Origin of the sequence: Acidovorax sp. SDU_ACID1 (assembly GCF_045291395.1) — a bacterium.
In the GTDB taxonomy this organism is placed as follows: domain Bacteria; phylum Pseudomonadota; class Gammaproteobacteria; order Burkholderiales; family Burkholderiaceae_C; genus MR-S7.
This window is the reverse complement of record NZ_CP152342.1, coordinates 2,975,653-3,033,323: the sequence shown is the minus strand read 5'-3', so window position 1 is coordinate 3,033,323 and position 57,671 is coordinate 2,975,653. Positions and strand designations below refer to the sequence as shown.

Sequence of the window (57,671 nt, the reverse complement as noted above, 5' to 3'; positions counted from 1 at the left end):
GGGGGTCGAGATCCCGCGCCTGGACGTCGCCGAATACCACCGCCCCTACGTGGCCGCCTGGATCGAGCGCCCCGACGCCACCGTGGCCACCACGCTGGCCGTCTGGTACGACGTGAAGATGAAGAACGCCGAGGGCGCTAAGTGGCTCAAGGACATGCGCCAGTGGTGGCGCCGCACGGGCCGCGAGCTGGAGCTGCCCATCGACGGCGTGACCGGCCCCACGCGCCCCGTGGGCAAGCACCAGATGCAGTTCACCGAGGGCACGAACCCGCTCGCCAAGCTGCCGGCCGGCGAATACAAGCTCGTGGTGGAAGCCGCGCGCGAGGTGGGCGGCCGCGAACTGGTCACCATCCCGTTCACCTGGCCTGCCCCGAAGGCCGCGCAACTGAGCGCCAAGGGCAGCACCGAACTCGGGCAGGTCACGCTCGACCTGAAACCCTGAACCTTTCCACTTTCACGCAAGGAACCCTTCCCATGCAGATCAAGACCCGCATCGCCGCCAGCCTCATCGCCCTGTGCGGCGCCATCGGCACCGCCCAGGCCCACAACGTATGGCTGCTGCCGTCGAGCACCGTGCTGTCCAAGGCCGAATGGATCACGGTGGACGCCGCCGTCTCCAACGACCTGTTCTTCTTCAACCACTTCCCGCTGGCGCTGGACAACCTGGTCGTCACCGCCCCCGACGGCAGCGAGGCCAAGCCCGAGAACATGCACCGCGGCAAGCTGCGCAGCGTGTTCGACCTGAACCTCACGCAAAGCGGCACCTACCGCCTGGCGGTGGTCAGCAGCGGGCTGAACGCCAGCTACAAGGACGCGGGCGGCCAGCCCAAGCGCTGGCGCGGCACACCCGAGAAGTTCGCCGCCGAGGTGCCCGCCGATGCGAAGGACCTGAAGGTCACGCAGTCCGCCGGCCGCATCGAGACCTTCGTCACCGTGGGCAAGCCCAGCGCCGTCAAGCCCACGGGCAAGGGCCTGGAGCTGGTGCCCGTGACCCACCCCAACGACCTCGTGAAGGGTGAGAAGGCCACGTTCGCCTTCCACGTGGACGGCAAGCCCGCCGCCGGCCTCGAAGTGGTGCTGGTGGCCGGCGGCTCGCGCTACCGCGATGCGCTGAACGAAATCAAGGCCACGACCGATGCCAAGGGCGAATTCAGCGTGACCTGGCCCGCCGCCGGCATGTACTGGGTGGACGCGGACGCCAACGACGGCAAGACCACGCTGCCGCAGGCCAAGGAGCGGCGCCTGTCCTACGTGGGCACGGTCGAGGTGCTGCCCTGACCCAGCCCTTGCGCGTGCACTATGGCCCCGCGCTGCTGCGCAGGGGCCCGGGTGCGCGCGCGGCCGCCCCGATGGGCGGCGGCGTGTCCTTCCTGCCCCAGGGCTACGGCGCCGCGCCCACGCTGCGCGCGGCCGACCCGGCCACGCTGCACACGCTGCGCGGCGAGGCCATGGGCACCACATGGTCGGTGCGGCTGGCCAATCCGCGCTTCCTGCCCCTGGAGCAGTTGCGCGCGGCCATCGAGGAGGCGCTGGCCCTGGTCGTGCGGCAGATGAGCAACTGGGAGCAGGACTCCGACATCTCCCGTTTCAACCGCGCAGAGCCCGGCACCTGGCAGGCCCTGCCGCCCGAATGCTTCGCCGTGCTGTCCTGCGCGCTCGGCTGGGCCCGTGAGAGCGGCGGTGCGTGGGACCCCACCATGGGCCCGCTGGTCGACCTGTGGGGTTTCGGCCCGGCCGGCCATTCCGCTCAGGTGCCCGATGCCGGCGCAATGGCGCGGGCGCAGGCCCGCGTGGGCCACGCGCGCATCGCACTGCGGCCCGCCGAGCGGCTGGCCCTGCAGCCCGGTGGCGCGCAGGTGGACCTGTGCGGCATCGCCAAGGGCTATTCCGTGGACCTGGTGGCCGATGCGCTGCAGGCGCTGGGCCTGGCCGACTTCCTGGTGGAAGTGGGTGGCGAGCTGCGCGCGCGTGGCCGACGGCCCGACGGGCAGCCGTGGCGCGTGGCCGTGGCCGGCACCGCGCGAGAGGGCGCCTCGCCGCATACGCTGGTCTTGCAGGACATGGCCATCGCCACCTCCGGCGACCACTGGCATGCCTTCGACCAGGGCGGGCGCCGCTACTCGCACACCCTCGATCCCCGCACCGGCGCGCCCGTGGCCCATGCGCTGGCCAGCGTCACCGTGCTGCACGCCGAGTGCATGCAGGCCGACGCGCTGGCCACCGTGCTCACCGTGCTGGGGCCGCGCGAGGGCCTGGCGTTCGCCGCGTCGCGCGGCGTGGCCGCGCTGCTGTGCGAGCGCACGGCGCAGGGCCCGACGATGGCGATGACGCCGGCCTTCGAGACACTGACTTCCTGACCATGGCCTTCTCCGAATCCGCGCTGCGCATGGCTGCGGCGGTCCTCCTCATCGTGCTGTATGCGGCGCTGTGCGGGGGCATCTGGCTGCGCCAGCGCCGCCAGCAGGCCCGTGCGCGGCAGGAGGCCGCCGTGCTCGCTTCCGCGCGCGACGGGGTGCAGCCGCTGCTGATCGCCTTCGCCAGCCAGACGGGCCAGGCCGAGGAGCTGGCGCGCGAAACGGCGCGGCTGCTGCACACCGCGGGCGAGCCCGTGCACCTGTGCGCGCTCAATGCGGTGGACGCCGCCTTGCTGGCCCGCACGCAGCGTGCGCTGTTCGTCGCCAGCACCTACGGCGAAGGCGACGCGCCCGACAACGCCGCGCTGTTCCAGTCGCGCTGCATGGGCGAGGGCGCCGTGGGCGCATTGGATCACCTGCATTTCGGCCTGCTGGCCTTGGGCGACCGGCAGTACGCGCAGTTCTGCGGCTTCGGGCGCGCGCTCGATGCCTGGCTCCAGGCGCGCGGCGCCGTGCCGTGGTTCGAGCGCATCGACATGGACAACGCCGCGCCCGCCGCTCTGGCCGCATGGCAGCACCACCTGGCGCAGGTCTCCAGCCTGAGCGAGGTGCCCGCGCTGGATGCCTGGCAGGCCGGCGCCTTCGAGCCGTGGACGCTGGCCGAGCGCCGGCACCTGAACCCTGGCAGCGCGGGCGCGCCGGTGTTCCACCTCGCGCTGCAGCCGCCGCGCGGCGATGCGGCGTGGGAATCCGGCGACCTGGCGCAGGTGCGCGTGCCGGCGGCACCCGAACACCCGCGCGAGTACTCCATCGCCTCCATCGCGGCCGACGGCCGTGTGCACCTGCTGGTGCGCCAGGCGCTGCGCGAGGACGGCACGCCGGGCGTGGCCTCGGGCTGGCTCACGCAGGAGGCGCCGCTGGGCGGCGCGGTGGAGGTGCGGCTGCGCGCGCACCGCAACTTCCGGCTGGAGGACAACGCCGCGCGGCCGCTGGTGCTGATCGGCAACGGCACGGGCCTCGCCGGCCTGCGCGGCCACCTGCGCGCACGCGCCGCCGCGGGCGCGGGGCCCAACTGGCTGCTGTTCGGCGAGCGCAACGCGGCGCACGACACGCTGTACGGCGACGAACTGCAGGCCTGGCTGGCCAGCGGCGTGCTGCAGCGGCTGGACCTGGCGTTCTCGCGCGACCAGGCTGTGCGCGTGTACGTGCAGGACCGCCTGGCGCAGGCCGCGGACACGCTGCGCGAGTGGGTGCAGGGCGGGGCGGCTATCTACGTCTGCGGCAGCCTGCAGGGCATGGCGCAAGGCGTGGACGACACCCTGCGCGCAGTGCTGGGAGCCGAACAAATGGAGCAGCTCGTGCGCAGCGGGCGCTACCGGCGCGACGTGTACTGACGCACGGCTTGGGTGTGGGCTGGCAGCCACACTTTGTGTGCATTTGTTGAAATTGATAATAGAAACAATTCTTATTATCTATACAATTTTGCCCTGCATCTTCCGTCTCGCATAACAAAACATTTCAGCGCGCATTGCACGGGATCCCCGTTTCTTTGTTCCTGGAGTGTTTTCCATGCCAACTCGCACACCGCGCGGCGTCTGTCCGCAGCGCCTCCTTCCCCTGTCCGTCGCCGTTTCCGCCCTGTGCGCCATGGGTGCGGCATCCGCGCAAAGCGCCGCCGAGCCGGTGGCCGAGCTGCGCGAGGTGGTGGTCTCCGCCTCGGGCTTCGAACAGGACATCAAGGAGGCGCCGGCCTCCATCACCGTCATCACGCGCAAGGAACTGGAGCAAAAGCGCTTCAGCAGCCTGGCGCAGGCGCTGGAGGACGTGGAGGGCGTGGACATCGGCGCCGCCACGGACAAGACCGGCGGGCTGAACATCGGCATCCGCGGCATGCCCAGCGACTACACGCTGGTCCTCATCGACGGGCGCCGCCAGAACTCGGCCGGCAACGTCACGCCCAACGACTTCGGCGGCACACAGACGAGCTTCCTGCCGCCGCTGTCGGCCATCGAGCGCATCGAGGTCATCCGCGGCCCCATGTCCACGCTGTACGGCTCCGACGCCATGGGCGGCGTGATCAACATCATCACGCGCAAGGTGGGCAAGACCTGGACCGGCTCGGTCGGCGCCGACTACACGCTGCAGGAGGAATCGGCCTTCGGCGACACCCGCTCGGCCCGCTTCTACCTGAGCGGCCCCATCAAGGAAGATCTGGTGGGCCTGGCCCTGCGCGGCAGCGCCTTCCGCCGCAACGCGGCCGACGTCACCTACGTCGGCGCCAACGGCCAGCTGGTCATCCCCTCGATGGGCGCCAACCCCGTCAAGTCCGACGTGGACACCCTCGGCGCACGCCTGTCCATCACGCCCAACCGCTACCACGACATCGTGCTCGACGTCGACACCGGCCGCCAGACCTACGACAACTCGCGCGGCCAGATGGGCACGCTGGGCACCGGCGGCTACGCGCCCGAGCAGAAGTACAACCGCGACCAGTGGAGCATCGCCCACACCGGCCGTTACGGCTTCGGCACCTGGGACACGAGCTACATGGTCAACAGCACCGAGACCATCGGCCGCACCATTCCCCCGGCACGCCGGGCGCCGTGGCCGGCGGCCCGCGCACGCTGGAGGTCAAGAGCAAGGTGTTCGACACCAAGCTGGTCACCCCCTGGAGCAACCACCTCACCACCCTGGGCGGCCAGTGGTGGGAGGCCGAGATGGAAGACGGCGTGGCGCCCGGCAAGTTCGAGTTCACGCAGAAGGCCCTGTTCGTCGAGGACGAGTGGAGCCTGGTGGATACCTTCAAGCTCACCCTGGGCGCGCGCTACGACCGCCACAGCATCTTCGGCGGCAAGACCAGCCCGCGCATCTACGGCGTGTGGAACGCCGCACCGCAGTGGACGGTGAAGGGCGGCGTGAGCAACGGCTACAAGACCCCGCGCGTCGAGCAGCTCGCGCCCGGCATCAACGGCTTCGGCGGGCAGGGCACCATCCCGCTCATCGGCACGCCCACCCTCAAGCCCGAGACCAGCCGCAGCACCGAGCTGGGCGTGTACTTCGACGATGCCCGGGGGTTCTCCGCCAGCGCGATGCTGTTCAACAACCAGTTCAAGGACAAGATCACCAGCGGCCCCGGCCTGCCCAACTGCGGCTGGCCCGGCGCGCCCAATCGCCCCGGCTGCGTGGACTTCGGCAACTGGCCCAGGGTAGACATGTTCGGCCAGAGCATCAACGTGGACGAGGCCGTCACCCGCGGCCTGGAGCTGGGCGCGCGCTACGCCATCAACAAGCAGTGGGCCACCAGCGGCAACTACACCTACACCAAGAGCGAGCAAAAGAGCGGCCCCAACGCCGGCAAGCCGCTGACCGACACGCCCAAGCACGCGCTCAACGCCCGCATCGACTGGACCCCCTCGGCCCAGTGGAACACCTGGCTGCGCGCCGAATACCGCAGCGAGCGCTGGCGCGACCCCGGCACCGCGGCCACCTCGATTGCCGCCGCGCAGATCCTGGGCGACTACAAGGCCTACACCCAGTTCCACGTGGGCGGCAGCTACCGCGTCACGCCCCGGTTCACCGTCAGCGCCGCCATCTACAACCTGTTCAACAAGGACTTCGTGGACTACCGGCCCTACTACCAGAGTGGCAACACTGTCACCTACGGCAACCGCTACCGCAACCCGCAGGATGGCCGGCGCCTGTGGATCTCGGCCAACTACGAGTTCTGATTGCTCTGCTTATAGGAGCTGCCAGCGCTTGACTGGCAAGCGCTGGAGGCCAATTTGGCTTCAAGCCTTGGCCGAGGCGGCAGCCTCGGCCATGCGCACCAGCACCCGCATCGCGCGGTTGACCGGCGTGGGCACGCCGAGTGCCGCACCGCGCCGGGCCACGTAGCCGTTGAGGTGCTCGATCTCCGTGGGCCGGCCGCGCGCCAGGTCCTGCGCGGTGGACGAGCGCTGGCCCGGCATGGTGGCCACGATGCCGCGCACGGCGGCGTGGATGTCGCCGGGGATCTTCACCCCGTCGGCCCGCGCCACGGCCAGGCACTCGGACACCAGGTCGCCGATCACGGCGTCGGCCCCGTCCTGCGCGGCCAGCCAGCCGTAGGGCTGCTGGGTGAGGGCCGAGAGCGCGTTGTAGGCGCAGTTGATGACCAGCTTGGCCCAGAGCGCGCCGCGCACGTTGTCGGAGATCTGCGTGGGAATGCCTGCCGCGCCGAAGGTCTGCGCCACGCGCTCGCTGCCCGGCGCGGGAGCGATCACCAGCTCGCCGCGCCCGTGGTGGCGCACGTGGCCCGCGCCCTCCATGGCCGTGGCCACGTAGACCACGGCCGCCGCCACCGGATGGGCGGGGCCGAGCACGGCGCGGGCGCGCTCGTCGTTGTCCACGCCGTTCTGCAGCGTGAGCACCAGCGCGCCGGGCGCGAGGTGCGGCAGGATCTGGCGCGCGGCGTCTTCCGTGTCGGTGGACTTCACGCACAGCAGCACCACGTCCGCACCGGCCACGGCGCTGGCTTCGGTGCTGGCGGCCAGGGACACGTGCACGTCCTCGGTGGCGGTCTGCAGCCGCAGGCCGCGGGCCTGGATGGCCTGCACGTGCGCGGGCCGGCCGATGAGCGTGACGGCATGCCCGGCGCGCGCCAGCAGCGCGCCGAAGTAGCAGCCCACGGCGCCCGCGCCCATGACGGCGATGCGCAGGGGGCTGGAAGGGGAAGGGGGGGACGGGGTCATGGCGGTGCGGGAGGTTGCGAAGCGGGCATTGTCCCGCGCCCTGGGAAAAACCGTTTTGCTATTATAAAAATAGCTGCGAGCGCTTGATAGATAAGCGCTGGAGCCCATTTCGACTTGAAATCTCGCGAGCGAAAAAAAGCCCCGGCCACGGGGCCGGGGCTTGTGGGGAACGGCTGCGGAAATTACAGCGAATCGATGAAGCTGCGCAGCTTGTCCGAGCGGCTGGGGTGCTTGAGCTTGCGCAGCGCCTTGGCCTCGATCTGGCGGATGCGCTCGCGCGTCACGTCGAACTGCTTGCCCACTTCCTCCAGCGTGTGGTCGGTGGACATCTCGATGCCGAAGCGCATGCGCAGCACCTTGGCTTCGCGCGGGGTGAGGCCGTCGAGGATGTCCTTGACCACGTCGCGCAGGCCGGCCTGCATGGCGGCGTCGACCGGGGCGGTGTTGTTCTGGTCCTCGATGAAGTCGCCCAGGTGGCTGTCGTCGTCGTCCCCGATGGGCGTTTCCATCGAGATCGGCTCCTTGGCGATCTTCATGATCTTGCGGATCTTGTCCTCGGGGATCTCCATCTTCGCGGCCAGGATGGACGCATCGGGCTCGAAGCCGAACTCCTGCAGGTGCTGGCGGCTGATGCGGTTCATCTTGTTGATGGTCTCGATCATGTGCACCGGGATGCGGATGGTGCGCGCCTGGTCGGCGATCGAGCGCGTGATGGCCTGGCGGATCCACCACGTGGCGTAGGTCGAGAACTTGTAGCCGCGGCGGTATTCGAACTTGTCCACCGCCTTCATCAGGCCGATGTTGCCTTCCTGGATCAGGTCGAGGAACTGCAGGCCGCGGTTGGTGTATTTCTTGGCAATCGAGATCACCAGGCGCAGGTTGGCCTCGATCATCTCCTTCTTGGCGTCGCGCGAGTTGGCTTCGCCCTGGTTCATGCGCTTGTTGATTTCCTTGAGCTCGGTGAGCGGCACCACCACGCGCGCCTGCAGGTCCATGAGCTTTTGCTGCAGTTCCTGGATGGGCGGCACGTTGCGCTGCATCACGGTGCTCCAGGGCTTGCCCGCGGCGGCCTGCTTTTCCACCCACTGCAGGTTCAGCAGGTTGGGCGGGAAGTCCTTGATGAACATTTCCTGCGGCATGCCGCACTTGTCCACGATGATGCGGCGCAGCTCGCGCTCCTTCTTGCGCACGTCGTCCACCTGGGCGCGCACCATGTCGCACAGCTTCTCGATGGTCTTGGCGGTGAAGCGGATGGTCATCAGCTCGGCCGAGATTTCGTGCTGCACCTTCATGTACGCAGGTCCGCCGTAGCCGTCCTTGTCGTAGATCTTGTGCATCTTCTCGAACAGCCCGCGCAGCGTGTCGAAGCGGCGCAGGGCCTCGTTCTTGAGTTCCTCGAGCTTCTTGGTCAGGGCCTTGGAGCCGCCCTTGCCGTCGTCGTCGTCTTCCTCGTCGAACTCGTCGAAGTCTTCCTCGGCCACGTAGTCGTCGGCCTCGTTGGGGTTGGAGAAGCCGTCGACCACGGTGGAGATCACCACCTTGCCCTCGCGGATTTCCTCGCCCATCGCCAGGATTTCGGCAATGGTGGCGGGGGAGGCGCTGATCGCCTCCATCATGTCCATCAGGCCGCCTTCGATGCGCTTGGCGATCTCGATCTCGCCCTCGCGCGTGAGCAGTTCCACCGTGCCCATCTCGCGCATGTACATGCGCACGGGGTCGGTGGTGCGGCCGAATTCGCTGTCCACGGTAGAGAGAGCCGCCTCGGCTTCTTCCTCGGCTTCTTCCACGGTGGTGGCCGTGGGCGTCACGTTGTTCTGGAACAGGGTCTCGGCGTCGGGCGTCTGCTCGTAGACGGCCACGCCCATGTCGCCCAGCATGGCGACCACGACTTCCATGGTCTCGTTGTCGACCAGCTTGTCGGGCAGGTGGTCGGAGATCTCGACCTGCGTGAGGTAGCCGCGCGTCTTGCCCAGGGTGATGAGCTTCTTGAGCTGCGAGCGGCGCTTGGCCATGTCCTCTTCGGACAGGACGGTCTCGTCCAGGCCGAATTCCTTCATCAAGGCGCGCTCCTTCGCCTTGCTGATCTTCATGCGCAGGGGCTTGACCTTCTCGGCCGTGGGCACGACCTCGGCGACTTCGGGCTCGCCTTCCAGTTCGGATTCGATGTCGGATAGGTCGGCGTCGTCCTCGGCGCCTTCTTCCTTGGCCTTGGGCTTGCGGCCGCGCTTGGCTGGGGTCTTGGCGGCAGCGGCTGCCTTCGGCGCGGCGGCGGCCTTGGCGGGGCGGCCGGGCTTCTTCTTGGGCTCTTCGGCGTCCGTTTCCGCATCGGCGGCCTTGGCGGCGCGCGCGGGCTTCTTCTTCAGCAATTCGTCAGCGGCTTTCTTCAGCTCGGCGGTACTTTTCGTGGAGGGCACGGTCTTGGCTTTCGTCACGGCCTTGGCCGGCGCGGCAGCAGTCTTCGCGGAGGAGGCTGTCGCGCTGGCCTTGGCGGCGGGTTTCTTCACGGTGGATGCGGCTTTGGGGGCAGCCTTCGCGGTGGAGCCAGAGGCGGACTTGGGCGACTTCGCGGACTTTTGAGCGGGCATGGACAACCTCAGGGTCAAAAACGGACACACAAAGAAAACACAAGCGCCACGGTTCCCGGCGCGGGCAGGCACGGCGCAGGCGGGCGGGCCTGCACGGTCGAGGGGTAACCCTCAGGGGCAAGATGTCTGGGCGAACATTTGGTGTGCAGTCCTTGCGGGGAGGAGGGCGGTGGTGCGCGTTTGTCACGGGTGCCCGGGGCCGGAGGTGCTGCTGTCGCTCTTGCCGACAAACCTTAAATTATACCGATCCAGGAAAAGTCAAGAGGCTTGGCGCCCGTTTTCCTCCAGCGCGCGGCGGCGCACCTGCAGCGCGCGGTAGCGCTCCAGGGCAGCCGGGTCTTGGGAGGCGGCGGCGATCAGCGCGCTTTGCTGGCGCTTGATGGCGTCGATGAGCATGCGGTCGAGCAGGCCGCGCAGTTCGGCGCGCAGCTCGGCCTCGTCGCCTTCGGTCTGGGCGTGCGAGCCGGTCATGACGCGCTCGGCCAGCGGCTCGCACGGGTGCCCGCGCAGGGACTCGCGCAGCACGGCCCAGGCCAGGGCGCCGTGGTCGTGGAACTGGCCCTCCAGCCACGCGAACAGCGGGCCATGGGGCTCGGGCAGCTCGCAGAGCACGGCGTGGTCCTCGTGCGTCAGGTGCTCGATGAACGCCATGTGCGACAGCAGCAGCCGTGCCGCGTGGTCGTCGCGGCTGGCGGCCGGGGTGCGCGGCAGCGGCGGCTGGGCGGGCCGCTCGTCGCGGCGCCAGCGGCCCTTGCCGTCGCCGCTCTTGCGCCAGGGCCGCTGGCCCGGGGGGCTCTCGCCGGGCCAGTCCTGCGGCGGCGGGGGCTCGTGGCCCCAGGGCGGCTCGTCCGCGTGGGCCGGTGCGCCCGCGGCCGTGCCGGGGCGGGCGGGTTCCTGCGCCCACAGCTCGGCCAGCTCCTTGGGCGGCAACTGCCCCAGTTCGCCCAGTTCGGCGAGCAGCTGGCGCTTGAGGGCGCCGTCGGGCATCAGGCTCCAGAGCGGGCGGGCGTTGGCGAGCATGTGGGCGCGGCCCTCGGCGGTACCCAGGTCGCAGCCCTCGCGCGCGGCGTCGAGCAGGAAGCGCGACAACGGCAGCGCGTCGCCCACGTGGCGCGCGAAGGCGTCGGCGCCGTGGGCGCGGATGAAGCTGTCAGGGTCGTGCTCGGCGGGGAGGAAAAGGAACTTCACGCTGCGCGTGTCGCTGGCGTAGGGCAGGGCGCCGTCGAGCGCCTTGCGCGCCGCGCGCCGGCCGGCCGCGTCGCCGTCGAAGCTGAACACCACGGTGTCGGTGAAGCGGAACAGCTTGTGCACGTGGTCGGCCGTGCAGGCCGTGCCCAGCGTGGCCACGGCGTTGGGAAAGCCGAGCTGGGCCAGGGCCACCACGTCCATGTAGCCCTCGGTGACCAGGGCGTAGCCGTGCTCGCGGATGGCGGTACGCGCCTCGTAGAGGCCGTAGAGCTCGCGCCCCTTGTGGAACACGGGGGTCTCGGGCGAGTTGAGGTACTTGGGCTTGTCGTCGCCCAGCACCCGCCCGCCGAAGCCGATGCATTCGCCCTTGACGTTGCGGATCGGGAACATCACCCGGTCGCGGAAGCGGTCGTAGCGCTTGCCGTCGTCCTCGCCCACGATGACCAGGCCGCTTTCTTCCAGCAGCGGGCTGTCGTATTCGGGGAACACGCTGGCCAGGCCGCGCCATCCCTCGGGCGCGTAGCCCAGGCCATAGCGCTTGGCGATCTGGCCCGACACGCCCCGGCCCTTGAAGTACTGGATGGCGCGCGGCGACTCGCGCAGGTGGCGGCGCCAGGCTTCGCCGGCCTTTTCCAGCACGTCGGTCAGCGTGGCCTGCTTCTGGCGCTGGGCGGCGGCGCGCTCGCGGTCCTGGGGCGAGGTGTTCTCGTCCTCGGGCACCTGCATGCCCACGTGCTGGGCCAGGTCCTGCACCGCCTCGCGAAAGCCCATGCCCGCGTGGTCCATCAGAAAGCCGATGGCGTTGCCGTTCTTGCCGCAGCCGAAACAGTGGAAGAACTGCTTGGACGGGCTGACGCTGAACGAGGGCGACTTCTCCCCATGGAAGGGGCACAGCCCCATATAGTTGGCGCCGCTCTTCTTGAGCTGCACGTAGCGGCCGACGATATCGACCACATCGGCACGCGCGAGCAACTCCTGGATGAACGACTGGGGAATAGACACCCCATGATTTTCTCCGATGCTCAGCCTGGCGTCAGGCGGGCTTGGTGTAATAGATGGAAGGAGATCACCATGACCAGCAAGTACGACCAGAACCTGCCCCAGACGCCCGCCAACCACGCCCCGCTGTCGCCGCTGTCCTTCATCGAGCGCACGGCCGAGGTCTACCCCGACCGCCTGGCCATCGTGCACGGCGCGCTGCGCCAGACCTGGGGCCAGACCTATGCGCGCTGCCGGCGCCTGGCCAGCAGCCTGCGCGCCGCCGGCATCGGCAAGAACGACACGGTGGCGGTGATGCTGCCCAACACCCCGCCCATGGTGGAGGCGCACTTCGGCGTGCCCATGGCGGGCGCGGTGCTCAACACGCTCAACACGCGGCTGGACCCGGAAACCATCGCCTTCATGCTCGACCACGGCGAGGCACGGGCGGTAATCGTCGATCCCGAATTCGCCCCCGCGATGGCCAAGGCGCTGGCGCTGCGCCAGTCCACCGAGCCGCTGCTGGTCATCGACGTGGAGGACGCGGTCTACGGCGCCGCCGAGCAGCGCATCGGCACGCAGACCTACGAGGAATTCCTGGCCGCGGGCGACGCGCAGTTCGCCTGGGAACTGCCGGCGGACGAGTGGGACGCCATCGCGCTCAACTACACCTCCGGCACCACCGGCAACCCCAAGGGCGTGGTCTACCACCACCGGGGCGCGGCCATCAACGCCATCAGCAACGTGCTGGAGTGGGACATGCCCAAGCACGCCGTCTACCTGTGGACACTGCCCATGTTCCACTGCAACGGCTGGTGCTTCCCCTGGACGGTGGCCGCGCGCGCGGGCGTCAACGTGTGCCTGCGCCGCGTGGAGGCGCAGGCCATCTTCGACGCCATCCGCGACCACGGCGTGACGCACTACTGCGGCGCGCCCATCGTGCAGGGCCTGCTGGTGAACGCGCCCGAGGCGATGAAGGCCGGCATCCCTGCCGGCGTGAAGGCCATGGTGGCCGGCGCCGCGCCGCCCGCATCCATGATCGAGGGCATGGAGAAGATGGGGTTCGATCTCACGCACGTCTACGGCCTCACCGAGGTCTACGGCCCCGCCACCGTGTGTGCCAAGCACGGGGACTGGGACGGCCTGGACATCGGCGACCGTGCCCGCCTCAACGCCCGCCAGGGCGTGCGCTACCACCTGCAGCGCGCCGCCGCCGTACTCGACCCCGAGACCATGCAGCCCGTGCCGCACGACGGCGAGACCATGGGCGAGATCATGTTCAAGGGCAACATCGCCATGAAGGGCTACCTCAAGAACCCCAAGGCGACGCAGGAAGCCTTCGCGGGCGGCTGGTTCCACAGCGGCGACCTCGCGGTGCAGTACCCGGACGGCTACATCAAGATCAAGGACCGCAGCAAGGACATCATCATCTCGGGCGGCGAGAACATCTCGTCCATCGAGGTGGAGGACGTGCTCTACCGCCACCCCGACGTGCTGGCCGCCGCCGTGGTCGCCAAGCCCGACCCCAAGTGGGGCGAGACGCCCTGCGCCTTCGTGGAGCTCAAGGCCGGCGCCAGCGCGACGCCCGAGGACATCGTCGCCCACTGCAAGCAGCACCTGGCCGGCTTCAAGGTGCCGCGCGCCGTGGTGTTCGGCGAGTTGCCCAAGACCAGCACCGGCAAGATCCAGAAGTTCGAGCTGCGCAAGCAGGCCGGCTCGGCGGCGGCGATCAACGTGTGACCTGCCCGGGAGGGAGGCGACGGGATTTTGCTGCATTACATATAATTGACATGTCATTTATTGCATTGCAAATACATCCTTCGTGCCTTTTTCCGCCGCTCCGCGTGCCGCCCAGGTGCGGCACGACTTCATGTTCACCCTGGGCCAGCTCAACCGCCAATGGCGCAAGCTGGTCGACCGCCGCCTGCGCCCGCACGGCCTGACAGAAGCCACCTGGCTGCCCCTGATGCGCCTGGCGCGCGTGGCCGAGCCCATGCGCCAGAAAGACCTGGCGGCCGCCCTGGGGCTGGATGGCTCCTCCGTCGTACGCCTGCTCGACGGCCTGGAGGCCGGCGGCCTCATCACGCGCGCCGGGCATGCCGACCGGCGTGCCAAGGCCATCGAACTCACGCCCCAGGGGCATGCCGTCGTGCAGGAGCTGCACGACTTGCTGCACGACAGCCGCGCGGCGCTGTTCGACAGCGTGCCGCAGGCCGAGCTGGATGCCGCCTTCTCGGTGCTGGAGCGGCTGGCGCAGCGGCTGGCCGTACTCGATGCGGAGGACGGCGCATGAGCCCCGCTCCCTTGCCCCGGCGCAGCACCCCGCTGTGGCTGCTGGCGCTGATCACCCTGAGCGGCACGCTGGCCATGCACATGTTCGTACCCGCGCTGCCGGATGCGGCGCGCTCGCTGGGCGTGGGCAGCGCGGCGGTGCAGGCGACCATCGGCGTCTACATCCTGGGGCTGGCGGTGGGCCAGCTCGTCTATGGCCCGCTGTCGGACGCGCTGGGGCGCCGCCCGCTGCTGCTGGCGGGCCTCAGCCTGTATGCGCTCGGCGGCGTGGCGGCCATGCTGGCACCCACCGTGCACACGCTGGTGGCCGCGCGGGCGGTGCAGGCGCTGGGCGGCTGCGCCGGCCTGGCGCTGGGGCGGGCCATGGTGCGCGACACCACGGAGCCCGGCGACGCGGTGCGCGCGCTGGCGCTGCTCAACATGATGATGATGGTGGGCCCCGGCATGGCGCCGCTGATCGGCTCGGGCCTGGTGGCGCTGGGAGGCTGGCGCGCGGTGTTCGCGGCGCTGGCCCTGCTGGGCGTGGCCACGCTGCTGCTCACCTGGCGCAGGGTGCCCGAGACCGGCACGCCCACCGGCCGCGTGAGCGCGCGCGGCCTGGCGCGGGACTACGCGGCGCTGCTGCGTTCGCCGGCCTTCATGGCCTTCGCCGTGGGCGGCGGCTGCGCCACCACGGCGGTGTACGCGTTCATCTCCGCCGCGCCGTTCATCATCATCGAGCAGCTGCACGCGTCGGTGCACACCGTGGGCATCGCGCTGGGCGTGGTGATGGTCGGCCTGGCCATGGGCAACGTGCTCACGCGCTGGCTGGCGCCGAGGGTGCGGCTGGAACGGCTGCTGCTGGGCGGCAATGCGCTGAGCCTGGCCAGCGCGCTCGCCTTCCTGGCGCTGGAACTGGCGGGCCACCTGACGCTGGAGGCCACCGTGGGGCTGATGGTGGTGTTCGTGCTGGGCGCGGGCCTCGCCAGCCCGGCCGCGATGTCCAAGGTGCTCATGGTGGACGCGCGCCACGTGGGCGCGGCCGCCGGGCTGTATGGCTTCACGCAGATGGCGCTGGGCGCGCTGTTCACCATGCTGGTGGGCTGGGGCTCCAACCCGGCCGTGTCGGCGGCCTGCGTGCTGTTCGGCGCGGCGCTGGCGGCCCAGTGCTGCCTGCGGTTCGGCGTGCGGCATGAACGCCGTGCGCGCCGCGCGGCGGCGGCAGTGCGCTAGCGGTATCTTTTTAATAGCTGCCCGCGCTTGATGGGCAGGCGCTAGAGCCGATTTTTGCTTACAGCAGCCATTCGATGGGTAGCCACATCAGCAGCCGCACGAAGGCCCGGCTCCACCAGGTGGTGTGGGGCTCGGCGGCATATACCGGCGGCGGCTCGCCCAGGCCGCAGTGCCAGCGCAGCGCGCCGTCCTGCAGCGCCACGCGGTAGGACTGCTGCGGCACCTCGGTGTCGAAGGCCTGGGCCACCTGCTGCGCGAGCGCCGGGCTGTCGATGAGAAAGCCCAGCTCGGTGTTGAGGTGGGCCGAGCGCGGGTCGAAGTTGAACGAGCCGACGAACACGCGCGTGCCGTCCACCGCGAAGGTCTTGGCGTGCAGGCTGGAGCCCGAGCTGCCCAGGCGCTGGCCCAGCCGGCCCGCGCGGCCTGTGTGCCCCGGCACCAGGCGGCGCATCTCGTAGAGCGTGACGCCGCTGGCCAGCAGGGCCCTGCGGTACCTGGCGTAGCCTGCATGCACGGCGGGCACGTCGGTGGCCTCGAAGGCATTGGTGAGCACGCGCACGCGCACGCCGCTTTCCTGCAGGGTGGCGAAGGCGGCAGCACCGCCCGCCGTGGGCACGAAGTAGGGCGACACCAGGTCCACGCTGCGCTGCGGCGCGCCCAGCGCCGCTTCGAGCTGCGGCAGCAGCAGCCGCTCGCGCGGCGCGGTGCCCAGGCCCTTTGCGGGGTCGTCGCTGAACATGCGCACCGGGGCCCATTCCAGCGGCAGGCTGCCTTGCAGCAGGCGCTGCACGAAGTCGCTGCGCGCGATGGCCTGGGCGTAGCCGCGCGCGCCGTCCGAAGCCATCAGCGCCTGTGCGCGCTGCGCCAGCGCCGCCATGGCGGCGGGTTCCACCGGCGCCAGGATGCCGCGCGCCGGGCGCACGCAGGCGCTGGCCCAGTAGCGCTCGAAGTCGGCGGACAGGTCCTGCACCACGGGCCCGACGGCCAGCACGTCCAGGTCGGCGAACAGCACGCCGGCCGTGGCGCCGAAATACTCGTCGCCCACGTTGCGCCCGCCCACGATGGCGGCCTGCCCGTCGGCCGTGAACGACTTGTTGTGCATGCGCCGGTTGGCGCGCAGCGGGTTCGCCAGGTAGCCCAGGGGCTTGGGCCGGCGCAGCGCGAAGGGGTTGAACAGGCGCACCTCGATGCGCGGGTGGCTGTCCAGCGCGGCCAGCGTGGCGTCCAGGCCCGCGGTGCCCACGTCGTCCAGCAGCAGGCGCACGCGCACGCCGCGCCCGGCGGCGGCCAGCAATTCGCCCAGCAGCAGCGTGCCGGTGGTGTCGCCGCGCCAGATGTAGTACTGCACGTCCAGCGTGCGCTCGGCCGCGCGCGCCAGCAGCGCGCGGGCGGCGAAGGCGTCGTGCGGATGGTCCAGCGGGTGGATGCCGCTGCGCCCCGGGTGGGCCGCCGCGCCGGGCGCCAGCGCGCGGCCCAGGCGGGTGGAGCCCGTGTCCGCAATCGCATGCGCAGGGGGCGGGAGGCGCGGCTTCGCCTGCGTGGCATGGGGTCATGGCAGTCCTGATGTGCTATCGAATGAATAGCTGCTTGCGCAGATGATGCAAGCGCTGCAGGCCATTTTGGCTTGAAGCGCAGCGGCCCTCGAGGGCAAAGGCCTCGCGTAAACCCTCTTTTGCATGCATTTGTTACGCGCCAATGATGCAGCCCTGGATTGTCCAGGCATCCCAACCAAGGAGAGAAGTAGATGACAGAGCAGACCCAGACGACAGGCCGCCGTAACCTACTCAAGGGAGCAGCGGTTGCCGCCGGTGCGATGTCCGTGCCGATGATCAGCACGGCCCAGACCACGGTGTTCCGCTTCCAAAGCACCTGGCCGGCCAAGGACATCTTCCACGAATTCGCGCAGGATCTCGCCAAGAAGATCAACGATATGGCGGGCAACCGCCTGAAGGTCGAAGTGCTGCCCGCAGGCGCCGTGGTGCCCGCTTTTCAGCTGCTCGACGCGGTGGCCAAGGGCACGCTGGACGGCGGCCACGGCGTGGTGGCCTACTGGTACGGCAAGAACCAGGCGGTGGCGCTATGGGGCTCGGGCCCGGCCTTCGGCATGGACGCCAACATGGTGCTGGCCTGGCACAACTACGGCGGCGGCAAGGAGCTGCTGGAAGAGATCTACAAGAGTCTGAACCTGGACGTGGTCTCCAAGCTCTACGGCCCCATGCCCACGCAGCCGCTGGGCTGGTTCAAGAAGCCGGTGGCCAAGGTCGAGGACCTGAAGGGCCTGAAGTTCCGCACCGTGGGCCTGGCGGTGGACGTGTTCACCGAGATGGGTCTAGCCGTGAACCCGCTGCCCGGCGGCGAGATCGTGCCCGCGCTGGACCGTGGCCTGCTGGATGCGGCCGAATTCAACAACGCCTCCAGCGACCGCGTGCTGGGCTTCCCCGACGTGGCCAAGAACTGCATGCTGCAGAGCTTCCACCAATCCAGCGAGCAGTTCGAGGTGCTGTTCAACAAGACCAAGTACGACGCGCTGCCGGCCGAGCTCAAGTCCATCATCGACTACGCCACGCAGGCGGCCAGCGCCGACATGAGCTGGAAGGCCGCCGATCGCTACGCCACGGACTACGCCGAGATGCAGTCCAAGCAGGGCGTGAAGTTCTACAAGACGCCCGACGCCATCCTGCGCGCGCAGCTTGCGGCCTGGGACAAGGTGACCACCAAGAAGGCCGGCGAGAACCCGATGTTCAAGAAGGTGATGGACTCGATGCGCGCGTTCGCCCAGCGCAGCGGACGCTGGAAGAACGACACCGACATCGACTTCAAGATGGCCTGGAACCACTACTTCGCGCAAAAGCGCGGCTAAGGAGCCATCCCCGGAAGAGGGCCTTGCGAGAGGCCCTCTTTCGCATGCGCCGCAAGGCGGGGGCCGGGCCCCCGCTGTTTCTTCCCACCCCTTCGGGCCCCCCTAGTCCATTGCCATGCAAAAGCTGCTGCTTGGAGTCGACGCCGTGTCGACCTTCATTGGAAAGACCGCCGCCTGGGCCGCCGTCGCCCTGACGGCCTTGATCTGCTGGGAGGTCTTCTCCCGCTATGCGCTGAACAACCCCCATGCCTGGGTGCTGGACGCGCAGATCATGCTCTACGGCACCATGTTCATGATGGCCGGCGCCTACACGCTGTCCAAGAACGGCCATGTGCGCGGCGACGTGCTCTACGGCTTCTTCAGCCCGCGCGTGCAGGCCGGGCTGGACCTGGCGCTCTACATCGTCTTCTTCCTGCCGGGCGTGCTGGCGATGACCTGGGCCGGCTGGACCTATGCGAACGAGTCGCTCGCCATCCGCGAGCAGACCTTCTCGGCCACGCCGATACCGCTGTACCCCTTCAAGTTCGTGATCCCCGCGGCCGGCGCCACGCTGCTGCTGCAGGGGTTGGCCGAGATCGCGCGCTGCGTGATCTGCCTGCGCCAGGGCAAGTGGCCCCGGCGCGCCGATGACGTGGAAGAGGTGGACGTCGAGAAACTCAAGGAGATGGTGCACGTGACGGACAGCGACCTGCAGGTTCCCGTGGCGCACGGTGCGGGAGGTGCCAAGCCATGAAGATGCGTAAGGAACTGTGGTTCGGCTTTTCCATCATGGCGATGGTCGTGGCCAGCGTGATCTGGCTGCTGCTCTCGGTGGACACCATCACGCACGGTCACCTGGGCCTGCTGATGCTGTCGCTCGTGGTGGTGGCCATCATGCTGGGCTTTCCCACGGCGTTCACGCTGATGGGCATGGGCATGATCTTCACGTGGCTGGCCTACGACCGGGACACCACGCGCACGCTCGACCTGATGGTGCAGGCGGCCTACAAGAGCATGGCCAACGACGTGCTCATCGCCATTCCCCTCTTCGTCTTCATGGGCTACCTCGTGGAGCGCGCCAACCTCATCGAGAAGCTCTTCAAGAGCATGCACTTGGCGATGGCGCGCATCCCCGGCTCGCTGGCGGTGGCCACGCTGGCCACCTGCACCATCTTCGCCACGGCCACCGGCATCGTGGGCGCGGTGGTCACGCTCATGGGGCTGCTGGCCCTGCCGGCCATGCTGCGCGCGGGCTACAGCACGCCCATGGCGGCGGGCGCCATCACCGCCGGCGGCTGCCTGGGCATCCTGCTGCCGCCTTCGGTGCTGCTGATCCTCTACGGCGCCACGGCGGGCGTGTCGGTGGTGCAGCTCTATGCAGGCGCCTTCTTCCCCGGCCTGATGCTGGCGGGGCTGTACTTCGGCTACGTGATCCTCATGGCCAAGCTCAAGCCGGCCTGGGCGCCGCCGCTGTCGATGGCCGAGCGCCAGGTGGCCCTGCCGCCGCAGACGCTCGCATTGCCGGCCCAGGGCGGGCAGTACGCGCCCTGGCGCCTGCTCGACGCGCTCAAGGGCAAGCGCAATGCCAGCGTGTCCCTCGCCTACGTGCTGCGCCAGCTCGCTCTCGTGGTGCTGCCGGGGCTGCTGTTCGTGCTGCTGGCCACCAGCACCTGGAACGCCGTGACCACGGTGCCGCCCGAGGAGCACTACGACATCCAGCCCATCGGTTTCTCCGACGGCGGCTCGTCCTCGTCCGGCACGGGCCTGCAGGAACCGCCCACGGAAGGCGGCCTGCAGGAACCGCCGCTGCAGGAGCTGGGCGGCCTGCAGGAGCCCCCCGGCGCGGAAACCGCCCTGGCCGAGCCGCCCGGCGCCGAGCCCGCAGGCACGGTGGCGCCGCCGCCCGCAGCGGCGGACGCGCAGCCCTCCGGCGCCGCACCGGCCGCCACGACGCAGCCCGCGCCTACGTGGTGGTGGATCGGCTTCGCGCTGCTGGGCGCGGCGACGGCGGGCTTCTACCTGTTCCTGAGCTTCGCGCGGCTGGAAATCTTCAAGATGCTGCTGGGCTCGTTCTTCCCGCTGCTGGTGCTGATCCTGGCGGTGCTGGGCTCCATCGTCTTCGGCCTGGCCACGCCCACCGAGGCAGCGGCCATGGGCGCCTTCGGCGGCTTCGTGCTCGCGGCCGCCTACAAGCGGCTGACCTTCAACGTGGTCAGCGAATCGGTCTACCTCACGGCCAAGACCTCGGCCATGGTGTGCTGGCTGTTCGTGGGCTCGGCCATCTTCTCGGCCGCGTTCGCACTGCTGGGCGGGCAGGAGCTGATCGAGAAGTGGGTGCTGTCCATGAACCTGACCAAGGTGGAGTTCATGGTGCTGTCGCAGGTGGTGATCTTCCTGCTGGGCTGGCCGCTGGAGTGGACGGAGATCATCGTGATCTTCATGCCCATCTTCATCCCGCTGCTCAACCACTTCGGGGTGGACCCGCTGTTCTTCGGCCTGCTGGTGGCGCTGAACCTGCAGACGGCCTTCCTGTCGCCGCCCGTGGCCATGTCGGCCTTCTACCTGAAGGGCGTGGCGCCGCCGCACGTCACGCTGAACCAGATCTTCCTGGGGATGATCCCCTTCATGGGAATCCAGATCCTGGCCATCGTGCTGCTCTACCTGTGGCCCGGCATCGGCATGTGGCTGCCCGAGCTGCTCTACAAGTAGGCATCGAAAAGGCTTCCGGCGCTTGTCCATCAAGCGCCGGCAGCTCTTTTTCAGGAGCGTCAGTCGCCCATCACCACGCCTTCGCGGCGGGGGTCCGCGCCGCCCAGCCACATGGGCTTGCCGTGCACGTCGGCACGCGTGATGGCCTGCAGGCCGCTGGGCATCTCCATCTCGCGCACCTCGGTGCCGCGCGCACGCAGACTCTCGATGGTGGTGGAGGTGAAGCGCTTGTCCTCCAGCAGCGTGGGGCCGCCCACGGTGCCGAAGTTGGGCAGGTTGATCGCCTGCTGTGGTGTCAGTCCCCAGTGGAAGACGCCGTACAGCGTCTTGGCCGTGTAGTGGATGATGAGCGCCCCGCCCGGGCTGCCGCCGCTCATGAGCAGCTGGCCCGTGGCCTTGTCGAACACCAGCGTGGGCGACATCGAAGAGCGCGGCCGCTTGCCGGGCTCCACGCGGTTGGCGATGGGGCGGCCGCTGGCGTCGCGCGGCGCGAAGCTGAAATCGGTGAGCTGGTTGTTCAGCAGGAAGCCCTTGACCATCTGGCGCGCGCCGAACTGGTCCTCGATGGTGGTGGTCATCGCCACCGCGTTGCCCCGCCCGTCCACCACGCTGATGTGGCTGGTGCCGTACTCCGGCTGCTGCGGCATGGGCGCATAGGCGGTGCGCACGCCGCCGGGCGTGCCTGGCTGGGCCGCGGGCATGCCCTGGGGACCGATGAGCTTGGCGCGCTCGGCCAGGTAGGCCGGCTCCAGCAGGCTCATCCAGCTGCCGGCGGGGGGCCGACGAAGTCGGGGTCGGCCACGTACTGCGCGCGGTCGGCGAAGGCCAGGCGCGAGGCCTCGCCGTAGAGGTACAGCCAGTCGGCCGTGGGCAGCGGGCCCAGCGGGTCCTCAGGCCCCTGCGGGCCGTCCTGCAGCGCCATGGCCGTGGCATCGGTGTTGCGCAGAATGCCCAGGATCTGCGCGATGGCGATCGCCCCCGAGCCGGGCGGCGGGAAGCCGCACAGGCGCAGGCCCTGCGCGCCGATCTGGTAGTCCGTGCACAGCGCCTCGCGCTCGCGCGGCTGGTAGCGCGCCAGGTCGTCCAGCGAGAGCACGCCAGGGTTGGTGGGGTGGGCGCTCACCTTGTCCACGATGGCCTGCGCCACGTCGCCCTCCAGCAGGGCCTTGGAGCCGTTGCCTGCGATGGCGCGCAGCACGCCGGCCAGTTCGGGGTTCTTCAGCGTGTGGCCCACGGGCCAGGGCGCACCCGCGGCGTCGTAGAAATAGGCGCGCGCCGCCGGGTCGCCGGCCAGGTGCTTTTCGTTGGACAGCAGCGCATGCAGCCGGGCGCTGACCTTGAAGCCGTGTTCCGCCAGATGGATGGCCGGCTCGAACAGCGTGGCCCAGGCCAGCTTGCCATGCGCCTTGTGCGCCTGCTCCAGCATGCGCACGGCGCCGGGCACGCCCACGGCGCGGCCGCCCACCACCGCGTCGCGGAACGGCATGGGCTGGCCCGCGGTGTCGAGGAAGAGGCGTTCCGTGGCGGCGGCGGGAGCGGTCTCACGCCCATCGTAGGCCTGCACCTTGGGGCCCGCCGCGTGCAGCAGGAAGGCGCCTCCGCCGATGCCGCTGGACTGCGGCTCCACCAGCGCCAGCACCATTTGCACGGCGATGGCCGCATCCAGTGCCGAGCCGCCGGCGCGCAGCACCTGGTAGCCCGCATCGGTGGCCAGCGGGTTGGCGGCGGCCACGGCGAAGCGCTCGCTGGCCCAGCCGGGTTTCTCGCTGTAGCCCGATGCGCCCTCCGGCTGGTCGGGCACGCGGTAGTCCAGGCGCTGCGGGCTGGAGCAGGCTGCGAGCAGCAGTGCCGACAGGCCGGCGGCAAGGGTGGTGGCAAGGCGTGCGTGGCGGGGGCTGCGCGGCATGGTCGTCTCCTTCCGGGGGCTGCGAAGACCATAGGCGCAAACCGAACTCGGCCGTGTCGGACTTCGTCCCGTATGCGCAGCGGGGTTGCCCTGCTGGCGGACGACACGAAAAAAGACAAGAATGGTTACGTTTTGACATACTGCGCTATCGCCGCTGCGAGGCGGCAATGGCCATGGGAGATTTCCTTTGACGCGCATGACCGCTACGCTGCAGCCCCTTCGCCGGAGCACGGCCCATGGCTGAGCAGCGCGCCGAAGGGCCGGGCGCCCTGGAGGACACGCTGCGCGAAGGCCGCGCGCGCTGGCTGCCGGGCGTGTTGCTGGTGCTGGCCGTGGCGGCCCTGGGGGCTTGGCTGGCGGTGGAGGCCCTGGGGCTCTCGCGCGCCGCGCAGCGCGAGCACGAAAGCGCCTTGCTGCTGCAGCGCACGGCCGACGCGCTCGTGGCCGAAAGCACCAACGGGCCGCTGCTGGGCGCGGTCACCCTGCTGGGACTGAGCGAGCCCACGCTCAAGGCCGTCGCGCAGGGCACGCTGCCGCGCGATGCGCCGCAGGTGCTGGCGCGCCTGGGCGTGATACGCGGGCGTTTCCTGGTGAGCGGCGTGTACGTGCTCAACCGCGAGGGCACGATCGTGGCGCACGAGACGGTGGGCCCCAGTTCCACGGGCACGAAAATCGGCGGCTCGCCCATCTTCCAGCGCTCCATGCAGGGCAGCGTGGCGGTGTACCCGGCGCAGGGCATCAACTCGCACGAGCGGGGGCTGTACTACGCGGCGCCCCTGTATGCCGGCAACTCGCTGGCCACCGCCATCGTCGGCGTGGTGATGATCAAGGTGGCGTTCGGGCGCGTCGAGGAGCTGCTGCAGCGCGTGGGGCGGCCGGTGCTGCTGGTCTCGCCGCAGGGGGTGGTGTTCTCATCCTCGCGGCCGGAGTGGCTCTTCACCCTGGTGCCGCCGCTCACGCAGGAGCGCATCGACACCGTGCGCGCGATGGGCCAGTTCGGCCGGCAGTTCGACAACGGCAGGGCGTCCGCGCTGCCGTTCCGCACCGATGCGCGCGAGGCCGTGGTCGACAACGTGCGCTACGCCGTGGACCGCCGCAGTTTCGACTGGCAGGACCCCGCCGGGCTGTGGGAGCTGGTGATGCTGGAGGACCTGAGCGGCCTCATGCCGCTGGCGCTGCGCATGCAGGCGGGCGCCGGCGCGTTCCTGGTGCTGGCGCTGGTCGGCGCGATGGGGCTGGACCTGGTGCGCAACCGCCGGCGCATGGCGCAGGCGCAGCAGCGCTTCGCCGTGCTCGGGGCGGCGCTGGAGAACAGCCCCTCGGCCGTGGTCATCACCGACGCGCAGGGCCGCATTGCCTGGGTCAACCCCCAGTACGAGCGCACCACGGGCTACGCGCTGCACGAGGTGGTCGGCCAGAAGCCCTCGGTGATCGCCAGCGGCCAGACGCCGGCCGAGACCTACCGCGAGATGTGGTGCCAGCTCATGGCCGGGCGCCCCTGGCGCGGCCGCTTCGTGAACCGGCGCCGTGACGGCACGCTGTTCCACGACGAGGTCACGCTCTCGCCGGTGTTCGACAAGCAGGGGCGGCGCATCGCCATCGTCGGGCTGCAGGAGGACGTGAGCGAGCGCATCCATGCCGCGCAGGAGCTGGAGCGCCGCGAGCGCCGGCTGAGCGAGCTGCTGGAGCAGCAGCGCGCGATCTTCGACAACGCGCCGCCCATCATGCTGGCCTGCGACGGGCATTTCCGGCAGTTCAACCGCGCGTTCTCCGAGCTCATGGGCGATACGGGCGATGCGCTGGAGGGCGCGCACGTGCGCGTGCTGTTCGGCGGCGATGCGGGCTACGCCGAGTTCCTGGCGAGCTACGCGCCCACGCTCGCGGCCTGCGGCTCGGTGCGCCTGCAGGCCACGCTGTGCCGCCAGGACGGCACGACCTTCATGGCGCGCATGTCGGGGCGCGGCCTGCGGATCGAAGGGCACCAGAAGGCGTCGCTGTGGGTGATCGAGGACGTGACCGAGGCGCAGCGCGCCGAGGCCGCGATGCGCGAGGCCAACGAGCGCCTGGAACTGGCCCAGGAGGCGGGCAACGTCGGCGTGTTCGACGTGGACCTGGCCGCGCAGCGCGTGGTGTGGTCCCCGCACCTCACGCGCATGCACGGCATGCCCGAGCGCGCGGCGGGCCGGCGGCTCGGCTACAGCCGCCACTCGTGGATGGGCGTGCTGCACCCGGACGACCGCGCGCGCGTGCAGCTCGCGCTGGACGCCGCCGTGGCCGACCTGCAGCGCGAGCGCTTCCAGGACTCCTGGCGCATCGTGCGCCCGGACGGCGAGGCGCGCTGGATGCTGTGCTCGGCGCGCCTGCTGCGCGACGCGCACGGCCGCGTCACGCGCGTGATCGGCGTGAACGTGGACATCCACGAACAGAAGCTCCTGGAGGAGCGCGTGGCCGAGCAGCTCACGTTCCAGCAGGCGCTGCTCGACACCGTGCCCGTGCCCGTGTTCTACAAGGATGCGGAAGGCCGCTACCTGGGCTTCAACCGCGCGTTCGAGGAGACGGCCGCGCACAGCCGCGACCAGCTCATCGGCAAGACCGTGCTCGACCTGGACGACGTGCCCCTGGCGCTGCGCCAGGCCCAGAGCGCCGAGGACGCGAGCGTGATCCGCGACGGCGTCACCGTGCACAAGGAGATGCAGCGCCTGCTGCGCGACGGCGAGCTGCACGACACGGCCCACTGGCTGCGCGGCTTCCGCCGGCCCGACGGCACGCCCGGCGGACTCATCGGCGCGTTCATCGACATCACCGAGAGCAAGCGCGCACAGCAGGCGCTGCGCGAGGCCAAGGAGGAGGCCGATGCCGCCAGCCGCGCCAAGAGCGAGTTCCTGGCCAACATGAGCCACGAGATCCGCACGCCGCTCAACGCCATCATCGGCATGTCGCACCTGGCGCTCAAATCGGGGCTGGACGAGCGCCAGAGCGGCTACGTGGTGCGCATCCAGCAGGCGGGCCAGCACCTGCTGGGCGTGATCAACGACATCCTGGACTTCTCCAAGATCGAGGCCGGCAAGCTCGCGCTCGACCTGCGCCCCTTCACGCTCGACCGCATGCTCGAGGGCGTGGCCGACGTCGTCGCTTTCAAGGCCGGGGCCAAGGGGCTGGAGCTGGTGCTGGACGTGGCGCCCGACGTGCCGCCCCTGCTCGTGGGCGATGCGCTGCGGCTGGGGCAGATCCTCATCAACTTCGCCAACAACGCGGTCAAGTTCACCGAGCGCGGCGAGATCCACATCCTGGTGCGCCTGGAGCAGGACGAGGGCGCACGCGTACTGCTGCGCTTCGAGGTGCGCGACACCGGCATCGGCATGACCGGCGACCAGATGCAGCGGCTCTTCCAGAGCTTCCAGCAGGCCGACAGCTCCACCACGCGGCGCTACGGCGGCACAGGGCTGGGCCTGGCCATCTGCAAGCGGCTGGCCGAACTCATGGGCGGCGAGGTGGGCGTGCGCAGCGAATGGGGGCGCGGTTCGGCGTTCTGGGCCATCGTGCCGCTGCGGCGCGGCGAGACGGGCGTGCGCTCCTTGCCCGTGGCCGGGCTGCGCGAGCGGCGCGTCCTGGTGGTGGACGACAACCTCACCGCCGCCCAGGTGCTGGTGGACATGCTGCAGGCCATGGGCCTGGAGGCCGCGCAGTCCCACGGCGGAGAAGAGGCGCTGCAGGCCCTGCGCGCGGCGGCGCAGGCGCAGCGGCCCTACGGCCTGCTGCTGGTGGACTGGCAGATGCCGGGCATGGACGGCATCGAGCTGGCGCGCCGCATCCGCGGCCTGGGCCTGCCGCACGTGCCGCAGATGCTGATGGTGACCGCCTATGGCCGCGAGGAGGTCATGCACGCGGCGCGCAGCGAAGGCATCGAGGTCGTGCTCATCAAGCCGGTGAGCGCCTCCGTGCTCCACGACACGCTGATGCAGCCTTCGGCGCACGGCTGGCGGCCCAGCCCGCGCAGCGCGCAGGAAGGGCTGCAGCCGCCCGAGCCGCCGCCCGGGCTGCGCGGCGCCTACGTGCTGCTGGTGGAGGACAACGAGCTCAACCAGCTCGTCGCCATGGAGCTGCTGCGCGAGGCCGGCGTGCGCGTGGACGTGGCCTCCAACGGCCAGGAGGCCCTGGAACACGCTGCTCGCGCCAGCTACGACGCCGTGCTCATGGACATGCAGATGCCGCTGATGGACGGCGAGACCACCACGCGCCTGATGCGCGCCGACCCGCGCCACGCGCGCCTGCCCATCATCGCCATGACCGCGCACGCCATGGAGGCCGACCGCCAGCGCTGCTTCGACGCGGGCATGAACGACCACGTGGCCAAGCCCATCGACCCTGCAGTGCTCTGGGCCACCCTGCTGCGCTGGGTACCGCAGCGCGCGGCGCAGGCGCAGGCGCCCGCCCCGGCAGCGGACGAGGAAGGGCCGGAGCTGCCGCATGGCGTGCCCGGGCTGGACACCGCGCTGGGCCTGCAGCGCGCGCTGGGCCGGCGCGCGCTCTATGCCGACATGCTGCGGCGCTTCGTGGACGGGCAGCGAACCACCGTGCAGACGCTGGCCCAGGCCGCGGCCGCGGCCGACTGGACGCTGGCCGAACGCACGGCGCACACGCTGCGCTCGGTGGCGGCCAACATCGGGGCGCAGGCGCTGTCGCAGCAGGCCCAGGCGCTGGAGCAGGCCCTGCGCGAGCGGGCGGACGCGGCGGCGCTGCAGCCGCTGCAGCAGGCGCTGGCCGGCGCACTCGCGCCGCTGCTGCAGGCGTTGGAGGACTGGGCGCGGGGCGCCGCGCAGCGGCCCGGCGCCGAAGGCCCCGCGCGGGCAAGCCCCGCCGTGGTGCGCGGCCTGCGCGGCCTGCTGCTTGCCGACGACCCGGCCGCCGTGGACTACCTGCGCCAGCACGAGGAGGCGTTCACGCACCTGCTCGGCGCGCATTTCGAGGCGCTGCACCGCAGCGTGCGCAGCTTCGCGTTCGAACAGGCCCTGGAATTGCTTGACACCGCCACGGCGTCGCCAGCGCCCGAGACTTCCTGAGGACCCCCCATGGACCACCAGCCCCTGCTGAACGACCCCGCGGCCCGCCTCGTCGAGAAGCCGATCGCCACCGTGCTCGTGGTGGACGACACGCCCGACAACCTCACGCTCATGGCCAGCCTGCTGCAGGGCCACTACCGCGTGAAGGTGGCCAACGGCGGCGAGAAGGCGCTGCGCATCGTGCGCTCCGACGCGCCGCCCGACCTGGTGCTGCTGGACATCATGATGCCGGACATCGACGGCTACGAGGTCTGCCGCCAGATCAAGGCGCAGGAGGGCACGCGCCATATCCCGGTGATCTTCCTCACCGCGCGCTCGGACACCGACGACGAGCGCGAGGGTCTGGCCCTGGGCGCGGTGGACTACATCACCAAGCCCATCAGCCCGCCCATCCTGCTCGCGCGCGTGGCCACGCACCTGGCGCTCAAGGCCACGGCCGACTTCCTGCGCGACAAGAGCGTCTACCTGGAGCGCGAGGTGGCGCTGCGCACGCTGGAGGTGCAGGCCATCCAGGACGTGACCATCATGGCCATGACCTCGCTCGCCGAGACGCGCGACAACGAGACGGGCAACCACATCCGCCGCACGCAGCTCTACGTGCGCACGCTGGCCGAGCGGCTGCGCCACCACCCGCGCTTCGAGGCCGTGCTGAACGACCGCATGATCGAGCTGCTCTACAAGTCCGCGCCGCTGCACGACATCGGCAAGATCGGCATTCCCGACAGCATCCTGCTCAAGCCCGGCAAGCTCACGGTGGACGAGTTCGAGGTCATGAAGACCCACACCACGCTCGGCCGCAGGGCCATCGAGGACGCCGAGCGGCGCCTGGGCATGCGCGTGGCCTTCCTCAGCGTGTCCAAGGAGATCGCCTACAGCCACCAGGAGAAGTGGGACGGTTCGGGCTATCCGGAGGGCCTGCGGGGCGACGACATCCCCGTGTCGGCCCGCCTCATGGCCGTGGCCGACGTGTACGACGCGCTCATCAGCAAGCGCGTGTACAAGCCCGCGTTCTCGCACGAGCAGGCCTGCGCCACCATCGTCAAGGGGCGCGCCACGCACTTCGACCCGGACATGGTGGACGCCTTCGTCGAACTGGCGGAGGACTTCCGCGCCATCGCCCAGCGCTATCCGGACCCGGACTGAAGTTTTATGTGAAAAGTGCCTCCAGCGCTTGCTGGGAAAGCGCTGGCAGCTATCAATGCAGTAGCAAAGGAGCTTATTCGCCGCCGTCGCCGTCCGCCGCGCCCGCGTCGTCCGCAGGCGCCTCGGGCTGTGCATCGCCTTCTTCGGTGGCCTGGCGCACGGCCGCCTTGTCGCCCGCGCTGGCGAACTTGCTGTACTTGCCCAGCAGGCCCACGAGCTGCCCGTAGATGCGCGGCGAGCCGGCCAGGCACTCGCGCTGCTCCAGGTAGTCGGCCTCGCCCGTGAAGTTGCCCACCAGGCCGCCGGCCTCGGTCACCAGCAGGCCGCCCGCGGCCACGTCCCAGATCGACAGGCCCGTCTCGAAGAAGCCGTCCGTGAAGCCCGCGGCCACGTAGGCCAGGTCCAGCGCCGCGGCGCCGGGGCGGCGCAGGCCGGCGGTGCGCTGCATCACGTCGCCCATCATCGCCATGTACTGCTTGAAGTTGTCGCCCGGGCGGAACGGGAAGCCCGTGGAGACCAGGCACTCGCCCAGGCGCGTGCGCTTGGACACCCGGATGCGCCGTTCGTTGAGGAAGGCACCGCGCCCGCGCGTGGCGGTGAACAGGTCGTTGCGCGTGGGGTCGTAGACCACAGCGTGCTCCACCTTGCCCTTGACGGCCAGCGCGATGCTCACGCAGTAGACGGGAAAGCCGTGAATGAAGTTGGTCGTGCCGTCCAGCGGGTCGATGATCCAGACGTAGTCGGAATGCTTGGCGCCGCGCTCGGAGCCCGATTCCTCGGCCAGGATGCCGTGGCCGGGGTAGGCGGTGAGCAGCGTCTCGATGATGGCCTGCTCGCTCGCGTGGTCCACTTCGGTCACGAAGTCGTTGATCTGCTTTTGCGAAATGCGCACCGCCTCCACGTCGAGGGCCGCGCGGTTGATGATGGCGCCGGCGGCGCGTGCGGCCTTGATGGCCACGTTGAGCATGGGGTGCAGATTGGACGACATAAATTGTGAGGAAGGAGCGGGGGAGGGCTGCCCGGCGATGCGGGCGCGCAAAGGCGGCATTTTAGCCTCGGACGGTATTTCCGTGCTGCGTCAGCTGCCGGTCGAGGCGTAATGGCGCACCCCGAGGCGCCACGCGCCGAAGGCCGCCGCGAGGAAGGCGAAGCCCGCCAGCGGCGACACCCAGCCCACCCACGCGGGCGCCCCCAGCGGGTCGGCCCGGCCCAGGATCGCCAGCACCGGGTAGTAGGCGACGCAGGCCAGCGGCACCGCGAAGGTCAGCAGGTGCCGGAACCAGCGCGCGTACAGGGCCAGCGGGTACTGCGCGGCCTCCACGCCGCCGTAGGTCAGCACGTTGGCGACCTCCAGGCTCTCCACGGTCCAGAACGACAGCGTGCCCTGCAGCACCAGGATGCCCAGGAACAAGGCCACGCCGCCCGCGAGCGCGAACAGCGCCAGGGCGACCGACGCCGGCGTCCACGCGATGCCCGCCTGCGCCGTGGCGAAGGCCACCACCATCAGCCCCTGCGCCAGGCGCCCGAGGCGGCTGATGCGCACGTCGTGCCCCATCAACTGCAGCGCCAGGGGCGCGGGCGCAGCAGCAGCCGGTCGAACGCGCCGGTGCGCAGGAACTCCGTGCCCAGCACGTCGAAGCCGCGTCCCAGGGCGTCGGCGATGGCGAACATGCAGTTGACGAGCCCATAGAACAGCGCCACCTCGCCGAGGCGCCAGCCCTGCATGTCGCCGAAGCGTTGGAAAAGCGCCCAGACGGCGACCACTTCGATGCCCGTGGCGAGGAACTGGCCCAGCGTGAGCATCAGCGCCGAGGCCGGATAGCGCGCCTGGCCGCTGAGCGAGGCCGTGGCGAGGCGGGCGAACAGGGCGAGCGCGTTCATCCGCCCTGCACCTCGAGGCGGCGCAGGGTGCGCCGCATGGCCGCCCGCCCGAGCGCCACCAGCAGCAGCGTCCACCCGCACTGCAGCCCCAGCCCTGCCAGCGCCTGCGCACCGGCGAGCTGCCCGAAATAGATGCGCGCCGGAATGTCCATCACGCCCGCCAGCGGCTGCAGCAGCAGCGCCGTCTGCCAGGCGTCGGGCAGCAGCGCCAGCGGCAGCAGGTTGCCCGAGAGCACGATGACGGCCGGCACCGCCAGCGCGTTGATGCCGCGCTCGTTGAGCGCCGCTGCCGCCGCGATGTTGAGCAGCATCACGAGCGAGGCCGACAGCAGCAGCGCGAGCAGCGCCGACGCGGCGAATCCCAGGCACGCCGCCACGCCGGCCGGCGGCTGCCAGGCCCAGTCGTGCAGCCCCAGGAGCGGCAACGCCAGCCCCGCGAAGGCCGCCATCAGCGCCACGCGCGGCAGCACGCGCGCGGCGATCCATCCGGCCGAGCGCACGAACCACAGCGCGTAGGCATCCACCGGCCGCAGCCGGTCGTACGCCACCGCGCCGGTGCGCACGGCCTGCGCCACCTCGGGGTCGCCGGTCCACGGCAGCAGCGCCAGCAGGCCCTGCGCGAGCCAGGTGTAGGTGATGGCCTGGGCGAGCGACATCGGCGCATCCGCCGCTGCCGCGCCGGCGTAGAACGCGGCCAGCACCATCACCTTGATGCCGCCCCACCAGCACTGCGTGGCGAAGCCCGCATACGCCGCCGTGCGGTACTGCAGCATCTGCAGGAAGCGCGACGCGAAGGCGGCGCGGTAGGGGCGTAGCAGCTCGCGGGGCGCCATGGCGGGTCAGGTCTCAGTGGCGCCGTGCATGGCGTAGAAGCGGGCGATGACCGCCTCGATGGTCATGCCTTCGTCCTCCGCGTCCTCGGGCAGGCCATCATGAAGCCGGCGCGCGGCCACGACCTGGGCGCGCAGCGCATCGACCGCGCAGTCGGCCAGCACGCGGCCGTGGCCGATCACGATCACGCGCTTGGCCAGCGCCTCGATGTCGTGCATGTCGTGCGTGGTCAGCAGCACGGTGGTGCCGCGCTCGCGGTTGGCGCGCAGCACGAAGTCGCGCACCGCGAGCTTGAGGGCGCGTCCAGGCCGATGGTCGGCTCGTCGAGGAACAGGATCTCGGGCTCGTGCAGCAGCGCCGCCGCGATCTCGGCGCGCATGCGCTGGCCCAGCGAGAGCTGGCGCACCGGCTGGCCGAGCAGGCGCTCCAGGTGCAGCAGCGCCACCAGTTCGTCGCGCGTGCGGGCGAAGCGCGCGGGGTCGACGCGGTAGATGTCGCGCAGCAGCGCGAAGCCGTCGCCCACCGGCAGATCCCACCAGAGCTGCGTGCGCTGGCCGAACACCACGCCGATGCGCGCCACGTGCCGCTCGCGGTCGGCGAACGGGTCGCGCCCGTCGATCTCCACGCGCCCGCTGTCGGGCCGCAGGATGCCCGCGAGGATCTTGATGGTGGTCGATTTGCCCGCGCCGTTCGGGCCGATGAAGCCCAGCAGCTCGCCGCGCTGCAGCTCGAACGACACGCCGGCCAGCGCATCGACCGTGCGGTAGCGCGGCCGCACCAGCGCCCGCAGCGCGCCGAGCACGCCGGGATCGCGCTCGTGGATGCGGTAGGTCTTGCGCAGCTGGTGGACGGAGATCTGGGGCATGGCGGCGGAAAAATGGGGGGCGAATGCTACACGAGAAGTCCGCCGCCCTGCGGCGACAATCGCCGATTCGCCTGCTTCGCGCCGCCCGCCATGAAAACCCGCTTCATCCTGATCCACACCAGCCATGCCGGCAACGTGGGCGCCGCCGCGCGCGCCATGAAGACCATGGGCTTCGACGACCTCGTGCTGGTCGCGCCGCGCTGGCCCAATGTGCTGCGCAAGGAGGAAACCATCCAGCGCGCGAGCGGCGCGCTGGACGTGCTGGAGAACGCGCGCATCGTCGAAACGCTGGACGAGGCCCTCAATGGCATGAGCCATCTGTGCGCCACCGCGATGACGCCGCGCGACTTCGGCCCGCCCACGCGCACGCCGCGCCAGCATTTCGATCTGCTACGGAAAAAGAGCTGCTCGCGCCTGATGGAGAAGCGCTGGAGGCCGATTCGGCTCAGGAAACCGGCGTGGCCTTCCTGTTCGGCTCCGAGCGCTTCGGCATGGCCAACGAAGACGTGTACCGCTGTAACGTGGCGCTCTCCATCCCCACCAATCCGCGCTTCGGCTCGCTCAACCTGGGCGCAGCCATCCAGGTCATCGCGTACGAGTGGCGCCAGGCACTGGGCGGCTTTCCCGCGCCGGATTCCGCGCCGCAGGGCGAGCGCGCCGACGCCGCGCAGGTGGCAGGCATGCTCGCGCACTGGGAGCAGGCGCTGACGGACATCGGCTTTCTCGACCCCGCCGCGCCCAAGAAGCTCATGCCGCGCTTGAACCAACTTTTCAACCGCGCGCAACCGACCCAGGAGGAAATCCACATCCTGCGCGGTGTCGCAAAAGCCATGACGCAGGCCGCAAGCCCCAAACGATAGACTGGCGCCCCTCGATACGAATAACCACCCGATGCTTGCCCGCCTGCGTTCCGACATCCAGTGCATCCTCGACCGCGACCCTGCCGCGCGCAGCACGTGGGAGGTGGTCACCTGTTATCCGGGCCTGCACGCGATCTGGCTGCACCGGCCGGCGCACTGGTGCTGGACGCACGGCCTCCAGTGGCCGGGGCGCTTCATCTCGCACTTCGCGCGCTGGTTCACGGGCATCGAGATCCACCCCGGCGCGAAGATCGGCGAGCGCGTGTTCTTCGACCACGCCATGGGCGTGGTGGTGGGCGAGACGGCCGAGATCGGCGACGGCTGCACCATCTACCAGGGCGTGACGCTGGGCGGCACCTCGCTCTACAAGGGCACCAAGCGCCACCCCACGCTGGGCAAGGGCGTGGTGGTGAGCGCCGGCGCCAAGGTGCTGGGTGGCTTCGAGGTGGGAGACGGCGCGAAGATCGGCAGCAACGCCGTGGTCATCAAGCCCGTGCCCGCGGGCGCCACGGCCGTGGGCATCCCGGCGCGCATCATCCCGTCGAAGGAAGGGCAGAGCGCCGACGTGACCGAATCCGCCCGGTTCAGCGCCTACGGCGTGGAGCAGCAGCAGCAGGACGACCCCGTCACCCAGGCCATGCGCGGCCTGATCGGCACCGCTGCCACGCAGGAGCACCAGATCGCGCTGCTGTGGCAGGCCATCGAGAAGCTCTCTGCGGTCCAGAAAGCCGCCGACTGCGTGCCATGCGACGCGGCGACGAAAGAACGCTTCGAGGCCGACAAGCTCAACGACATCATTGGAAAGTAAGCCCCCCATGAACGTTTCAGACGCCTTGCGCCAGCGCCGCTCCGTGCGCGCCTTCCTGCCCGATGCGCCTCCCGCGCCGCTCCTGCAGACCCTGCTGCAGGAGGCGGCCCAGGCTGCCTCGGGCGGCAACCTGCAGCCCTGGCGCGTGGTGGCGCTCACGGGCGAGCCGCTGCGCGCCGTGCTGGATGCGGTGGCCGCCGCCGTGCCTGAAGACGGGGCGAACAACGTCTCCTACCCGCCCGACCTGTGGGAGCCCTACCGCACGCGGCGATTCGCCAATGGCGAGGACCTGTACCGCACCCTGGGCATCCCGCGCGAGGACAAGGCCGCGCGCCTGCGCCAGCTGGCGAAGAACGCCGAGTTCTTCGGCGCGCCCGTGGGCGTGTTCGTCTGCGCGGACGAGCGCATGGGCCTGCCGCAGTGGGCCGATCTGGGCATCTACCTGCAGTCGCTGATGCTGCTGGCCGTGGAGCACGGCCTGGCCACCTGCCCGCAGGGCTTCTGGCGCCGCTACGAGGGCACGCTGCGCGAGGCGCTGCGGCTGCCCGCGCCCTACCGCGTGGCCTTCGGCGTGGCGCTGGGCTACGAGGACACGGCCGCGCCCATCAACGCCCTGCGTGCGGGCCGCGCCCCCTTCGAGGAATGGGGCGAGATGCGCGGATTCTGATTGCTACCGAAAAGTGAGCTTCTGGCGCTTTCTGGATAAGCGCTGGGGGCCGAAAAGACTTCAGGTCTTTCGCTCCAGCGACTGCAGGTTCAGCAGCGTGGCTTCGATGGCCGCGGCCGTCGCCAGCGGCTGCTCCATGGGAAAGAGGTGGCTGCCGTCGAGCATCATCACGCGCCCCTGGGTGATGCGCTGCGTCATGTCCATGCCTACCTGGCGCATCTCCACCGAATCGCGCCCGCCGATGAAGGCGGCCGGGCAGCGCAGCGGGTGCGCGCGCAGCAGGGCGGCGAGGTTGTGCGGCAGGGTGTTGTAGATCTGCGTTTCCACCGCGCGGTCGAAGGCCAGCACGCGCTTGCCCTCGTGGTCGCGAAGGCCGTGGGTCACGTAGTCGTGCAGCACGCGCGGGTCCCAGCGCGCGAAGGCCTTCTTGCGGCGGAAGTGATCCAGTGCTTCCTGCGTGCTGTCCCAGGTGTTGCGCCGCGCGCGGCTCACGCGGCCTGGCGACACGGAGCCGACCACCTGCGTCTGCTTGGCCACGCCCAGCGCGCTGGCGCGCCAGCCGCCGATGAGGGGCGAGTCGATCAGCACCACGCCGCGCGCCAGCTCCGGGTGGCGCGCGGCGGCCATCACGCTGAGGAAGCCGCCGAGCGAATGGCCGACCAGGAAGGCCTGCCGTCCCGTGCGCTGCTGCTCGCGCGCGGCGAAATCCGCCAGGTGCTGCACCAGGTGCGGCCAGTTGTTGGTGACGGGGTACTTCTCGTCGTGCCCGTAGCGCTCCACGGCGCTGACCTCGAAGCCCCGCTCGCGCAGGTGCTTGAACAGCACGCGGTAGGTGCTCGCCGGAAAGCTGTTGGCGTGGGAGAAGACGATGGCGGCCATGGCGCGGGCCCCTTCAGATGAGCTTGTCGCGCGGGTTGGTGATTTTCTTGAGCGGCCGGCTGCGCGCGGGCTCCACGCGGATCGGCACGTCGGTGGTGCCACCGTTCCAGGCCGGGTCCTCGATGCTGTCGAAGACCTGGCGCAGCTTCTCGCCCCAGCGGCTGTGCAGCATGCGGAAGTAGGGGTTGTTCTCGTCGATGCAGACGATGCGGTCGGTCGCCAGGCGCCCTTCCTCGTACACCACCAGGTCCAGCGGCAGGCCCACGGACAGGTTGGACTTGAGCGTGCTGTCCATCGACACCAGCGCGCACTTGGCAGCTTCGTTCAGCGGCGTGTCGGGGGTGAGCACGCGGTCCAGCACGGGCTTGCCGTACTTGGACTCGCCCACCTGGAAGTAGGGCGTCTCGGCCGTGGATTCGATGAAGTTGCCGGCCGAGTAGACCTGGAACAGGCGCATGCCCTCGCCCTTGATCTGGCCGCCCAGCAGCAGCGAGACGTTGAAATCCACGCCCGCGCGCTGCAGCGCCGCGCCATCGCGTTCGTACACGCGGCGCACGGCGGCGCCGGCCAGGCGGGCCACGTCGAACATGCTGGTGGCGCTCCAGATGGTCAGCGGCGCGTCGCCCTTGCCGTCGCCCGCGTCGTGGAGCTGCTGCACCTGCAGGATCTCGCGCACCGACTGCGAGATGCTCAGGTTGCCCGCCGACAGCAGCACCATGAAGCGGTCGCCCGCCTTCTCGTAGACCATCATCTTGCGGAAGGAGCTGATCTGGTCCAGGCCGGCGTTGGTGCGGGAGTCGGAGAGGAAGACCAGTCCGGCGTTGAGCTTGATGGCGACGCAGTACGTCATGGGTGGGGCTGAAAGACGAAAACGCGCAAGTGTAGAGCGTGTTGTGCACTATGACGTACCCGCGTTGCCCTGCAGGCCCGGCGATCGCTAGGCGCGCCGCGCAGTCAATGCCGGTGGCCTTGGCAAGCGGCGTAACGACGCGAGCGCCGGGCCTGCAGGGCAACCCGGAGGGACAGCCGGGGAAAGGCCCGGCAACCAGGCGCAGGGCGCGCCGCGGTATGAATACCGCAAGCAACCTGCAACGACGTGGCCGGGCCTTTCCCCGGCTGTCGCGGGTACGTCATAGTGCACAGCACGCTCTAGGCTTTACCTGCGCTTCACTTGTGTCAAGGCCGTTCGTCGATTGCCGCTCGCTATGATCCATTGGCCCCAACGCCAGAGACGAACCCTCCATGCCGCGCAGACCTCTTTCACACCGCAGGCCCGCCGTGGCCGCCGTCCTGGTGGCCTTGGCCCTGGCCGTGGCGGGAGGCGCCTGGTGGTGGACGCAGCGCCAGGGCGGCGGCGAGCCCGCCGTGGCGCGCGGCCCCGGCGGCCCGCGCATGGGCACGACGGCGGGGCCGCAGGCGCAGCCCGTGTCGGTGGGCGTGGTGGACCGGCGCGACATGCGCGTGCTGGTCAACGCCATCGGCACCCTGAACGCCCGCGCCACCGCCGTGGTGCGGGCCAAGGTGGCGGGTGAGCTGCAGAAGCTCCATTTCAAGGAGGGCGACGAGGTGCGCGCCGGCCAACTGCTGGCGCAGATCGACCCGCGCAGCTACCAGGCCACGCTGAGCCAGGCCCAGGGCACCTTGCAGCGCGACCAGGCGCTACTGCGCAACGCCCAGCTCGACCTGCAGCGCTACGAGGCGCTGAAGGCGCAGGACTCCATCGCCAGCCAGCAGGTGGACACGCAGGCCGCGCTGGTGCGCCAGTACCAGGGCACGGTGGCGGCCGACCAGGCGCAGGTGGACATGGCGCAGCTGCAGCTGGGCTACACGCGCATCACCGCGCCCATCTCCGGGCGGCTGGGCCTGCGCCAGGCCGACCTGGGCAACGTGGTGAACCCGTCGGACGCGAACGGCATCGTCACCATCACCCAGATCAAGCCCATCGACGCGGTGTTCTCCGTGCCCGAGGCGCACGTGGACGCCATCGCCCGCCGCCTGGCCGGGGGCCGCGCGCTGCCCGTGGAGCTGTGGGACCGCGAGCAGAAGAACCTGCTGGCCCAAGGCCGCCTGAACGCGCTGGACAATGCCATCGACGCCACCACCGGCACCGTGAAGGCCAAGGCCGCGTTCGACAACGCCGAGGGGCGCCTGTTCCCCAACCAGTTCGTCAACGTGCGGCTGCAGCTCGACCTGCTGGAGCAGGCCCTCACCGTGCCCGGCGCCGCCGTGCAGAACAACTACGTGTACCTGGTGCAGGGCGACGGCACCGTGACCCAGCGGCGCCTGGCCGTGGGCGTGGCGGACGGCGACCGCGTGAGCGTGCGCGGCGAGTTGCAGCCCGGCGACCAGGTGGTCACCGACGGGATCGACCGCCTGCGCGAGGGCGCGAAGGTCACGGTGATCGCCGCCGACAAGGTGCAGAAGGTGGACCAGGCCGTGAGCGATGCGGCCGGCCGGCCGCGCGGCGCGCGCAACCTGCCGCCCGAGGTGCGCGCCAGGCTCGCGACGATGGCGCCCGAGGAGCGGCGCGCCTACCTCGAGAAGCTGCGGGCCGAGCGCGCGGGGCAGGGCGGCGGCGCGCCCGCTGCCCCGGCTTCGGCGGCTTCGGCGCCCGCATCCGCCACGCGCTGAACCGGCGGCGCCATGAACCTGTCGCGCCTCTTCATCCTGCGGCCGATCGCCACCACGCTGCTGATGGTGGCCGTGCTCATCGCGGGCGTGCTGGCCTACCGGCTGCTGCCGATCTCGGCGCTGCCCGAGGTGGACTACCCCACCATCCAGGTCACCACGCTCTACCCGGGCGCCAGCCCCGACGTGATGACCTCCAACGTCACCGCGCCGCTGGAGCGCCAGTTCGGCCAGATGCCGGGGCTGGCGCAGATGTCGTCCACCAGTTCGGGCGGCGCATCGGTGGTCACGCTGCGCTTCGCGCTCGACATGTCCATGGACGTGGCCGAGCAGCAGGTGCAGGCCGCCATCAACGCCGCCACCTCCCTGCTGCCCGGCGACCTGCCCATGCCGCCGCTCTACAGCAAGGTCAACCCGGCGGACGCGCCCGTGCTCACGCTGGCCATCAGCTCGCCCTCGCTGCCGGTGATCCGCGTGAACGACCTGGTGGAGAACCGCCTGGCGCCCAAGCTCTCGCAGGTCAAGGGCGTGGGCCTCGTGGCCATCGCCGGCGGGCGGCGCCCGGCGGTGCGCATCCAGGCCAACCCCACGGCGCTGGCGGGGCTGGGGATGACGCTGGAGGACGTGCGCAGCGCGATCGCGGCGGCCAACGTGAAGGCCGCCAAGGGCGGCTTCGACGGCCCCGAGCGCGCATCGACCATCGACGCCAACGACCAGCTCCAGTCCGCGCAGGAATACCGCAACCTCATCATCGCGTTCCGGAACGGCAGCCCCGTGCGCCTGTCCGACGTGGCCGACACCGTGGACGACGCCGAGAACACCCGTCTGGCCGCCTGGGCCGGCACGCGGGACAGCGGCGTGCGCGCGGGCGTGATCCTCAACATCAAGCGCCAGCCCGGCGCCAACGTGATCGACACGGTGGACCGCATCCAGGCCCTGCTGCCGCAGCTCAAGGAAACGTTGCCCGCCTCGCTCGACGTGCAGGTGCTCACCGACCGCACGGTGACCATCCGCGCGTCGGTGCACGACATGCAGGCGGAGCTGATGCTGGCCATCGTCCTGGTGGTGGCGGTGATCTTCGTCTTCCTGCGCAGCAGCACGGCCACGCTGATCCCGAGCGTCGCCGTGCCGCTCTCGCTCGTGGGCACCTTCGGCGTGATGTACCTCGCGGGCTTCTCGATCAACAACCTCACGCTGATGGCGCTCACCATCTCCACCGGCTTCGTGGTGGACGACGCCATCGTGATGATCGAGAACATCGCCCGCTACGTGGAGCAGGGCGAGCCGCCGCTGCAGGCCGCGCTCAAGGGCGCCAAGCAGATCGGCTTCACCATCATCTCGCTGACCATCTCGCTGATTGCGGTGCTGATCCCGCTCCTGTTCATGGGCGACGTGGTGGGCCGGCTGTTCCACGAGTTCGCCATCACCATGGCGGTGGCCATCCTCCTCTCGGCCGTGGTCTCGCTCACGCTCACGCCCATGCTGTGCGCGCGGCTGCTCAAGCACACGCCCGAGGAGAGCCACGGGCGCCTCTACCACGCCACAGGCCGCTTCTTCGACCGCACCATCGAGCGCTACGGGCGCGTGCTCGGCTGGGTGCTCGACCATCGCTCGCTCACGTGGATCGTGTTCCTCGCCACGCTGGCCGTCACCGCGCTGCTGTACTTCGCCGTGCCCAAGGGCTTCTTTCCGACGCAGGACACGGGCACGCTGCAGGCCACGACGGAGGCCGACCAGTCCATCTCCTTCGCCGCCATGGCCGAACGCCAGCAGGCCCTGGCCGAGCGTTTGCTGCAGGACCCGGCGGTGCAGAGCCTCTCGTCCTTCATCGGCGTGGACGGCACCAACACCACGCTCAACACCGGCCGCCTGCTCATCGACCTGAAGCCCCACGCCCAGCGCGACGGCGCCTCTGCGGTGCTGCACCGGCTGGAGCGGAGCACGCAGGACGTGCCCGGCATCCGCCTCTACGCCCAACCCGTGCAGGACCTGACCATCGAGGACCGCGTGGCGCGCACGCAGTACCAGCTGCTGCTGTCCTCGCCCGACATGGAGCAGCTGGGACGCAGCACCGCCGCCCTGGCGGAGCGCATGCAGCGCCTGCCCGAGCTGCTCCAGGTCACCAGCGACCAGCAGACGCTGGGCCGCCAGGCCTACGTGCAGATCGACCGCGCCCAGGCCAGCCGCCTGGGCGTGACCGTGGCGGCGGTGGACACGGCGCTCTACAACGCCTTCGGCCAGCGCCTCATCTCCACCATCTTCACACAGTCCAACCAGTACCGCGTGGTGCTGGAGGTGGCGCCCCAGTTCAAGCTCGGGCCGCAGGCGCTGCAGTCCATCCACGTGGCCAGCAGCAGCGGCCCGCCGGTGCCGCTGTCGTCCATCGCCACGGTGAGCGAGCGCAGCATGGCCCTGGCTGTGAACCACGTGGGACAGCTGCCCGCGGCCACCGTGTCGTTCAACACCGCGCCCGGCGTGGCGCTGGGCGACGCGGTGGCCGCCGTGCAGGGCGTGATGCGGGACATGCGCGCGGCGGGCGAGCTGCCGCTGTCCGTGGACACGGAGTTCCAGGGTGCGGCGCTGGCGTTCCAGGCATCTTTGTCGAACACGCTGCTGCTCGTTTTGGCGGCCGTGGTCACGATGTACATCGTGCTCGGCGTGCTCTACGAGAGCACGATCCACCCGGTCACCATCCTGTCCACGCTGCCCTCGGCGGCGGTGGGAGCGCTGCTGGCGCTGCTGGCGGCAGGGCTGGAGCTGGACATCATCGCCGTCATCGGCATCGTGCTGCTGATCGGCATCGTCAAGAAGAACGCGATCATGATGATCGACTTCGCGCTGGAGGCGCAGCGCGACCAGGGCCTGCCGGCGCGCGAGGCCATCTTCCAGGCCTGCCTGCTGCGCTTTCGGCCCATCCTGATGACCACGCTGGCGGCGCTGCTGGGGGCGCTGCCGCTGATGCTGGGATCGGGCGTGGGCAGCGAGTTGCGGCATCCGCTGGGCGTGACGCTGGTGGGCGGTCTGCTGCTGAGCCAGTTGCTCACGCTGTTCACCACGCCGGTGATCTACCTGACGTTCGAGGGGTGGGCGCAGCGGGTGCGTGGGGTGGAGGCCAAAAATGGCTGAAACGCCCATGTGCCAAGCGCGAGCAGCTATGTTTTTCGATAGTGCCGGGAGAGGGGGCGAGCCGTGAGCCTCTCCACGCCCTTCATCCACCGGCCCATCGCCACGATGCTCCTGACCATCGGCCTGGCCCTGGCCGGCGCCGTGTCGTACTTCCTGCTGCCCGTCGCCCCGCTCCCCCAAGTCGACATTCCCACCATCTCCGTCTCCGCCAGTCTCCCTGGCGCCAGTCCCGACACCATGGCCGCCACCGTGGCCACCCCGCTGGAGCGGTCCCTGGGCGCCATCGCCGGCGTCACCGAGATCACCTCCAGCTCCAGCCTGGGCAGCACCCGCATCACCCTGCAGTTCGACCTCTCGCGCGACGTGGACAGCGCCGCGCGCGACGTGCAGGCCGCCATCAACGCCGCGCGCACGCTGCTGCCCACGGGCATGCCCAGCAACCCCACGTACCGCAAGATCAACCCGGCGGACGCGCCCATCATGATCCTGGCGCTCACCTCGGACAGCCTCACGCGCGGGCAGATGTACGACGCGGCCTCCACCGTGCTCGCGCAGAAGCTCTCGCAGATCGAGGGGGTGGGGCAGGCCTCGGTCAGCGGCGGCGCGCTGCCCGCGGTGCGGGTGTCGCTCGACCCGGTGCGGCTCGCGGCCAACGGGATCTCGCTGGAGCAGGTGCGCTCGGCCATCTCCAGCACCAACGCCAACCGCCCGCTGGGCGCGGTGGAGCGCGAGGACCACTACTGGCAGGTGGCGGCCAACGACCAGGCGCGCACGGCGGCGGACTACGCGCCGCTGGTGCTCACCTGGCGCAACGGCAACGCGGTGCGCCTGGTCGACGTGGCCGAGGTGACCGATTCCGTGCAGGACGTGCGCAACTACGGCGTCTCCAACGGCAGGCCCGCGATCCTGCTGCAGATCCAGAAGCAGCCGGGCGCCAACATCATCGAGGCGGTGGAGCGCGTGCGCGCGCTGCTGCCGCAATTGAAGGCCTCGATCCCCGAGGCCATCGACATCACCGTCGTCTCCGACCGCACGCCCACGCTGCGCGCCTCGGTGGAGGAGGTGGAGCATTCGCTGGTGATCGCCGTGGCGCTGGTGATCCTGGTGGTGTTCCTGTTCCTGCGCAACGGCCGCGCCACGCTGATCCCGGCAGTCGCCGTGCCCACTTCGCTGGCGGGCACGTTCGGGGTGATGTACCTCGCGGGCTACACGCTGGACAACCTCTCGCTCATGGCGCTCACCGTCGCCACGGGCTTCGTGGTGGACGACGCCATCGTGGTGCTGGAGAACGTGATGCGCCACATGGAGCGCGGCAAGACCGCCCTGCGCGCCGCCATCGACGGTGCGCGCGAGATCGGCTTCACCGTCGTCTCCATGAGCCTGTCGCTGATCGCCGTGTTCGTGCCCATCCTGTTCATGGGCGGCATCGTGGGGCGGTTCTTCCGTGAATTCGCGGTGGTCATGTCGGCGGCCATCCTGGTGTCGATGGTCGTCTCGCTCACCACCACGCCCATGATGTGCGCGGCGCTGCTGCGCCCGGGGCCGCAGCGCGAGACGCGCATGGGCGCATGGTTCGCGCGGCTGGGCCGGGCCAGCCAGCGCCTCTACCGCAGGAGCCTCGCCTGGAGCCTGCGCCACCAGCCGCTGCTGCTCGTCGTTCTGGGGGGCGTGGTGGCGCTCAACGTGCACCTCTACGTGACCATCGACAAGGGCTTCATGCCCGAGCAGGACACGGGCCGCGTGATGGGCTTCATCCGTGCCGACCAGGCCACCTCGTACCAGGCGATGGAGCAGCGGCTCAAGCGCTTCCTCGCCATCGTGCAGGAGGATCCGGCCGTGGAATACGTGACCGGCTTCACGGGCGGCGGGCGGCCCAACTCGGCCATGATGTTCATGTCGCTCAAGCCATTGGCGGAGCGCAAGGCGTCGAGCGACGAGGTCATCAACCGCCTGCGCGGCAAGCTCAAGGACGAGCCGGGCGCGCGCCTGTTCATGATGGCGCAGTCCGACGTGCGCATCGGCGGGCGGCAGAGCAGCGGCTCCTACGACTACACGCTGCAGGCCGACGACATCGCCGACCTGCGCACCTGGGAGCCGCGCATCCGCCAGGTGCTCTCCGCGCTGCCCGAGCTGGAAGACGTGAACAGCGACGTACAGGACTACGGCCTGCAGACCACGCTGGTCATCGACCGCGACGCCGCCACGCGCCTGGGCCTGACGGTGGCGCAGATCGACGCCACGCTGAACGACGCCTTCGGCCAGCGCCAGGTGGGCGTGATCTTCAACCCGCTCAATCAGTACCGCGTGGTGATGGAGGCCGCGCCGCGCTACCTGCAGAGCCCCGAGACGCTGCGCGGCTTCTTCTTCGTGAACCGGGACGGCGCGCAGGTGCCGCTCACCGCCTTCGCGCGCATCACGCAGACCAACACGCCGCTGTCCGTGAACCACGAGCGCGGCACGCCCGCCAGCACCATCAGCTACGGCCTCGCGCCGGGCGTGTCGCTCTCGCAGGCCAACGACGCGATCCGCGACGCCGTGGCGGGCCTGGGCGTGCCTGTGTCGGTGCGCGGCTCCTTCAGCGGCACGGCGGGCGCGTTCCAGCAGGCGCTGGCGGGGCAGCCGCTGCTCATCCTCGCGGCCATCGTCACCATCTACCTCGTGCTCGGCGTGCTCTACGAGAACCTCGTCCACCCGTTCACCATCCTCTCCACACTGCCCTCGGCGGGCGTGGGCGCGTTGCTGGCGCTGATGCTGTTCAAGACCGAGTTCTCGCTGATCGCGCTGATCGGCGTGATCCTGCTCATCGGCATCGTCAAGAAGAACGCGATCATGATGATCGACTTCGCGCTGGAGCGGCAGCGCACCGGCCGCATCACGCCCGCGCAGGCCATCTACCGCGCCTGCCACCTGCGGCTGCGGCCCATCCTCATGACCACGCTGGCCGCCATCTTCGGCGCGCTGCCGCTGGCGCTGGGGCGCGGCGACGGGGCCGAGCTGCGCCAGCCGCTGGGCATCGCCATCGTCGGCGGGCTGCTCATGAGCCAGGTGCTCACGCTCTACACCACGCCGGTGGTCTATGTGGTGCTCGACCGGCTGCGCCAGCGCATGCGCGTCTGGTTCAAGGTGAAAAACGGCTCCAGCGCCCGTCCATCAAGCGCAACCAGCTATTGAAAATGAAGCACTTGCCCCCCGTTTTCCGCGCGCTGCCCGCCTGCGCCCTGCTGCTGGCGGGCTGCGCGGCGCAGGCGCCCTACGTGCCGCCGCGCATCGACGTGCCGGAGCATTTCAAGCAAGCCGCGCAGGCGCAGCAGGCGGGCCTGTGGCAGCCTGCCCGGCATGCGGACGGCACGGCGCCCCCTGCCGTGCCCGCCGCGTGGTGGACGGTGTATGGCGACCCCGAGCTCGACCGCCTGCAGGCCCTGGCCGCGCAGGGCAGCCCCAGCCTGGCGCAGGCCGTGGCGCGGCTGCGCGCGGCCCAGGCGGCGGTGGCCGGCAGCCAGGCCGGGCTGTGGCCCACGCTGGGCGCATCGGCCAGCGCCCAGCGCGCGCGCGAGCGGCACCGGCGGCGACAGTTCCGCGCGCTCGGGCGCCACGGCCAGCAGCTACAGCCTGGGGCTGAACGCCAGCTGGGAGCTGGACCTGTGGGGCCGCCTGTCCGGTGCGGTGGACGCGGCCCAGGCAGGCGCCCAGGCCAGCGCCGCCGACCTGGCCGCCGCGCGCCTGTCCCTGCAGGCCAGCGTGGCGCAGGCCTACTTCTCGCTGCGCGCGGCCGAGGCGCAGATGCAGCTGCTGCAGGAAACGCTCGCCGCCTACGAGCAGAGCTGGCAGGTCACGCGCAACCGCTACCGCGCGGGCGTGGCCTCGCCCGCCGACGTGGCGCAGGCCGAGGCGCAGTACAAGAGCACGCAGGCACAGCTGCTGGAATCGCAGGCCGGCCGCGCGCAGCTCGAGCACGCGCTGGCCGCCCTGCTGGGCCTGCCGCCTGCCGCCTTCGACCTGCCGCCCACGGGCGTGCTGCCCGCGCCGCCCGCGGTGCCGGGCGAACTGCCCTCGCAACTGCTGGAGCGCCGCCCCGACATCGCCGCGGCAGAGCGGAGGGCGGCGGCGGCCAATGCCCAGGTGGGCGTGGCGCGGGCGGCGTACTTCCCCGCGCTCACGCTGTCGGCGGCGGCGGGCTACCGCGGCGCATCGCTGTCGGACCTGGTGAGCGCGCCGCACCTGTTCTGGTCGCTGGGCCCGCAGCTCGCCGTGGCGCTGTTCGACGGCGGCGCGCGCGACGCGGCCGTGGAGTCGGCCCGCGCCGCGCTGGACCTGGCCGCGGCCACCTACCGCCAGACGGTGCTCGCGGCCCTGCAGGAGGTGGAGGACAACCTCGTGGCCGCCGCCAGCCTGGTCCGGGAGCAGCAGGTGCAGCAGGAGGCCGTGGCCGCTGCGCAGAAGGCGCTGGACGTGGCCACCAACCAGTACCAGGCCGGCACGGTGGCCTACCTCAACGTGCTGAGTGCGCAGACCACGGTGCTGGCCGCGCGGCGCAGCCTGCTCGACGTGCGCAGCCGCCGGCTGGCGGCGGTGAACGCGTTGCTCAAGAACCTGGCGGGACCGTGGGATGGGCTCTGATAGCCCCTCGAAGATCTGAAAAATCCTTTCTGAAGAAGGCTACAGCGGGGACTTCTGTGCCCGCCGCTCCAGGCATTCCGCAAAAATCCCGGCCGGTTGCGATAGCTCCCGGCCTTGGGCGACCAGCATTCCATAGGTCAGTGGGACATCTGGCTTCCAGCGCAGCACGCGCAAGCCCGCAGAGGCGAATGCGCTTGCGCTGAACGGGTCGCACACCGCAACACCAAGCCCATCTGCCGCAAGTTTGCAGCAGGTCACGGCCGACGAGGCTTCGATGGCGCATTCCAGGCTTTGGCCATCGCTTCCAATGCTCTGGTCAATCAGTGCGCGCAGGAGCTGCCTGCTGGGCAGAATGAGACGGCTGTTGCGGACAAGGCCGGGATCGAGGACCCGCCGCCGGGCTAGAGGATGGTCGCTGCGCACCACGGCGACAGCGGACGTCGAAAGAAGGGGGACTGCCCGGATCAGAGGGTTGTCCGCTGGCAGCAGGGCCAGCCCCACGTCAATTTGGCCGTGTGCGATCCACTCCTCGATGTCGTGCCTGGACCTCGACTCGATCGTCAGCTTCGTGCCTGGCTGCTTGCCGACGAAATCATCCAAAGCCGCGGTAAAGAATGCGCTGTTCAGCAATGGCGGGGTGGCACCGATGCGCAGGCGGGCCTGTCCCGTCGAAGCCAGAAGCTTGGCGATGTCGGGGATGCTCTCGATCCCGGCGAGCGTGCCTTCGATGTGCCGGTAGAAGCGCAAGCCCAGCGCTGTGGGAACCATCCGCCCGCCTCGGGTCCGTTCGAACATACGGATGCCCGTCGCTTGTTCCAGGGCAGCGAGATGCCGGCTGATGGCCGGTTGCGTCGCATGCAGCCGTTCCGACGCGGCAGTCACGCTGCCCGTAAGCATGATGGCCTGGAATGCGCGTAGCTGGCTGAGCTTGACGTTGTGGCCCATGCGGAGGCCTTCAAAGCGGCAGTCGGGCAACTGCCGGAAAAGTTATGCAGAAATGGAATTCTAGGGACAAATTCTTCATTTTCCATATGGGGCAAGACATGTGAGCATCAATGCATCAATGGCGCTATCGATGACATACGATGACTGATAAACCAAATGTCCTGCTGATCTGTGCGGATCATTGGGCGGGAGACATGTTCGGCGTTGCCGGGCACCCTGTCGTGCAGACGCCTGGGCTGGATGAAATCGCCCAGGCGGGTGTCCGCTTCACGCGGGCCTACTCGGAATGTCCCGTATGCATTCCCGCACGGCGCACTTTGATGACGGGGCTCAGCCCGCGGGGACACGGGGACCGCGTCTTCAAGGACGATTTGCGTTTCCCGCAGGTCACCACGCTGGCTCAGGCTTTCCGCGATGCGGGCTATCAGGCCGACGCCGTGGGCAAGCTGCATGTCCACCCCCAGCGTGACCGCATCGGTTTCGACAGCGTCCTGCTCGACGACGAGGGCCGGCCGCAATGGGGTGTGGTGGACGACTACGACATTTATCTGGGGGACGCGGGCTACCCCGGGCGGCAGTTCGACCATGGCATGAGCAACAACCAGTACCACTGGCGGGCGTGGCACCTGCCGGAAGAAACCCATGCGACTTCCTGGGCGGGCCGCATGATGGCCAGGGTCATCAAGCGCAGGGATCCGACCAGGCCTGCCTTCTGGTATCTGGGCTTCCGGGCTCCGCATCCGCCACTCGTGCCTCCACAGGCATTCCTCGACCTCTATGAGGGGTTGGAGATCGACGAGCCCTATCACGGCAGCTGGCTGAAGGATGCGGACGAAATGCCCTTCGCGGTCTCCGCGGTCTGGCAGCGGATGAACCGTTATTCGCCGGCACAGCTACGGGCTGCACGTAAGGCGTTCTATGCCCTTTGCACGCAAGTCGACTACCAGATCCGATACCTCGTCGGCACCTTGCGCATGGAAGGCTTGCTCGACAACACCATCATTTGCTTTACCAGCGATCACGGCGACATGCTCGGCAACCACCACATGCTCGCCAAGCGTGTGTTCTATGAAAGCGCGGCCTGCATTCCCATGGTCCTGCGTGGCGTCCAGGGCTGCAAGCGATTGCCGGAGGGACGTATCGACAACCGTGTGGCAGGCCTGCAAGACGTCATGCCGACCCTGCTGGACCTGTGCGGCATCCCCATTCCCTCTCACGTCGAAGGCGTCTCGTTGCTGTCGGACAAGCCCAGGCCCTGGCTTTACGGGGAATGCAGCGAAGGCGACCACTCGACGCGGATGCTGCATGACGGACGCTTCAAGCTCATCTACTACGCCATGGGCAATAGCTTTCAATTGTTCGATCTGCAGGCCGACCCCCAGGAGCTCACGGATCTTTCGGACAGTGCCGAGCATGCCGCGCTGCTCGAAAAGATGAAGGGATTGCTTGCGGCCCAATTCTATGGGCAAGACCTCGAATGGTTGGATGGCGGCAAATTCGTCGGCTTGCCGAACAAGACCTTCCGTTTGGCCCCGCACCGCAATCTGAATAGCCAGAGAGGTGACGGGTGGCCCCCATCTCCGCCCGTGGACATTCCTCAGATCGAATGGCACCGCAATACGCATGGCGAAGAACAGCCGGCCTGACAGGCCGATGCGAAACAGCACGCCTGGCACGCCAGAGCGTCCCCCCTTTAGGAGACAAGCATGAGCTTAGGAAAAAGAGCGTTTCTGGGTACTGCGGCGGCCGTGCTGGCATGGCCATGTGTCGGCATGGCCCAGGCCTGGCCGGAGAAACCCATCCGATACATCGTTCCCTATGCCGCAGGCGGCGTGACGGATGAGCTTGCCCGCATCGTGACCAATGGACTCCATCTCGGACAGCCGGTGATCGTCGACAACAAGCCTGGGCAAGGCGGCGGCATAGGGATGGCTGAGCTGGCGCGTAGCGCTTCGGATGGCTACACCATTGGTGGAGGGACGCTGGGCACCCATGTCCTCAACCCCGCGCTCTATCCGAAGCTGGCCTATGACCCGCAGAAGAGTTTCGTGCCGGTCATCCTGCTGGCCAAACAGCCCAACATCCTCCTGGTCAATCCATCCCTCGGCGTCAATACGGTTCAGGAGTTGATCAGCCTGCTCAAGGCGCATCCCGGGAAATATTCATTTGGATCTTCCGGCAACGGCAGTTCCCAGCACATTGCGGGTGAGATGTTCAAGAGAGCTGCGGCTGTGAACGTGCAACACGTGCCTTACAAAGGCAGCGGTCAAATCCTCACGGATTTGCTTGGGAACCACATCCATATGGCCATCGACAATATCTCTGCCGGCCTGCCCATGGTCCGCAGCGGCAAGTTGAAAGCGCTGGCGGTGACTTCCCTCAAGCGGTCGCCTGCTGCTCCCGATTTGCCGACCCTGGATGAATCAGGGCTTGCCAACTTCGAGATGGTTCCCTGGCATGCCGTGTTTGCGCCTGCCGGTACGCCTGCCGTCGTGGTCAGCCGTCTCAACCAGGGGATCAACGCAATCCTCGCGCAGCCAGCAACCAGGAAGCGGCTCGAAGAACTCGGGATTGAAGACCCGGGAGGAACTCCCGAGGACGTGGGCAAGCTGCTGGCGAAAGATCTACCTCGCATGAAGGAAATTGTGGTCAGCTCCGGTGCAACGATTGATTGATTCCAGGGCGCGATCGATACGGCGTTCGGCTCGCCCGCGCCGCACGTAGCACATGAGAAGCGGGCGTAGCACCTGACATCCAGTTCAGAACCGGTAAGTCAGGCCGGCGCTGATGCTGCGCCCGTTGCCCGACAGGAAAGTGGGCATGGCGGCCGTGCCCGTGCCGCGGATGACGAAGGCGCTGGCGTAGGTGCGGTCGGTCAGGTTGTCCACGCTCACGTAGGCCTGCCACTGGCTGCCGGGCTGGTAGGCCACGCGCAGGCCGAGCAGGGCGTAGCTGTCTTGCTCCGTGCCGGCGGTGTTGGCGTGGTTGGTGGGGGTCTTGCCGGGCTTCCAGCGCAGCGTGGGGCCCATGCTCCAGGGGCCCTGGCGGACCATCAGCTCCGCATGCAGCAGGTGGCGGGGAATGCCCGCGATGCGGTTGCCCGCGTACTCCCCTGCGCGGAAGCGGAAGTCGTTGAACGTGTAGGCCGCCTGGTATTGCAGGGTGGTGCCGCCCCAGCCGACCTGCCCCTTGGCGCCCAGCTCCACGCCCTGGTGGACAGTGCGGTCGCGGTAGTTGAAGGTGCCCGAGGTGGTGCCGTCGTCCGAGAACACTTCCATCAACTCGTCGCGCACGTGGCTGCGGTAGACGCTGGCGGACCATTCGCCTGCGTCGCGGCCCGTGCCGTAGCTGCCGCGGGCGCCGACCTCGGCGGTCCAGGCGCGCTGCAGGTCCAGGCGGTTCATCGTGGCGCCCGAGAGGATTTCCCAGTACGTGGGCGCCTCGCTGCTGCGGCTCAGGTTGGCGAACACGCGGGTGGCATCGCTGGCCTGCCAGAGCACGCCGACCTTGGGCAGCGCGGCGTTCCACTGCTGGTCGAGCTGCCTGCCCGAGCCCAGTTCGCGCGCATCGCGTATGGATTGGACGTAGCGCAGGTCGCCGGTCGCTTCGAGCCGCGGCGCCAGGCGCCAGGCCAGGGCGATGTTGGCGCTGCGGTTCTCCGCGCCCAGGTCGTAGCGCGCCACCGCCGGCAGGCGCTGGCCCGCGGCGTTGATGGGGTGCATGTCGCGCTGCATGCCCGTGCGCGCCCAGTCCAGGCCCGCGCGGTAGGCCAGCGCGCCGGACTGGCCGCGCGTCGTCCACTGCAGGCCGGTGGTGTGCCCGTCCGTGGGGGAGGACATGGCGGGCGAGGTGAAGGTGTCGTCGATGCTTTGCCAGTAGACTCCCACCGTGTGGCTGAGCGCCTCGCCGCCCCAGGCCGTGCGGTTGGCCAGGCGCAGCTGCCGGGTCTGGCGGTTGGGGTCGCGCAGGTAGATGTTGTTGGCCTGGTCCACCGGGGTGTTGTAGTCGCCCAGGACGCTGCGCGGGTCGCTCTGCAGGCGCGCCTTGGGAATGACGTTGGGGATGTCGAAGCCCAGGTCGGTGTAGGACAGGTAGGTGCGGTTCTCGATGCCGGAGGAGCGCCAGCCCGCGTTGGCGTGCAGGCTGCTGCGCTCGGAGGCCGAGTGGTGGCGGTAGCCATCCGCCTCGTCGTGGCTGACGAAGATGCGCCCGTCCCAGTATTCGCCCTGGCCGCCGATGCCGGCGGTCAGGCCCTTGCGGCCGAAGCTGCCCGCGTCCAGGCGTACGTGGTTGGCCTGGCCGCCCACGACGGACTGGAAGTCCAGCTCGCCGCCCAGCGTGCTGGCGGCCGCGCTCTGGGCATTGGCGCCGCGCCGCACGGAGACCAGCGCGCTGTTGCGCGGCTCCAGCGTGCTGATGACGAAGGAGCCGTCCGCCTCGTTGAGCGGCAGGCCGTCCTGCAGCAGCAGTACGCCGCGGTTCACGGGATTGCTCTGGATGCCCGAGCCGCGGATGTTCAGGCGCGGCTGGTCCTGGCCGCCGAAGAACTCCTGCACCACGATGCCGGGCTCGCCGCCGATCGCGTCCTGCAGGGTGTTCAGGCGCACTTTTTCCTGTGGCGCGACGAGGTTGACGCCGCCCGGCGTGCGCTCCAGCTGCTGGCGCAGGCGGGTGGCGCTGGGAGACAGCAGCGGCGTGGCGCTGTCCGTATCACCGCTGACCACCACGGGAGGCAGCGTGGGCCCGGCGCCTGCGCCTTGCGCGAGGACCAGGGACGGAAGGGCCAGCATGGCGAGGGCCAGGGGGGTGCGTTTCATGAAGGTTGCGGACATGGCGGTGCACTGCGAAGGATGGAGGGAGGATGGGAAGGGGAGGGGATGTCACCCGGCGTAGAACATCCACTTGGCGAGCAGGACGATGCCCACCATGTGGGCGAAGACGCTCTGGTGGATGCGCTTGAAATGGAGGCTGTGCAGCTTGCCGCGCCGGCGCAGCGTCATGGCGGTGATGAAGTGGCCGAAGACGCTGGTGGCCAGCGCGATCTTGAGCCACAGCATGGCGCCCAGGTGGCTGGACAGCGGTGAGGCCAGCACGGGCAGGTAGCGGATCCAGGCCATGCCGATGCCCGCACTGAACAGCGCCAGCAAAACCCAGGGCATGATCTTGCGCGCGCGGCTGCCGATGGCGATCTCGACGGAGCGCATTACCTCGCGCGGCAGGTGCTTGCGGATGCCTTCGAGCATCAGTACCTCGAAGAACACGGTGCCGATGAAGAACAGGGCGCAGAACAGGTGGATCGTCAACAGGACGGGGTAGGTCATGGAGTGGGCTCCTGGGCGGTCGTGGGGAAAGGGGATACGCCGGCGTCCCAGGGCCGCAGCCGGGCGCCGCGCACTTCCAGGCAGCGCTGCACCATGCAGGCGAGCTCTTGCGGGTGGTGGCTCACGCACAGCAGCGCCGCGCCGCTCTCCGCGAGGGCGGCCACGCACAGGTCTGCCATGCGCCGGCGCAGCGCGGGGTCCAGCGCGCTGAAGGGCTCGTCCAGCAGCAGCAGGTCGGGCTCCATGGCCAGCGCGCGGGCCAGCGCGGCGCGCTGCGCCATGCCGCCGGACAGCTCGCGCGGCCAGGCCAGGGCGGTGCGTGCGGGAAGCTCCACGCGCTCCAGCCACTGCAGGGCCTGGGCATGGGCCGTGCCGGGCGCCATGCCCCCTGCCCGCAGCGGCAGCGCGAGGTTGTCGCCCACGGTGCGCCAGGGCAGCAGGCGCGGCTCCTGGAACAGCAGGACGGTGCGGGAAAAGCCGTTGCGCACCGTGCCGCAGGAGGGCTTTTGCAGGCCGCAGGCCAGGCGCAGCAGCGCGCTCTTGCCGGCGCCGCTGGGACCCAGCAGGCCGATGCGCTCGCCCGCCTGCACGCGCAGGTCCACGCCTTCGAGCACCTGGTGCGCGCCGAAGCGCAGGCCGAGTCCGTGCAGCTCAAGCATCGCGCAGCTCCTGCCAGCGGCCCAGCGTGCGCTGCAGCGGCTGGATGAGCGCCAGCTCCAGCACGCCGACGAAGGCCAGGATCAGCAGCACCCAGGCATACAGCTCGGCGCTGTCGAACGTGGCGCGCGCATTGGCCAGCGCGTGGCCCACGCCGCTGTCGGCGCCCAGCACCTCGGCCATGACCACCAGGCGGATGCCGCCGTTCACGGCGATCAGCAGGGCAGCGCTCAGCGGTGCGGTCAGCGCGGGGATGTAGAGGTGGCGCAGCCGCAGCCACAAGCCGAAGCGGTAGACGTGTGTCATCTCCAGCAGCTGCCGGTCCACCTGCAGCATGCCCTTGACCGTGTTCACGTACAGTCCCGGCGCGGTCATCAGCGCCGCGAGGAAGACCACCATGGACGAGCCCAGCCCGAACCACAGCATGGCCAGCAGCACGACCACCACGGACGGGATGGCCATGAGCAGCCAGCGCAGCGGCTCCAGCGCGCCGCGCAGGCGCGGGTGGGCGGCGGCCGCCAGGCCCAGCACGAAGCCGCACAGGCACCCGGTACCGATGCCGACGAAGGCGCGGCCCAGGCTGGTGGACGCAGCGGGGTAGAAGCGGCCGCTCTCGACCAGGGGGCCGATGGCCAGCACCGCCTCCTGGGGCGTGGCCATGAGCAGCGGCCCCAGATAGCCGGCCGTGACGTGCCAGGCGAGCAGGATGGCCGCGAGCCCCGCTGCCGCCCAGGCGCGGGAGGTACGCAGCGTGGGCGCGCGCATCATGGCCCGTAGAACCCGTCGGCCGGAAGCCGGTTGCCGATGGCCTTGGGGTGCTTGGCCTGCAGCAGGGTGTAGAGCGCCTGCAGCTGCGCACGCACGGCCGTGGCCGGGCGGCTTTCCAGCCGCGTGACCTCGATGGCCTGCTGCAGTACGGGCACGGGCATGTGGGGCAGGTACTTGTGGGCGATCCGGGCACATTCCAGCGCCTGGGCCTTGCACCAGCGGGCCGAGGCGGCATAGGCCTGCTCCACGGCTTCGGAAAGCGCGCGGTCGTCGGCCACGGTGGCGTTGGCCATCAGGCCGGCCTGGGGCAGGCTGGGCTGGGCGGGGAACTGGGTGGCCCACACGCCTTCCAGGCTCTGCACGCGGTGCAGGGGGCGGGGCGCGCTCTGCTGCTGGTTGCGCCACAGCAGCATGGAGGCCATGGGCTCGGCCAGCACCACGTGCCTGCCCTGGCCGGAGAGCATGAGCGCGATCGCGTCCTGGCCGGTGCGGGTGCGGCGCACTTTCACGGCGGGCTGGCCGTCCTGCGCTTGCGCGGTGAGCAGGGTGTCGATCAGCACGTCGCCCAGGTCATGCTGGAAGGGCGAGAGCAGTTCCTCGCCGCCCAGGTCCGCGAAGCGCTGGACCTTGGGGTCGGTGCTCACCAGCCACACCAGCCCCCAGACGGACACGCTGAGCAGGCGCGTGTTCTGCCCCTTGCTGGCCAGCAGGGCGGGCAGCGTGGTGGGCGCGGCGCTGAAGTCCAGCTTCTTCTGCACCAGCAGGGCGCTGAGCTGGTCGTGGCTTTCCCACAGGCGGAATTCCACGTTCTGCGCATGGGCGCGCAGCGCCTGCGTCTCCACCATGTGCATCAGCGGGTAGCTCACCACGGCGCCCGGGCCCCCCAGCGTCAGCGTGCCGAGGGCAGGAGCCGCCAGCGCACAGGAGGCCAGCGAGGCGGCGCCCGCGAACACCCAGCGGGCCGTGGCGACGGAGAAATGGTTCATGCGATTCATTTGAGAATTGTTATCATTCAATGGTTGCATGAACCCCTTGCACACCCCAATGACAAAAGTCAACGCGCTGGAGCCTGTACACCAGGCCATGCATGGGCTGCGCGCCGTGCCCCTGTTCGCCGACCTGCCCGACGAGGCCCTGGCCCGCCTGGCGGATGGGTGTGTCTTGCGCGAGTTCGGATGCGGCGAATACCTCTTCCGGGAAGGCGATCCGGCAGGCCACTACTACTGGGTCGTGCAGGGCCAAGTCGAAGTCCTGCGCCACGGCATCGACGGGGAGGACCGCGTGTTCAGCGTCTTCGGGCGGGGGCACCTCGTCGCCATCGCGGCCATGTTCATGGAGCACGGCCGCTATCCCATGAACGCGCGCGGCCAGGACACGGCCCTGTGCCTGCGCCTGGAACGCGATCCCCTGAGCGCCGCCTGCCTGAGCCACCCCGGTCTGGCGCTGCGCATGCTGCGCATGATGGGCGCGGCGGTCTACCAGCGCGTCAACGAGGTGGAGTGGCTCACCGCCAGCTCCGCGCCGCAGCGGCTGGCGCTCTACCTGCTGCGGCTGAGCGACCAGCAGGGCCGCACCCTGCAACTGCCGCTGAGCCAGCGCCAGCTGGCCTCACGGTTGGGCGTGCGCGCGGAGACGCTGAACCGGCTGCTGTCCGACTGGCAGGCGCGCGGCTATGTGGCCGGGCGCGGGCGGGAGTGGGCGATCAACGACCGCTGCTATCTGCAGCAGTTGACGCACGGCGCCGTGCGTGCGTTCTGAAACGGCTTGACCTTTGTCATTGGGCCGCTGCGCGGCGGCTGCCGAGAATGCGCGGACAGGACCGCCGCCATGCATTCACCCACCGCTTCACCCACAGCCTCTGCCGCCACTTCCCCCGCCGCCGTCACCGAGGCCGATCTGCGGCGCCTGGTGCACACCTTCTACGCCCGTGTGCGCCAGGACCCGCTGCTGGCGCCGCTCTTCGAGTCGCACGTCGATGACTGGGACGCCCACCTGGAAACGCTCGTGGACTTCTGGCTGTGGCTGGTGCTGAAGAAGGAAGGCTTCGACGGCAGCCCCATGCCCAAGCATGCCCGGCTGCCGGGCCTGGGCTGGGCGCATTTCGAGCGCTGGCTGGAGCTGTTCCACTGCACCACCGGCGAGCTGCAGGTGCCCGCGCTCAAGGACACCGTGGACGCCATGGCCCGGCGCATGGCCTCCACGCTGTGGCAGAACTACCAGAAGCACAACCCCGCCAGCGCCTGGCTGCGCGACATGCCCGCGGGGCTGTCGAGCTACAAGCGCTCGCCGGTCTTCACCCCGGCGAACCTGCCGGCCGCGTTCAAGGCCGCGCACTCCATCAAGGCGGGCACGTGGGGGCTGTTGCGCGTGCACAGCGGCGCGCTAGTGTTCACCCTCGATGCCCAGCCGCCGCGCACCCTCCTGCTGGATGCAGGGGAGCAGCTGGTGGTGGAGCCCCAGGTGCCCCACCACGTGACCTTCGTGGCGGAAGGCGCTTTCCAGATCGACTTCCACCGCTGACCGGGCCCGCGCCGCGGGCGCTCAGCCCGGGGACAGCCGCTTGAGCTGGTAGAGCGCGTCCAGCGCCTCGCGCGGGGACAGCTGGTCGGGGTTGATCTGCGCCAGGGCGGTTTCCACGGGGCTGGCGGCCTGCATCTCGGGCGTGGGCGGCGGCGCGAACAGGTCCACCTGCAGATCGTCCTCGCCCGCGCGCTCCTCCAGCGCGGCCAGCGTGTGGCGCGCATGGTTCAGCACGGCGGCGGGCACGCCCGCCAGCTTGGCCACCTGGATGCCGTAGCTGCGGCTGGCCGGACCGGGCTGGATCTCGTGCAGGAAGACGATGTCCGCGCCCGCCTCGGCCGCGCCCACGTGCACGTTCACGGCATGCTGGTGGCGCGCCGACAGCTCCGTCAGCTCGAAGTAGTGCGTGGCGAACAGCGTGAAGGCCTTGGTGCGGTCGTGCAGGTGGGTGGCGATGCCGCTGGCCAGGGCCAAGCCGTCGAAGGTGCTGGTGCCGCGGCCGATCTCGTCCATGAGCACCAGGCTGTGCGGCGTGGCGCCGTGCAGGATCTGCGCGGCCTCGGTCATCTCCAGCATGAAGGTGGACTGCGCGTTGGCCAGGTCGTCCGCCGCGCCGATGCGCGTGTGGATGGCGTCGGTGGGCCCCAGCCGGCATGCGGCGGCGGGAACGTGGCTGCCCATGCTGGCCAGCAGCACGATCAGCGCCACCTGCCGCATGTAGGTCGATTTGCCGCCCATGTTGGGGCCGGTGATGATCTGCATGCGCGTGTTGGCGTTCAGCCGCGTGTGGTTGGGGATGAAGGCGCCGCTGGAGGTCTCCTGCAGCCGCGCTTCCACCACCGGGTGGCGGCCGGCCTCGATGTCGATGCACGGCTCACCCACGAACTGTGGCGCGCACCAGTTCAAGGTGAGCGAGCGCTCGGCCAGCGCGCACAGCACGTCCAGCGTGGCCAGCGCCTGGGCCACGCGCGTGAGCTGGGGCACGTGCTGCTGGAGCTGATCCAGCACCTGTTCGTAGAGCCATTTCTCGCGCGCCAGGCCGCGCTCCTGGGCTGACAGGGCCTTGTCCTCGAAGGTCTTGAGTTCGGGCGTGATGAAGCGCTCGGCGTTCTTCAGCGTCTGGCGTCGGCGGTAGTCATGGGGCACCTTGTCCACGTGGCTGCTGGTGACCTCGATGTAGAAGCCGTGCACCTTGTTGAACTGCACGCGCAGGTTGGGAATGCCGGTGCGGGCCTTCTCGCGCGTTTCCAGGTCGAGCAGGAAGTCGTCGCAGTTGGTCTGGATGGCGCGCAGTTCGTCCAG

The 57,671-nt window shown here is 69.8% G+C and carries 34 protein-coding genes and 8 pseudogenes (2 of these 42 only partly in view); 24 read left to right on the top strand and 18 right to left on the bottom strand.

The features are described from left to right. From AAG689_RS14880 to AAG689_RS14860, 5 genes and pseudogenes are all read left to right on the top strand, one after another. Positions 1-442 carry the 3' portion of a DUF2271 domain-containing protein gene (locus tag AAG689_RS14880; protein ID WP_020230381.1) on the top strand. The gene continues 83 nt to the left of window position 1, outside the view, so the window shows 442 of its 525 coding nt (coding positions 84-525); its start codon lies beyond the left edge, outside the window; it ends in the stop codon at positions 440-442. 32 nt (positions 443-474) lie between these two features. Continuing rightward, positions 475-1,278, top strand: a complete 804-nt coding sequence (locus tag AAG689_RS14875; protein WP_020230382.1) for a DUF4198 domain-containing protein — start codon at positions 475-477, stop codon at positions 1,276-1,278. 8 nt (positions 1,279-1,286) lie between these two features. Beyond that, positions 1,287-2,357 (top strand): FAD:protein FMN transferase, encoded by a 1,071-nt coding sequence (locus tag AAG689_RS14870; RefSeq protein ID WP_406622684.1) that lies wholly within the window; start codon positions 1,287-1,289, stop codon positions 2,355-2,357. A gap of 2 nt (positions 2,358-2,359) precedes the next feature. Further along, positions 2,360-3,748: a sulfite reductase subunit alpha gene (locus tag AAG689_RS14865; RefSeq protein WP_406622683.1), complete on the top strand. Its 1,389-nt coding sequence runs from the start codon at positions 2,360-2,362 to the stop codon at positions 3,746-3,748. Between the two features lie 175 nt (positions 3,749-3,923). After that, a pseudogene (locus AAG689_RS14860) lies at positions 3,924-6,082 on the top strand (TonB-dependent receptor domain-containing protein). 60 nt (positions 6,083-6,142) lie between these two features. Here AAG689_RS14860 and AAG689_RS14855 read toward each other — a convergent pair. The 3 genes from AAG689_RS14855 to dnaG all read right to left on the bottom strand — a co-directional run bounded on the left by AAG689_RS14855 (position 6,143) and on the right by dnaG (position 11,859). Further along, the gene (locus AAG689_RS14855) at positions 6,143-7,084 is read right to left on the bottom strand and encodes a ketopantoate reductase family protein (RefSeq protein WP_406622682.1); all 942 of its coding nucleotides are present in this window, start codon (positions 7,082-7,084) and stop codon (positions 6,143-6,145) included. A gap of 182 nt (positions 7,085-7,266) precedes the next feature. Continuing rightward, positions 7,267-9,669, bottom strand: a complete 2,403-nt coding sequence (rpoD, locus tag AAG689_RS14850; protein ID WP_024000903.1) for an RNA polymerase sigma factor RpoD — start codon at positions 9,667-9,669, stop codon at positions 7,267-7,269. A gap of 258 nt (positions 9,670-9,927) precedes the next feature. Then, positions 9,928-11,859, bottom strand: coding sequence for a DNA primase (gene dnaG / locus AAG689_RS14845; RefSeq protein ID WP_406622681.1), 1,932 nt, complete (start codon positions 11,857-11,859; stop codon positions 9,928-9,930). 69 nt (positions 11,860-11,928) lie between these two features. Between dnaG and AAG689_RS14840 the strand changes: the two genes are divergently transcribed. From AAG689_RS14840 to AAG689_RS14830, 3 genes are all read left to right on the top strand, one after another. Further along, positions 11,929-13,575 carry an acyl-CoA synthetase gene (locus AAG689_RS14840; RefSeq protein WP_406622680.1) on the top strand — a complete coding sequence of 549 codons (1,647 nt, stop codon included), beginning with the start codon at positions 11,929-11,931 and terminating at the stop codon, positions 13,573-13,575. A gap of 82 nt (positions 13,576-13,657) precedes the next feature. Next, positions 13,658-14,128 carry a MarR family winged helix-turn-helix transcriptional regulator gene (locus AAG689_RS14835; RefSeq protein ID WP_406622679.1) on the top strand — a complete coding sequence of 157 codons (471 nt, stop codon included), beginning with the start codon at positions 13,658-13,660 and terminating at the stop codon, positions 14,126-14,128. Then, positions 14,125-15,339: a multidrug effflux MFS transporter gene (locus tag AAG689_RS14830; protein ID WP_406622678.1), complete on the top strand. Its 1,215-nt coding sequence runs from the start codon at positions 14,125-14,127 to the stop codon at positions 15,337-15,339. Before AAG689_RS14835 ends, AAG689_RS14830 begins: the two co-directional genes overlap by 4 nt. Positions 15,340-15,397: 58 nt before the next feature. Here the strand turns inward: AAG689_RS14830 and AAG689_RS14825 are convergent. Beyond that, positions 15,398-16,837, bottom strand: a pseudogene (locus AAG689_RS14825) (phospholipase D family protein); the annotation flags it as partial. 246 nt (positions 16,838-17,083) lie between these two features. Here AAG689_RS14825 and AAG689_RS14820 point away from each other — a divergent pair. The 3 genes from AAG689_RS14820 (at position 17,084) to AAG689_RS14810 (ending at position 20,887) form a co-directional block, all read left to right on the top strand. Continuing rightward, positions 17,084-18,199, top strand: coding sequence for a TRAP transporter substrate-binding protein (locus tag AAG689_RS14820; protein WP_024000905.1), 1,116 nt, complete (start codon positions 17,084-17,086; stop codon positions 18,197-18,199). Positions 18,200-18,314: 115 nt separating this feature from the next. Then, positions 18,315-18,932, top strand: a complete 618-nt coding sequence (locus AAG689_RS14815; RefSeq protein WP_406622677.1) for a TRAP transporter small permease subunit — start codon at positions 18,315-18,317, stop codon at positions 18,930-18,932. Further along, entirely contained in the window at positions 18,929-20,887 is a 1,959-nt protein-coding gene (locus AAG689_RS14810; protein ID WP_406622676.1) for a TRAP transporter large permease subunit, read from the top strand. The genes AAG689_RS14815 and AAG689_RS14810 overlap by 4 nt, the downstream gene beginning before the upstream one ends. Before the next feature lie 59 nt (positions 20,888-20,946). Here AAG689_RS14810 and AAG689_RS14805 read toward each other — a convergent pair. Then, a pseudogene (locus tag AAG689_RS14805) lies at positions 20,947-22,793 on the bottom strand (gamma-glutamyltransferase family protein). Between the two features lie 236 nt (positions 22,794-23,029). On the opposite strand from AAG689_RS14805, the gene AAG689_RS14800 reads away from it, so the two are divergent. Both AAG689_RS14800 and AAG689_RS14795 read left to right on the top strand, forming a co-directional pair. Then, positions 23,030-27,853 carry a PAS domain S-box protein gene (locus AAG689_RS14800; RefSeq protein WP_406622675.1) on the top strand — a complete coding sequence of 1,608 codons (4,824 nt, stop codon included), beginning with the start codon at positions 23,030-23,032 and terminating at the stop codon, positions 27,851-27,853. A 9-nt stretch (positions 27,854-27,862) separates the two neighbouring features. Next, positions 27,863-28,996 carry a two-component system response regulator gene (locus AAG689_RS14795; RefSeq protein ID WP_406622674.1) on the top strand — a complete coding sequence of 378 codons (1,134 nt, stop codon included), beginning with the start codon at positions 27,863-27,865 and terminating at the stop codon, positions 28,994-28,996. Between the two features lie 73 nt (positions 28,997-29,069). On the opposite strand, the gene AAG689_RS14790 is transcribed toward AAG689_RS14795, so the two are convergent. The 4 genes and pseudogenes from AAG689_RS14790 to AAG689_RS14775 form a co-directional block, all read right to left on the bottom strand. Continuing rightward, the gene (locus AAG689_RS14790; protein ID WP_406622673.1) at positions 29,070-29,984 is read right to left on the bottom strand and encodes an inositol monophosphatase family protein; all 915 of its coding nucleotides are present in this window, start codon (positions 29,982-29,984) and stop codon (positions 29,070-29,072) included. Between the two features lie 90 nt (positions 29,985-30,074). Next, positions 30,075-30,877 (bottom strand): annotated as a pseudogene (locus AAG689_RS14785) (ABC transporter permease). After that, positions 30,874-31,710: an ABC transporter permease gene (locus AAG689_RS14780; RefSeq protein ID WP_406622672.1), complete on the bottom strand. Its 837-nt coding sequence runs from the start codon at positions 31,708-31,710 to the stop codon at positions 30,874-30,876. Before AAG689_RS14780 ends, AAG689_RS14785 begins: the two are co-directional and overlap by 4 nt. Before the next feature lie 6 nt (positions 31,711-31,716). Continuing rightward, positions 31,717-32,573: pseudogene (locus AAG689_RS14775) on the bottom strand (ATP-binding cassette domain-containing protein). A gap of 90 nt (positions 32,574-32,663) precedes the next feature. Here AAG689_RS14775 and AAG689_RS14770 point away from each other — a divergent pair. From AAG689_RS14770 to AAG689_RS14760, 3 genes and pseudogenes are all read left to right on the top strand, one after another. After that, positions 32,664-33,433, top strand: a pseudogene (locus AAG689_RS14770) (RNA methyltransferase). A gap of 31 nt (positions 33,434-33,464) precedes the next feature. After that, entirely contained in the window at positions 33,465-34,241 is a 777-nt protein-coding gene (gene cysE, locus AAG689_RS14765; RefSeq protein WP_406622671.1) for a serine O-acetyltransferase, read from the top strand. A 7-nt stretch (positions 34,242-34,248) separates the two neighbouring features. Then, positions 34,249-34,908: a nitroreductase gene (locus AAG689_RS14760; RefSeq protein WP_406622670.1), complete on the top strand. Its 660-nt coding sequence runs from the start codon at positions 34,249-34,251 to the stop codon at positions 34,906-34,908. A 60-nt stretch (positions 34,909-34,968) separates the two neighbouring features. Here the strand turns inward: AAG689_RS14760 and AAG689_RS14755 are convergent, their stop codons facing one another. Together AAG689_RS14755 and AAG689_RS14750 are read right to left on the bottom strand one after the other, a co-directional pair. Then, the gene (locus AAG689_RS14755) at positions 34,969-35,787 is read right to left on the bottom strand and encodes an alpha/beta hydrolase (protein WP_406622669.1); all 819 of its coding nucleotides are present in this window, start codon (positions 35,785-35,787) and stop codon (positions 34,969-34,971) included. A 13-nt stretch (positions 35,788-35,800) separates the two neighbouring features. After that, complete coding sequence (locus AAG689_RS14750; protein ID WP_020230412.1) at positions 35,801-36,637, bottom strand: proteasome-type protease; 837 nt, start codon at positions 36,635-36,637, stop codon at positions 35,801-35,803. 392 nt (positions 36,638-37,029) lie between these two features. On the opposite strand from AAG689_RS14750, the gene AAG689_RS14745 reads away from it, so the two are divergent. The 4 genes and pseudogenes from AAG689_RS14745 (at position 37,030) to AAG689_RS14730 (ending at position 46,158) form a co-directional block, all read left to right on the top strand. After that, complete coding sequence (locus AAG689_RS14745; RefSeq protein WP_406622668.1) at positions 37,030-38,418, top strand: efflux RND transporter periplasmic adaptor subunit; 1,389 nt, start codon at positions 37,030-37,032, stop codon at positions 38,416-38,418. Between the two features lie 12 nt (positions 38,419-38,430). Beyond that, a complete protein-coding gene (locus AAG689_RS14740; protein ID WP_406622667.1) occupies positions 38,431-41,541 on the top strand; it encodes an MdtB/MuxB family multidrug efflux RND transporter permease subunit in 3,111 nt (1,036 codons plus the stop codon). A 63-nt stretch (positions 41,542-41,604) separates the two neighbouring features. Next, positions 41,605-44,712, top strand: coding sequence for a multidrug efflux RND transporter permease subunit (locus tag AAG689_RS14735; protein ID WP_406622666.1), 3,108 nt, complete (start codon positions 41,605-41,607; stop codon positions 44,710-44,712). A 2-nt stretch (positions 44,713-44,714) separates the two neighbouring features. Then, positions 44,715-46,158: pseudogene (locus tag AAG689_RS14730) on the top strand (efflux transporter outer membrane subunit). A 39-nt stretch (positions 46,159-46,197) separates the two neighbouring features. Here AAG689_RS14730 and AAG689_RS14725 read toward each other — a convergent pair. Beyond that, positions 46,198-47,103 (bottom strand): LysR family transcriptional regulator, encoded by a 906-nt coding sequence (locus AAG689_RS14725; RefSeq protein WP_406622665.1) that lies wholly within the window; start codon positions 47,101-47,103, stop codon positions 46,198-46,200. Between the two features lie 140 nt (positions 47,104-47,243). Here AAG689_RS14725 and AAG689_RS14720 point away from each other — a divergent pair, with 140 nt between their 5' ends. Both AAG689_RS14720 and AAG689_RS14715 read left to right on the top strand, forming a co-directional pair. Next, entirely contained in the window at positions 47,244-48,749 is a 1,506-nt protein-coding gene (locus tag AAG689_RS14720; RefSeq protein WP_406622664.1) for a sulfatase-like hydrolase/transferase, read from the top strand. A 60-nt stretch (positions 48,750-48,809) separates the two neighbouring features. Next, positions 48,810-49,778, top strand: coding sequence for a Bug family tripartite tricarboxylate transporter substrate binding protein (locus AAG689_RS14715; RefSeq protein ID WP_406622663.1), 969 nt, complete (start codon positions 48,810-48,812; stop codon positions 49,776-49,778). Between the two features lie 84 nt (positions 49,779-49,862). Here the strand turns inward: AAG689_RS14715 and AAG689_RS14710 are convergent, their stop codons facing one another. From AAG689_RS14710 to AAG689_RS14690, 5 genes are all read right to left on the bottom strand, one after another. After that, a complete protein-coding gene (locus AAG689_RS14710; RefSeq protein ID WP_406622662.1) occupies positions 49,863-51,920 on the bottom strand; it encodes a TonB-dependent receptor family protein in 2,058 nt (685 codons plus the stop codon). 63 nt (positions 51,921-51,983) lie between these two features. Then, positions 51,984-52,424 (bottom strand): CopD family copper resistance protein, encoded by a 441-nt coding sequence (locus AAG689_RS14705; protein WP_020230418.1) that lies wholly within the window; start codon positions 52,422-52,424, stop codon positions 51,984-51,986. Then, entirely contained in the window at positions 52,421-53,083 is a 663-nt protein-coding gene (locus AAG689_RS14700; RefSeq protein WP_406622661.1) for an ATP-binding cassette domain-containing protein, read from the bottom strand. Before AAG689_RS14700 ends, AAG689_RS14705 begins: the two co-directional genes overlap by 4 nt. Then, a complete protein-coding gene (locus AAG689_RS14695) occupies positions 53,076-53,849 on the bottom strand; it encodes an ABC transporter permease (protein ID WP_406622660.1) in 774 nt (257 codons plus the stop codon). The genes AAG689_RS14700 and AAG689_RS14695 overlap by 8 nt, the downstream gene beginning before the upstream one ends. Continuing rightward, the gene (locus tag AAG689_RS14690; RefSeq protein ID WP_406622659.1) at positions 53,846-54,835 is read right to left on the bottom strand and encodes an ABC transporter substrate-binding protein; all 990 of its coding nucleotides are present in this window, start codon (positions 54,833-54,835) and stop codon (positions 53,846-53,848) included. The genes AAG689_RS14695 and AAG689_RS14690 overlap by 4 nt, the downstream gene beginning before the upstream one ends. A 58-nt stretch (positions 54,836-54,893) precedes the next feature. Between AAG689_RS14690 and AAG689_RS14685 the strand changes: the two genes are divergently transcribed. Continuing rightward, entirely contained in the window at positions 54,894-55,607 is a 714-nt protein-coding gene (locus AAG689_RS14685) for a Crp/Fnr family transcriptional regulator (protein WP_020230422.1), read from the top strand. A gap of 69 nt (positions 55,608-55,676) precedes the next feature. Beyond that, positions 55,677-56,369, top strand: coding sequence for a DUF1971 domain-containing protein (locus AAG689_RS14680; RefSeq protein ID WP_406622658.1), 693 nt, complete (start codon positions 55,677-55,679; stop codon positions 56,367-56,369). Positions 56,370-56,390: 21 nt separating this feature from the next. On the opposite strand, the pseudogene mutS reads toward AAG689_RS14680, so the two are convergent. Next, positions 56,391-57,671: pseudogene (mutS, locus tag AAG689_RS14675) on the bottom strand (DNA mismatch repair protein MutS); it runs 1,301 nt beyond the window's last position.

Excerpts from the sequence above, each read along its gene's own strand:
- AAG689_RS14875 (WP_020230382.1), top strand. The coding sequence starts at position 475 with ATGCAGATCAAGACCCGCATCGCCGCCAGCCTCATCGCCCTGTGCGGC.
- AAG689_RS14695 (WP_406622660.1), bottom strand. The coding sequence starts at position 53,849 with ATGATGCGCGCGCCCACGCTGCGTACCTCCCGCGCCTGGGCGGCAGCG.
- AAG689_RS14795 (WP_406622674.1), top strand. The coding sequence starts at position 27,863 with ATGGACCACCAGCCCCTGCTGAACGACCCCGCGGCCCGCCTCGTCGAG.
- AAG689_RS14680 (WP_406622658.1), top strand. The coding sequence starts at position 55,677 with ATGCATTCACCCACCGCTTCACCCACAGCCTCTGCCGCCACTTCCCCC.
- AAG689_RS14830 (WP_406622678.1), top strand. The coding sequence starts at position 14,125 with ATGAGCCCCGCTCCCTTGCCCCGGCGCAGCACCCCGCTGTGGCTGCTG.
- AAG689_RS14720 (WP_406622664.1), top strand. The coding sequence starts at position 47,244 with ATGACTGATAAACCAAATGTCCTGCTGATCTGTGCGGATCATTGGGCG.
- AAG689_RS14840 (WP_406622680.1), top strand. The coding sequence starts at position 11,929 with ATGACCAGCAAGTACGACCAGAACCTGCCCCAGACGCCCGCCAACCAC.
- AAG689_RS14750 (WP_020230412.1), bottom strand. The coding sequence starts at position 36,637 with ATGACGTACTGCGTCGCCATCAAGCTCAACGCCGGACTGGTCTTCCTC.
- AAG689_RS14810 (WP_406622676.1), top strand. The coding sequence starts at position 18,929 with ATGAAGATGCGTAAGGAACTGTGGTTCGGCTTTTCCATCATGGCGATG.
- AAG689_RS14705 (WP_020230418.1), bottom strand. The coding sequence starts at position 52,424 with ATGACCTACCCCGTCCTGTTGACGATCCACCTGTTCTGCGCCCTGTTC.
- AAG689_RS14800 (WP_406622675.1), top strand. The coding sequence starts at position 23,030 with ATGGCTGAGCAGCGCGCCGAAGGGCCGGGCGCCCTGGAGGACACGCTG.
- AAG689_RS14855 (WP_406622682.1), bottom strand. The coding sequence starts at position 7,084 with ATGACCCCGTCCCCCCCTTCCCCTTCCAGCCCCCTGCGCATCGCCGTC.
- AAG689_RS14820 (WP_024000905.1), top strand. The coding sequence starts at position 17,084 with ATGACAGAGCAGACCCAGACGACAGGCCGCCGTAACCTACTCAAGGGA.
- AAG689_RS14790 (WP_406622673.1), bottom strand. The coding sequence starts at position 29,984 with ATGTCGTCCAATCTGCACCCCATGCTCAACGTGGCCATCAAGGCCGCA.
- cysE (WP_406622671.1), top strand. The coding sequence starts at position 33,465 with ATGCTTGCCCGCCTGCGTTCCGACATCCAGTGCATCCTCGACCGCGAC.
- AAG689_RS14745 (WP_406622668.1), top strand. The coding sequence starts at position 37,030 with ATGCCGCGCAGACCTCTTTCACACCGCAGGCCCGCCGTGGCCGCCGTC.
- AAG689_RS14725 (WP_406622665.1), bottom strand. The coding sequence starts at position 47,103 with ATGGGCCACAACGTCAAGCTCAGCCAGCTACGCGCATTCCAGGCCATC.
- AAG689_RS14690 (WP_406622659.1), bottom strand. The coding sequence starts at position 54,835 with ATGAACCATTTCTCCGTCGCCACGGCCCGCTGGGTGTTCGCGGGCGCC.
- AAG689_RS14700 (WP_406622661.1), bottom strand. The coding sequence starts at position 53,083 with ATGCTTGAGCTGCACGGACTCGGCCTGCGCTTCGGCGCGCACCAGGTG.
- AAG689_RS14755 (WP_406622669.1), bottom strand. The coding sequence starts at position 35,787 with ATGGCCGCCATCGTCTTCTCCCACGCCAACAGCTTTCCGGCGAGCACC.
- AAG689_RS14740 (WP_406622667.1), top strand. The coding sequence starts at position 38,431 with ATGAACCTGTCGCGCCTCTTCATCCTGCGGCCGATCGCCACCACGCTG.
- AAG689_RS14865 (WP_406622683.1), top strand. The coding sequence starts at position 2,360 with ATGGCCTTCTCCGAATCCGCGCTGCGCATGGCTGCGGCGGTCCTCCTC.
- AAG689_RS14710 (WP_406622662.1), bottom strand. The coding sequence starts at position 51,920 with ATGAAACGCACCCCCCTGGCCCTCGCCATGCTGGCCCTTCCGTCCCTG.
- AAG689_RS14815 (WP_406622677.1), top strand. The coding sequence starts at position 18,315 with ATGCAAAAGCTGCTGCTTGGAGTCGACGCCGTGTCGACCTTCATTGGA.
- AAG689_RS14715 (WP_406622663.1), top strand. The coding sequence starts at position 48,810 with ATGAGCTTAGGAAAAAGAGCGTTTCTGGGTACTGCGGCGGCCGTGCTG.
- rpoD (WP_024000903.1), bottom strand. The coding sequence starts at position 9,669 with ATGCCCGCTCAAAAGTCCGCGAAGTCGCCCAAGTCCGCCTCTGGCTCC.
- AAG689_RS14760 (WP_406622670.1), top strand. The coding sequence starts at position 34,249 with ATGAACGTTTCAGACGCCTTGCGCCAGCGCCGCTCCGTGCGCGCCTTC.
- AAG689_RS14780 (WP_406622672.1), bottom strand. The coding sequence starts at position 31,710 with ATGGCGCCCCGCGAGCTGCTACGCCCCTACCGCGCCGCCTTCGCGTCG.
- AAG689_RS14685 (WP_020230422.1), top strand. The coding sequence starts at position 54,894 with ATGACAAAAGTCAACGCGCTGGAGCCTGTACACCAGGCCATGCATGGG.